This window comes from Variovorax gracilis (assembly GCF_030317115.1).
In the GTDB taxonomy this organism is placed as follows: Bacteria; Pseudomonadota; Gammaproteobacteria; order Burkholderiales; family Burkholderiaceae_C; genus Variovorax; species Variovorax gracilis.
In genome coordinates this window covers 1-54,249 of record NZ_JASZYF010000005.1, presented here as the reverse complement: position 1 = coordinate 54,249, position 54,249 = coordinate 1, and the positions used below count along the sequence as shown (strand labels likewise).

Here is a 54,249-nt window from a genome sequence, read left to right as displayed (position 1 = left end):
CTCGCGCAGCGCGAGGAATGGTCGCGCGCGCAGTTCTACATTCGCCGAGTCAACAACAGCCCCTCGGCCACCGCCGAGACCTTGTGGCTCGGCATCAAGATCGAACGCCAGCTCAACAACCGTGAGGCGATTGCGCAGCTGGCGGGCCAGTTGCAGCGGCGCTTCCCCCAGTCGCGGGAGGCGATTGCGTACGAGCGCGGGAATTTCAATGATTGAGCGGGCGAGCGAATTCGGAGCCTCTGCTGCGGTGCCACTTGTCGGCGGTGACAGCACTCACATGACGGCGGGCGACATGCTGCGCGAAGCGCGGGAGGCGCACGGCCTCCACATCGAGATGGTGGCCGCCGCACTGAAGGTATCGCCGCAGAAGCTCGCGGCGTTGGAAGCCGATGACATCGAGTCCCTGCCGGATCCGGTGTTTGCGCGGGCGCTTGCCGCGAGCGTGTGCCGTGCCTTGCGGATCGACCCGGCACCCGTGCTGGCCAAGCTGCCGGGTGCCCAGCGCCCAGGGCTCGCCGACGCCGATCAGACCATCAGCCGGAACCTGCGCTCAGCTGCACCGCGTTCGGGCGCGGGTTCGAACTGGCTGCCCTCGCGGCCCTTGTTGGTCGTGGTGCTGCTGTTGTTGATCGGCGCTGCCGTCCTGTTCTGGTTGCCGCAGTCGGTCTTCGACCGGGTCGGCGAATCGATCGCGCAATTGACTGCGACGGAGTCGGGCGACCAGGCGTCCAAGTCGTCCAAGGCTCCGTCCGGTCCGGCAGGTACGACGACCGAGGCCGTCGCACCCGCTGCCGCCCCGGTGCCGCCGCCCGTGGAAACCGCGCCCGCGGAGCCAGCGGCCGCGGCTCCGGACGCAACCGCCAGCGTTGACCTGATCGTGTTTGTCGCGCGCGAGGACTCGTGGATCACCGTGACCGAATTGGGCGGCAAGCAATTGCTGCGGCGCACCGTCAAGGCGGGCGAAACCGTCGGATTGAGCGGCAACTTGCCATTCCAGGTGGTCGTGGGCCGGGCTTCGGCCGTCGACGTTCGCGTGCGCGGCAAGGCCTTCGACCTTGCGCCCCTCACGCGTTCCGGCGGTGTGGCACGCTTCGAGATCAAATCCTGAGGCTTTCACCATGACCGACATCATCGACACCATCGGCTGCCTCCCGATCGAGCCCGCCGCGCCCAAGGCACGCCGCAGCCGCCAGGCGAGCGTGGTCTGGGGGCCCCGCACCGTCACCGTGGGTGGCGATGCGCCCGTGCGTGTCCAGTCGATGACGAACACCGACACGGTGGACGCCATCGGCACCGCCATCCAGGTCAAGGAGCTTGCGCTTGCCGGGTCCGAGATGGTGCGCATCACGGTGAACACGCCCGAAGCAGCAGCGCAGGTGCCGTATATCCGCGAACAGCTCGACCGCATGGGCGTCGACGTCCCGCTGATCGGCGACTTCCACTACAACGGCCACCGACTCCTCACCGACTACCCGGCCTGCGCCGAGGCGCTCAGCAAGTACCGCATCAATCCGGGCAACGTCGGCAAGGGCGACAAGCGCGACCGCCAGTTCGGCCAGATGATCGACGCGGCGATGCGCTGGAACAAGCCGGTGCGCATCGGCGTCAACTGGGGCAGCCTCGACCAGGAGTTGCTTGCCAGCCTGATGGACACCAACAGCCGGCGTGCCGAACCCTGGGACGCGAAGCAGGTGATGTACGAGGCGCTCGTGACCTCGGCCATCGATTCCGCGAAGCTCGCCGAATCCATGGGCATGAACGGCAACCAGATCATCCTGAGCTGCAAGGTGAGCGGCGTGCAGGACTTGATCTCGGTCTACCGCGAACTTGCGAAGCGCTGCGACTACACGCTGCACCTCGGCCTGACCGAGGCCGGCATGGGCACCAAGGGCACGGTGGCCTCGGCCACGGCGCTCTCGATCCTGCTGCAGGAGGGCATTGGCGACACGATCCGTGTGTCGCTCACGCCGCAGCCGGGGGAATCGCGTACCCAGGAAGTGCTGATCGCCAACGAGATCCTGCAAGCGCTGGGCTTGCGGGTGTTCGTGCCGAGCGTCACCGCTTGCCCGGGCTGCGGCCGTACGACCAGTACCACTTTCCAGGAACTCGCCAAGCAGATCGACGACTACCTGCGCATGCAGATGCCGGTCTGGCGAACGAAGTACCCGGGCGTCGAGACCATGAAGGTCGCGGTGATGGGCTGCATCGTCAACGGCCCGGGCGAGAGCAAGCATGCCGACATCGGCATCAGCCTGCCCGGAACCGGCGAAGCGCCTGCGGCGCCGGTGTTCATCGACGGCGAGAAGGCACTCACGCTGCGCGGCGACAACATCGCCGGCGAGTTCCACCAACTGGTCGAAAACTATATTGAAAAGCGCTTTGGCAGCGAGTCCGCTGCGCAAGTCGCCTGATCTCATCCATGGCTGACAAACTCAATGCCGTCAAAGGCATGAACGACATATTGCCGCCCGAATCGGCACGCTGGGAATGGCTCGAGGCCACCGTGCGAGAACTGATGGCGCGATATGCCTATCGCAACATCCGCACCCCGATCCTCGAGCACACGGCCCTGTTCGTGCGCGGCATCGGCGAGGTGACGGACATCGTCGAAAAAGAGATGTACTCCTTCGAGGACAAGCTCAACGGCGAAGCCCTGACCCTGCGACCCGAGAACACTGCGAGTGTGGTGCGCGCCGTCACCGAGCATTCGCTCCTGTACGACGGCGGCAAGCGGCTCTGGTACATGGGGCCAATGTTCCGCCACGAGCGTCCGCAGCGCGGCCGCTACCGGCAGTTCCACCAGATTGGTGCGGAAGCCCTGGGCTTTGCCGGCCCGGACGTCGATGCCGAACTGATCCTGTTGGCGAATGCCCTCTGGAAGGCACTGGGCCTGACCGACGTGCGCCTCGAACTCAACAGCCTGGGCCAGCCTGCCGAACGGGCCCTGCACCGCGCCCAATTGATCGCCCATTTCGAGAAGCACGCCGATCAGTTGGACGACGATGCCAAGCGTCGCCTGCATAGCAATCCGCTGCGCATCCTGGACACCAAGAATCCGGCGATGAAGGACATCGTCGAATCGGCGCCGAAGCTGATCGACTTTCTCGGTTCCGAGTCGATGGCGCACTTCGACGGCCTGCGCGCGATCCTGGACGCCAACGGCATCGGCTACACCATCAATCCGCGCCTGGTGCGCGGCCTCGACTACTACAACCTCTCGGTCTTCGAGTTCGTGACCGATCGGCTCGGCGCGCAGGGCACGGTGTGCGCCGGCGGCCGCTACGACGACCTGATCGTGCAGATCGGCGGCAAGGCCGCTCCGGCGGTCGGCTGGGCGCTCGGCGTGGAGCGCGTGCTCGAACTCGTGAAAGAACAGGGCACGCAGGTCCCGCTGCCGGTGCCCGACGTCTACGCCGTGGTGCCCGACACCGCCGCGATGCCCGTCGCGCTCCGCACCTTGCAGCAGTTGCGCGATGCCGGCGTGCGGGCGCAGATGCATGCCGCCACCGCCGATGGACTGGGCAGCTTCAAATCGCAGTTCAAGAAGGCCGATGCGAGCGGTGCGGCGTACGCACTGATCTTCGGCGCCGACGAACTCGCGCGCGGCGAGGTCACCGTCAAGTCGCTTCGCGACGGCAGCGGAGCGCAAAGCACCCGAGCGCTCGCCGACGTGCCCACCTGGGCCGCCACCCTACAATCCTCGGCTTCCAACAACTGACAGCGCATGGCCACCCATCTCGACCTCGAAGAACAGGAACAGCTCGACCAGCTCAAGCATTTCTGGAACACCTACGGCACCCTGATCACCTGGGTCGTGCTGCTTGCGGCCGGCGCCTTCGTGGCGTGGAACGGCTGGCAGTATTTCCAGCGCACCAAGGCCGCGCAAGCGTCCGCTCTGTATGACGAGGTCGAACGCAGCGCACAGGCCGGCGACACCGCCCGCATCGAACGCGCGCTTGCGGACATGAAGGACAAGTTCGCCGGCACGGCCTATGCGCAGCAGGCCGGCCTGCTCGCCGCGAAGACCTTGTACGAGAAGGGCAACACGGACGGGTCGCGCGCCGCACTGGCGTGGGTGTCGGACCATGCGGTCGATCCCGGCTACCAGGCGGTCGCCAGGTTGCGCCTTGCGGCAGAACTGCTCGAGGCCAAGTCGTACGACGAGGCGCTCAAGCAGCTTTCGGGCAATGTGCCCAAGGAATTCGAAGCATTGGTTGCGGACCGAAAGGGCGACATCTATCTTGTCCAAGGCAAGCGCGACGAGGCGAAGGCCGAGTACCAGAAGGCCTGGGCCGCCTTCGAGCCGCGTACCGACTATCGTCGTCTCGTCGAGATCAAGCTCAACGCCGTCGGCGTCGACCCAAAGAGCCTGGCGGCTGCCGGCGCTGCTTCCCCAGCCAAGAACAAACCATGAATTTCAAGCGTTACCTGCCTTCTGCGCCCGTCCTGCGCACGGGCGCTGCAGCGGTATTGATTGCCACGTTGGCGGCCTGCTCCGGTACATCGAGGCCCAAGCCCACCGAACTCCCCGCCAATCCGGCGCTGATGGGCGTGCGCCAGGCCTGGAGCGTGCGCATTCCGGCGGTGGAATTCCCCTTGTCGACCAACGTCAGTGGCGACCTCATCGCGGTCGCCGGCAGCGACGGCACGGTGGCCGTGATCGATGCGCGCGCCGGCCAGGAAGTGTGGCGCGCCAAAGTCGGCGAGCCGCTCGCAGCCGGCGTGGGTAGCGACGGATCGATGGTCGCGGTCGTGACGGCCAACAGCGAACTCATCGCCCTGCAAGGCGGCAAGGTGCTCTGGAAGCAGCGCCTGACGGCCCAGGCCTATACGCCGCCGCTGGTGGCTGGCCGCCGCGTCTTCGTGCAGGCCGCCGATCGCACGACCAGTGCCTGGGACGGGCAGAGCGGGCGCCGCCTCTGGGCGCAGCAGCGCCCGGCAGAAAACCTGGTCTTGAAGAAGCCTGGCGTGCTCCTCGCCGTGGGTGACACGCTGGTGACCGGCGTGGGAGGCCGGCTGGTCGGCCTCAACCCTGCCAACGGCACCTCGCGCTGGGAGTCGCCGATTGCCGCTCCACGCGGCACCAACGACGTCGAGCGGCTGGTCGATCTGACAGGCTCCGTGAGCCGCGTGGGCGAGGTCGTCTGCGTTCGCGCCTACTACGCCAATGTGGGCTGCGTCGATGCCTCCCGCGGTGCGCTCCTCTGGACCAAGCCGGCGGTGGGCGCCGATGGCCTGGGTGGCGACGACCGCTACGTGTTCGGTACCGAGGAAAACGGCACGGTCATCGCATGGCGCCGTTCCGACGGTGAGCGCGCCTGGCAGCAAGCCGACCTGCTCAAGTACCGCATGCTGACCGCTCCGCTCGCGGTCGGCCGTTCGTTGATCATCGGCGACAGCACCGGCCTGGTGCACGTGCTTTCTCGCGAGGACGGTTCGCCGCTGAATCGCCTCACCCCCGATGGATCTGCCATCGTCGCAACGCCGGTTCTGGCGGGCAATACGGTCGTGGTCGTCACCCGCAATGGCGGTGTGTTCGGCTATCGGCCTGAGTAGTCACGTGAAAGGACGCCTTCAATGAAGCCGGTCATTGCACTGGTCGGGCGTCCCAACGTCGGCAAGTCGACCCTTTTCAATCGCCTGACACAGACGCGCGACGCCATCGTCGCCGACTTTGCCGGCCTGACACGCGACCGCCACTACGGCAATGGCCGGCAGGGCAAGCGCGAATTCATCGTGATCGACACGGGTGGCTTCGAGCCGGACGCGGGAAGCGGAATCTTCAAGGAGATGGCCAAGCAGACGCGCCAGGCCGTGGCCGAAGCGGACGTGGTCATCTTCGTGGTGGACGCGCGCGAAGGCCTCTCGGCCCAGGATCACGACATCGCGAACGAACTCCGCCGGCTCGGCAAGCCTTGCGTGCTCGTGGCCAACAAGGCCGAGGGCATGCACGACGGCACCAAGCTGGTCGACTTCTACGAACTGGGCTTTGGCGAGGTGCACGGCATTTCCGCGGCGCACGGGCAGGGGATTCGCGGCCTCGTCGAACTGGCGCTCGCGCCGCTCAACCTCCCCGAGGAGGACGAGGACGAGGAGGAAGAGGCCAACAAGGCGATCAAGCTCGCCGTCGCCGGCCGTCCCAACGTCGGCAAGTCGACGCTGATCAACACCTGGCTCGGCGAAGAACGGCTGGTCGCCTTCGACCTGCCGGGCACCACGCGCGACGCCATCATGGTGCCGTTCGAGCGCAACGGCCAGCGCTTCGAGCTGATCGATACGGCCGGGCTGCGGCGCAAGGGCAAGGTGTTCGAGGCGATCGAGAAGTTCTCGGTGGTCAAGACGCTGCAGGCCATCGAATCGGCGAACGTGGTCCTGCTGCTGCTCGACGCGACGCAGGGCGTGACCGACCAGGATGCCCATATTGCCGGCTACATCCTCGAAAGCGGCCGCGCGGTCGTGATCGCCATCAACAAGTGGGACGCGGTGGACAGCTACCAGCGCGAGCAGATCCAGCGCCAGATCGAGACGCGCCTGCCGTTCCTGAAGTTCGCCGCGCTGCACTTCATTTCAGCCGTCAAGCGCCAGGGGCTCGGCCCGGTCTGGCAGGCGATCGTACAGGCCCACAAATCCGCGACGCGCAAGATGTCCACGCCGGTTCTGACGCGCCTGCTGCTGGAAGCCGTGCAGTTCCAGGCTCCCAAGCGCTCGGGAATGTACCGGCCGAAAATGCGCTACGCGCACCAGGGCGGCATGAATCCGCCGGTGATCGTCATACACGGCAACTCGCTGGAACACGTCACCGACGCCTACAAGCGCTTTCTCGAGGGTCGTTTCCGAAAGGAATTCGACCTGGTCGGCACGCCCTTGCGCATCGAACTCAAGACCTCGCACAATCCCTACGCCGACAAGGGCGAGTGAAGGCGGGTCTCGGGGTTTGGTCGCCAATAGCCTCAGATGGGCGGCAGCGGCGGGCGAAGTTCCGGCTTTTAACTGCCGTTTTTTTACAAGGCCATTGGACTTTCTTGCTGCAGCGCGGAATCGCTGTGTTAAGGTGACCAGTCCAACAACTACTCTTGAACACGGAGAATATCGTGAGCAATAAAGGGCAACTTCTACAAGACCCCTTCCTGAACACCTTGCGTCGAGAGCACGTGCCGGTTTCGATCTATCTGGTCAACGGCATCAAGCTGCAAGGTCAGATCGAGTCGTTTGACCAATACGTCGTGTTGCTTCGCAATACGGTGACCCAGATGGTCTACAAGCATGCCATCTCCACCATCGTGCCGGGTCGGGCCGTCAATTTCTCGGCTGCCGAGAACGACGACACTGCCGCCTGAACGGCACGGAGCGCGGCGGTTCTTCCGCCGCGCTTTTTCAATTTTGATTCCGCTTGTCTGAACTGATTCCCCGCAAGGAAGGCGCCGTCGTTCTTGTCGGCGTGGATTTCGGGCTGCCCCATTTCGACGGCGAACTCGAGGAACTCGGACTGCTTGCGCAGACCGCGGGCCTGGAGCCAGTCGCTCGCCTCGTGTGCAAACGCAAGGCGCCGGATGCGGCATTGTTCGTCGGAAGCGGCAAGGCCGACGAAATCCGCGAACTCGCCGAACTTCACCGCGCGAGCGAAGTCGTCTTCGACCAGGCCTTGAGCCCGGCGCAGCAACGCAACCTCGAGCGCCAACTCGGCGTCGCGGTGTATGACCGCACTTTCCTCATCCTCGAAATCTTCGCCCAGCGTGCGCGCTCGCATGAAGGCAAGCTGCAGGTCGAACTGGCCAGGCTGCAATACCTGAGCACGCGCCTCGTGCGCCGTTGGTCCCACCTGGAGCGCCAGCGAGGGGGCATCGGGACGCGTGGCGGCCCCGGCGAAACGCAGATCGAACTCGACCGCCGAATGATCGGCGAAGCCATCAAGCGCACGCGCGAGCGGCTCGCCAAGGTGCAGCGCCAGCGCGGCACCCAGCGACGCCAGCGTGAGCGTCGCGACACCTTCAACATCTCGCTGGTCGGCTATACCAACGCCGGCAAGTCCTCGTTGTTCAATGCACTGGTCAAGGCGCGCGCCTATGCCGCGGATCAGCTTTTCGCGACGCTGGACACCACGACGCGCCACCTGTACCTCGGCGACGCGCGCCGGAAGGTGTCGATCTCCGACACCGTCGGCTTCATCCGCGAGCTGCCGCACGGCTTGATCGACGCCTTCAAGGCCACCCTGCAGGAGGCCGTCGATGCGGACCTGTTGCTGCACGTGGTGGATGCATCCAATCCCCATCATCCCGAACAGATGGCCGAAGTGCAGGCCGTGCTCAAGGACATCGGCGCGGACACGGTGCCGCAACTGCTGGTGTTCAACAAGCTCGACGCACTTGAAAGCACGCAGCACCCCCTGCATCTCCAGGACGAGATCGACGTCGACGGTGTGCAGGTGCCCCGCATCTTCCTGAGCGCCCACACCGGCGAAGGCGTTCCGGCGTTGCGCGCCGAACTTGCGCAACGATCGCGCCTGCTGACTGAGGACATGACCCCAGAAGCCAGCGCCGAATTGCATGATGCCGCCAACTGATTGGGCACAATCCCCGTCACTGACTCAAGAACAGAATCGAATGAATGCAAAGCCAGTGTGGAGACGGTTTTCCGGCATGTTCAACCTGAACGATGGCCGGTGGGGCCGGGGTGACGACTCTTCATCGAACGGCGATCGTCCCGCCGCCAACCGTCCCGACGGCGAGCCTCCCGCTCCGCCTCCATCGGGCAACAACAATCGTCCGCGGGGCCAGGGCCCGAATCAGGGACCGCCCGACCTCGACGAACTCTGGCGAGACTTCAATCGCAAGCTCGGCGGCCTTTTCGGCGGCGGGCGCGGCGGCGACAACAACCGCCCGAACGGCGGCAATGGCGGCGGTCTGAAGCCCGACATGAAGAATGCTGGCTTCGGCCTGGGCCTGGTCGCCGCGGTCGCGGTCCTGATCTGGCTGGGCACCGGCTTCTTCATCGTGAACGAAGGCCAGCAGGCCGTGATCACGCAGTTCGGCCGCTACAAGGCAACCGTGGGCGCCGGCTTCAACTGGCGTCTGCCGTACCCGATCCAGCGCCATGAGATCGTCGTCACCACGCAGATCCGTTCGGTCGACGTCGGGCGCGACACCATCGTGCGCTCCACCGGCCTGCGCGAGTCCGCCATGCTGACCGAGGACGAGAACATCGTCGAGATCAAGTTCGCCGTGCAGTACCGCTTGAGCGACGCGCGTGCCTTCCTCTACGAGAGCAAGTCGCCAGCCGATACCGTGGTGCAGGTCGCCGAGACCGCCGTCCGCGAGGTTGTCGGCAAGATGCGCATGGACGCCGCGCTCGCCGACGAGCGCGACCAGATTGCGCCGCGCGTGCGCGCGCTGATGCAGACCATCCTCGACCGCTACAAGGTCGGCGTTGAAGTCGTCGGCATCAACCTGCAGCAGGGCGGGGTGCGTCCGCCGGAGCAGGTGCAGGCGGCATTCGACGACGTGCTCAAGGCCGGCCAGGAGCGCGAGCGCACCAAGAACGAAGCGCAGGCCTACGCCAATGACGTGGTTCCGCGCGCCACCGGTACCGGCTCGCGCCTCAAGGAAGAGTCCGAGGCCTACAAGGCGCGGATCGTTGCGCAGGCGCAGGGTGATGCGCAGCGCTTCAGTTCGGTGCTCTCCGAATACCAGAAGGCGCCGCAGGTGACGCGCGACCGCATGTACACCGATGCGATGCAGCAGATCTACAGCAGCACGACCAAGGTGCTCATCGACTCCAAGCAGAACTCGAACCTGCTCTATTTGCCGCTCGACAAGCTGATGCAGTTGTCAGGCCAGAACGCAGCCGGCACGCCGGTGGACGCCGCCAATCCCAATGTCGCCGGCACGGCCGCACCACAGTCGTCGGTGATTCCGGTCGCTCCATCCGCAGGCGACGCCCGTGCCCGCGATGGCCGCTCGCGCGACCGCGACGTGCGCTGAGGACACAAGAATATGAACAGAATCGGATTCATCGTCTCGTCGATCCTGGTGGCGCTCGCGCTCCTGAGCTCGACCCTTTTCGTGGTCGACCAGCGCCAGTTCGGCGTGGTGTACGCGCTCGGGCAAATCAAGGAAGTGATCACCGAGCCGGGCCTCAACTTCAAGCTCCCGCCGCCGTTCCAGAACGTGTCGTATATCGACAAGCGCTTGCTGACACTGTCGAGCCTCGACCCCGAGCCCATGCTGACTGCGGAAAAGCAGCGCGTGGTGATCGACTGGTACGTGCGCTGGCGCATCACCAACCCGTCGGAATACATCCGCAATGTCGGCCTCGACGAAAACGCCGGTGCCGTGCAGCTCAACCGCGTGGTTCGCAATGCGTTCCAGGAAAACATCAACAAGCGCACCGTGCGCGACCTGATCTCCGTGCGCCGCGAGGCCGTCATGTCCGACGTGCAGCGCGAGGTGCTGGCGGTGGTCAAGGGTGCCAAGCCGTGGGGCGTCGACGTTGTCGATGTGCGCATCACGCGCGTCGACTATGTCGAGGCCATCACCGAGTCGGTCTACCGCCGCATGGAGGCCGAGCGCAAGCGCGTCGCCAACGAACTGCGTTCGACCGGTTTCGCCGAGGGCGAGAAGATCCGCGCGGACGCCGATCGCCAGCGCGAGGTGATCGTGGCCAATGCCTATCGCGATGCCCAGAAGATCAAGGGCGAGGGCGATGGCCGTGCCGCCAGCATCTACGCCGATTCCTTTGGCCGCGACCCGCAGTTCGCGCTGTTCTATCGTAGCCTCGACGCCTACAAGCAAAGCTTCAACAAGAAGAGCGACGTGATGGTCCTGGATCCATCGTCGGATTTCTTCAAGTCGATGCAAAGCTCCGGTTCGACGAGCAACGCGCCCCGTCGCTGAGGATGACAGCGCGCTGTCCTGTCGCCTGCTGAGGATCGGATCGTCGTGGATGCCGATACCTTCTGGAGCGCGCTGGCGCTTGTCCTGGTGATCGAGGGGGTGCTGCCTTTCCTCTCTCCCGGCGGTTGGCGGCGCGGCTTCGGCCAGCTCATGCAGTTGCGCGACGGGCAACTGCGCTTCTTCGGTCTTTGCAGCATTCTTCTGGGCTTGGCGCTCCTCTGGGTATTGGGGTGACGCGGTCCCGGTAGAATCCCGGTTTAACCACGCCCCCGATCCCCATGTCCGCCTGGGTCCTTCCGGATCACATTGCCGATGTGCTGCCTTCCGAGGCGCGCCACATCGAAGAACTTCGACGCGAACTGCTCGATACCGCCCGTGGCTATGGCTACGAGCTGGTCATGCCGCCGCTGCTCGAGCACCTGGAATCCCTGCTCTCCGGCACGGGCGAGGCGCTCGGCCTGCAAACCTTCAAGCTGGTCGACCAGTTGTCTGGGCGCAGCATGGGCTTGCGCGCCGACACCACGCCGCAGGTCGCGCGCATCGATGCCCATCTTCTCAATCGCGAGGGTGTGACCCGTCTCTGCTATTGCGGCCCCGTCTTGCACACCCGCCCGGATCGCCCCCATGCGACGCGTGAGCCGCTCCAGTTCGGCGCCGAGATCTACGGGCACGCTGGGCTCGAAGCCGATACCGAAGTCCTGCGCCTGGCACTCGATTGCCTGCGCGCTGCCGGCGTCACCGGACCTGCGCAGAGCCCGGTTATCGTCGACCTGGCCGACGCGCGCATCGTGAGCTCACTGTTTGCCGGCGTGCCGGTCGATGCCGCCGCCATTGCACGTGTCCATGCAGCCCTGGCGGCCAAGGACGCCAGCGCGCTGCGCGAGCTGACGGCCCACTTTCCTGCGCCGTCGCGTCAAGGACTCCTGGCGCTCGTGCAGTTGTACGGCGACGTGTCGGTGCTCGACGAAGCGGTCAAGGCCCTGCCGGATCTGGCCGGCGTGCGCGCCGCGCTGTCCGACCTGAAGCAACTGGCCGCCCAGCTCGAAGGCGCCAGCGTCAGTTTCGATCTGGCCGACTTGCGTGGCTATGCGTACTACAGCGGCATGCGTTTCGGCATCTACACCGAGGGCGCCAGCGACGCCCTGGTGCGTGGCGGCCGCTACGACGAGGTGGGGGCCGTGTTCGGCCGCAACCGTCCGGCGGTGGGCTTCAGCCTCGACGTCCGAGAACTGGTCGGCGTCCTGCCCGCAAGGCCGCTGCGTGCCGCGATCCGCGCGCCGTGGAGCGACGCGGCGGCCCTCAACAAGACCATCGCCGCCCTGCGTGGCGAAGGCGAAACCGTCGTGTGCGTCCTGCCGGGCCACGACAGCGAAATCGACGAATTCCATTGCGACCGCGAGCTCGTCGAGCGCGACGGCCAATGGCGCGTGCAAGCCATCTGAATCCTGAAAAGCGAAAAATCATGAGCGTAACCACCGGAAGAAACGTGGTCGTCGTCGGAACCCAGTGGGGCGACGAAGGCAAGGGCAAGTTGGTCGACTGGCTGACGGAAAGCGCGCAGGGCGTCGTGCGCTTCCAGGGCGGCCACAACGCCGGCCACACTCTGGTCATCAACGGCGTCAAGACGGCGCTGCACCTGATCCCGAGCGGCATCATGCGGCCCGGCGTCAAGTGCTACATCGGCAACGGCGTGGTGCTGTCGGCTGGCAAGCTGTTCGAGGAAATCGAAGGGCTGGAGAAGGCCGGCGTCGAGGTCCGCTCGCGGCTGCGCATCAGCGAGGCCTGCCCGTTGATCCTGCCGTTCCATGCGGCACTCGACATTGCGCGCGAGGCCTACCGCGAAAAGGGCGGCATCGAGAAGATCGGCACGACCGGCCGCGGCATCGGCCCGGCCTACGAGGACAAGATCGCCCGCCGGGCGCTCCGCGTGCAGGACTTGAAGCACCCCGAGCGCTTCGCGACCAAGCTGCGCGTGTTGCTCGACCTGCACAACCACGTGCTGACGCAGGTGCTGAGCGCGCCGGCCATCGACTTCGACACCGTCTACGACGAGGCGATGCGCCACGCCGAACTGCTCAAGCCCATGATGGCCGACGTCTCGCGCGAGCTGAATGACGCGAACCGTGCCGGCGCAAACCTGCTGTTCGAAGGCGCGCAGGGCACCTTGCTCGATGTGGACCACGGCACCTATCCCTACGTGACGTCCAGCAACTGCGTGGCCGGCAATGCGGCAGCGGGGTCGGGTGTCGGGCCGGGCATGCTGCACTACGTCCTCGGCATCACCAAGGCCTACTGCACGCGCGTCGGCGGCGGTCCGTTCCCGACCGAGCTCGACTGGGAAAAGCCGGGTAGCGTGGGCTACCACCTGAGCACCGTCGGTGCGGAGAAGGGCGTGACCACGGGTCGCAGCCGTCGCTGCGGATGGTTCGACGCAGCGCTGCTGAAGCGCTCGGCCCAGGTCAATGGCCTGAGCGGCTTGTGCATCACGAAGCTCGACGTGCTCGACGGCCTCGAGGAACTGCAGCTTTGCACCGGCTATCAGCTCGACGGCGAATACACCGACATCCTGCCCATGGGCGCCGACGAGATCGAGCGCTGCACGCCTGTCTACGAGAAGCTCGAAGGCTGGACCGAGAGCACGGTGGGCGTCACGCAATACGACAAGCTGCCCATCAATGCGCGCCTCTATCTACAGCGCATCGAGCAGGTCACGGGCGTGCCGATCCATATGGTCTCGACCAGTCCCGATCGTGATCACACGATCATGATGCGCCACCCCTATCTCGCAGACTGAACCCATCCGCAGGAGACGATTTCTCATGTTGACCGAAGACGGCAAGCACCTTTACGTCAGCTACGACGAGTACCACAACCTGATCGAGAAGCTCGCGATCAAGGTGTACCAGTCAGGCTGGCAGTTCGACACCATCCTGTGCCTGGCGCGCGGCGGCATGCGCCCTGGCGACGTGCTCTCGCGCATCTTCGACAAGCCCCTGGCGATCATGTCGACCAGTTCGTACCGCGCCGACGCGGGGACGATCCAGGGCCATCTCGATATCGCGCGCTACATCACCACGCCCAAGGGCGAGATCGCAGGCAAGGTCCTGCTGGTGGACGATCTCGCAGATTCCGGCCATACGCTCCATGCCGTGGTCGAGAACCTCAAGAGCAGCTACAAGCCCATCACCGAGCTGCGAAGCGCAGTGATCTGGACCAAGGCGCTGTCGACCTTCACGCCCGACTATTCGGTCGAGTTCCTGCAGACCAATCCGTGGATCCACCAGCCCTTCGAGGGCTACGACTCGCTCGGCGCCGAGAAGCTGATGGAGAAGTGGTCGGTCTGAAGGGCGCGCCCTTCGCGCTCACTTGAGCATTTCGGTGTAGCGCCGCTGCATTTCGTCGGTCGCCACGTCCTCGATGCTGTGGCCGACGTTCCAGCGGTGACCGAAGGGGTCGAAGAACGACCCCGAGCGCTCGCCGTAGAACTGGTCCTGAGGTGCCATGTGCAGCGTGGCACCGGCTTTCAGCGCACGTTCGACCACCGCGTCCGCATCGTCGACGTGCAGATGCAGGGTGACAGGCGTGGCGCCGATCGTCCTGGCGCCGCGGATGCCGTATTCCGGAAACTCATCGCACAGCATCAGCGTCGTGCTGCCGAACTCCAGTTCCGCATGCCCGATGCGGCCGCTGGGCTCGGTGAGCCGGAATTTCTCCTTCGCGCCGAATACCTCGCCATAGAACGCGATGGCCGCAGCCGTGTCGTGTACGCAGAGGTAGGGGAAGAGCTCATGGATGGTCATCGAAGCGTCCTCATCAAAGGTCTGCAGGCGATTCTGGCCTCCCCGGGACCGGGCGTCTTGAACGAATTTGACCTCAGACGCGCACGTGGTTCGGCGCAAGGGGCGAAGCCCGGCGATAGGCCTGCGGCGTCATTCCGGTGATCTCCAGAAAGTCGCGATTGAAATGTGGCTGGTCGCTGTAGCCCGACTGGAGGGCGAGATCGACCCAGGGCAGGGCACCCGAGCCGGGTGCCGCCGCCATGACGCGTTGGAAGCGCAGGACGCGTTCGAGCCGCTTGGGCGGCAGCCCGGCGGCGTCCTTGAACAAGGCGATGAAGCGACGGTGGCTGTAGCCGCTGGCATTCACCAGGTCGCTCACAGTGGCGCCGCTTCCAAGCCGGAGCAGAGCCTGCGCGACCGCAGGGTGCATCGCGCGCGGCTGCCGCTTCAGTCGCTCGTTCAGCAAGTCTTCGAGTAGGGCGAGCTGGGCTCGAGGCGAAACCGCCGAGTACAGCCGCTCGAGTGCCTCGGACGCCTGGATGCCCCAGAGCGCGTCCAGCGGCGTGTGGCGCTCGGCCAGTTCATCTGCGGGCACGCCGAACAATGCGCGTGCGGCGCCAGGCCGAAGTTGCACGCCGACCGATCGGGTTGCAACAGAAACATCGCGCGCATAGTAGGCGGACCGGGCACCGCCCACGATCGCATGGCCCACCGTGTGTCCGAGCGAATCCGCTCCATCGGCGAAGAGCCGCAACGGCGGGCCCGAAAGCCGGAATACCAGGTGCATGTCACCCGTCGGCAACACGTGTTCCCGCACGAACGCCCCGCATGCGGGCAGGCCGACCGTGGGATCGGCCGCCCACATCGACCGGACGAACGGTCGCAGCGAAGGGCTGGGTGCGCGCGTCAACAGCATCCGCGCATTGTCTGCCGACCGGCCGATCCGGTCGACTAGCATGGAGGCATGCGAAAGCCCATCACCGACCTGATCCACCATCCGTACACCCCCCCTGCGAACTTCGCGGCGCCCCAGCGCGGCGTGTACAAGGCCTCCACCGTGTTCTTCGCCGACGTCGCAGCGATGCGCGCGAGAGACTGGAAGACCAAGGCCGGCTACACCTACGGCCTGCATGGCACACCGACCACCTTCACACTCGAGGAGCGCCTCGCCACGCTGGAGGGTGGCACGGAGTGCCTGTTGGTGCCCAGCGGGCTGGCGGCCATCGCGTTGGTGTCCTTTGCACTGCTCAAGGCCGGCGACGAGGTGCTGATCCCCGACAACGCCTACGGCCCCAACAAGGCACTGGCGAACGGCGAGCTGGCGAACTTCGGCATCACCCACCAGCTTTACGACGCGATGAATCCGGCGGACCTCGCCGCCAAGCTGTCGAGTCGCACCAAGCTGGTCTGGGTGGAAGCTGCCGGCTCCGTCACGATGGAATTCCCGGACCTGCCCGCGCTCGTCGGCGTGTGCCGCGCGCGCGGCGTCATCACCGCGCTCGACAACACCTGGGGGGCAGGGCTGGCGTTCGCGCCCTTCGACTTCAACGGCGGCGGACAGGGCGTCGATATCTCCGTCCAGGCGCTCACCAAGTACCCGAGCGGCGGCGGCGACGTACTGATGGGCAGCGTCGTCACACGCGACGAGCGCCTGCATCGCGCGATCAAGCTCACGCACATGCGCATGGGGTTCGGCATCGGCGTCGGCGATGTGGAGACGCTCTTGCGTTCGCTGCCCAGCATTGCGCTGCGCTACCAGGCGCACGACCGGAGCGCACGCGAGCTTGCCCGCTGGCTTGAGGATCGCGCGGAAATCGCGCAGGTGCTGCACCCCGCGCTCGAAAGCTCACCGGGCCACGCGCACTGGCTTCGGCTCTGCGGCGCCACCGACCTGGCTGCCGGCCTGTTCTCGGTGGTGTTCGACGAGCAATACGGCACCGAGCAAGTCGACCGCTTTTGCGACAGCCTGGAACTTTTCCGGCTCGGCTACTCGTGGGGCGGGCCGATCAGCCTGGTCGTGCCGTACGACATCGGCCTCATGCGCGACGCGAGCGTTGCCAAGTGGCCGCACAAGGGGACGCTGGTGCGGTTTTCGATCGGCCTGGAGGACGTCGAAGACCTGCGCGTCGACCTCGAACAGGCCCTCGCGGCACTCTGAGAGCCGGCGGATATCGCGTACAGTCTGACCACGCGCAGTCACCCTGACTGCCTCGCCCGAAGGAGAAGCAGTGGCAACACCAAATTACGGCTATGAAAAGCGCCAGAAGGAACTGGCAAAGAAGAAGAAGAAGGAAGACAAGCTGAGGGAAAAAGCCAACCGCAAGCTCATGCCCAGCAGCGATGGGCTCGCCCCGGGCGATCCGGAAACCGATGTGGCCTCGCTGGAACGCGATCCGCCAACCGTTCCGGAACTTCCCACGAAGAACGGCTGAGCAGGCCGTCTCCAGCAACGATCAGAAAGAAGCCGCCGCGGCCCGGGCCTGCGGCGGCTTTTTGTTTGGCCCCGTGGGCCTTCACTTGGGCAGCAGCTTGCGCAGCGTCGGCCACACGTTGTCGAGCATGCGAGGTTGCGCGGCCGCCGTCGGATGGATCCGGTCAGCTTGGAAGAGCATCGCCGCATCCGGGCTGTCCGCCACTCCCTTGAGCAGGAAGGGCACGAGCGGTGCCTTGGTCGCGCCCGCCACCTTGGCGAAGATCGCCTCGAAGCGCCGTGTGTAGTCGCTGCCGTAGTTGGGTGGCACCTGGATGCCCACGATCAGCACCTGCGCGCCCGCGGCCTGCGCAGCCTTGGTCATCTGCAGCAGGTTGTCCTCGGTGCTCGCCAGCGGCAGGCCGCGCAGCGCGTCGTTGGCGCCCAGTTCGAGCACCACGTGCGTCGGCTGGTGCTGTGCGAGCAGGTTGGGCAGCCGTGCCCGACCGCCGGACGTGGTGTCGCCGCTGATGCTGGCGTTGATCACCGTCGACGGGACCTTTTGGTCAGTCAGGCGCTTTTCCAGCAGCGGCACCCAGCCGTCCCCGCGCTTGAGGCCGTATTCGGCCGAAAGCGAATCCCCGAGGATCAGAATCACCGGCCTTTTGGCGGTCGCGGCCTGGGCCCGAGCGGCGATCCATGACCCCCCGCTGCCGGCGAGTGCGCCGCTCAAGATAAAGTGACGTCGATTCACCACGACAAACCTTTCAATGTCCTCAATCCAAACCGATGGCCGCTCCGAACCCATTGTTGCCGTCGAGCATGTCTTCAAGTCCGTCACCGACTCCACCGGAACGCTGGACATTCTGCAGGACATCGATTTCACGCTGGGCGCGAAGGAAACCGCCGCCATCGTCGGCGCTTCGGGTTCGGGCAAGAGCACTCTGCTGTCGATCGTCGCCGGCCTGGACACACCCACGCGCGGCACGGTGAAGCTCGCTGGAGAGGACCTGTTCGCCATCGACGAAGACGAGCGCGCGGCCCTGCGCGCGCAGAAGGTCGGCTTCGTGTTCCAGAGTTTCCAGCTGCTCGGCAACCTGAGCGCGCTCGAGAACGTGATGCTGCCACTCGAACTGGCCGACCGCAAGGACGCCCGCAAGGCCGCGACCGAGATGCTCGGCCGGGTCGGCCTGGGCCAGCGGCTTGGACACTACCCCAAGGTACTCTCGGGCGGCGAGCAACAGCGGGTGGCGCTGGCGCGAGCCTTTGTCGTACAGCCCGCTTTGCTGCTGGCTGACGAGCCGACAGGCAGTCTCGACTTTGCAACCGGCGAGCAGGTGATGAAACTGATGTTCGATCTGAACCGCGAACTGGGCACGACGCTCGTCCTTGTCACGCACGACCGGGGCATTGCCGAGCGGTGCGAGCGGCGGATCACGATCGAGGCCGGCCGCGTGGCGCTCGACGGTCACGGCGCCTGAGCGCTTTTGAACGGCGGGCCGCACGGGTGGCCTCCACGCATCGCAAGGGATATTGCCATGCAGAAGCCGCGACCCGGTAGCAACGAAGAAGACGACACGGCATTCGGTGGGCTGGCGCCACGCAGCGGGCCACGCACCGAGGTTCGTCCGACCCGCAACGGTACCGCCGGCAAATGGGTGGCTGCGATCGTCGCCGTGGTCGTGGTCCTGCTGATCGTGCTGTACGTCGGCAATCGGCCCTGAATCCGGTGTCGCCGGCCGGGGGCTCGATAATCCCCCGATGTCTTCCCCCAAAGTGATCTTCGGCTTCCACGCCGTGGGCGTGCGTATCAAGACCGCGCCGAAATCGGTGATCGAGGTGCTCTTCGACGCCAGCCGGCGCGATGCCCGGATGCGGCAGTTCGTCGCCCGTGCGCAGGAGGCCGGCGTCCGGCTGATCGAGGCCGACGGCTTGCGTCTGGCCAAGCTCGCCGGCAGCCACGGCCACCAGGGCGTGGCCGCGCGCGTGGAGCCCGTTCCCCAGACCCATTCTCTTGACGAACTGCTCGAAGGCCTCGAGGCCGCCGGCACCGTGCCGCTGCTGCTGGTGCTCGACGGCGTGACCGATCCGCACAACCTCGGCGCCTGCTTGCGCGTGGCCGACGGTGCGGGCGCCCATGCCGTGGTCGCCCCCAAGGACCATGCCGCCGGCATCAACGCCACCGTGGCCAAGGTGGCCAGCGGAGCTGCCGAGACGGTGCCTTATTTCATGGTGACCAATCTTGCGCGCACGCTCGGCGAGCTCAAGGAACGAAACATCTGGTGCGTGGGCACCAGCGACGACGCGCCCGGCACGCTTTACCAGTGCGACTTGAAGCGTCCGCTGGCGATGGTGCTCGGCGCCGAAGGCGAGGGCATGCGGCAACTCACGAGAAAGACCTGCGACGAGCTGGTGAGCATCCCGATGGCGGGCGCGGTCGAAAGCCTCAACGTGTCGGTGGCGAGTGGGGTGTGCCTCTACGAGGCGATGCGCCAGCGGCTGGGCTGAGATCGCTCCGGGTGGTTTCGATGCAGCCGACGCTCACCTACGACCCGCATCCTTCGGCGCCGCAGCTTCGGCTGCCGCCCGGCGCCTGTGACGCGCACGTCCACGTGTTCGGCCCCGCAGCGCGTTTCCCTTTTGCCGACGGCCGCAGCTTCACGCCGGCGGATGCCCCCAAGGAGGCCCTGTTCGCGCTGCACAGGCACTTGGGTATCGAGCGCTGCGTGATCGTGCAGTCGCTCTGCCATGGCCATGACAACCGCGTGGTGGAAGACGCCATCGCGGCCGGCGGTGGCAACTATCTAGGAGTGGCATTGCTGCCACTCGACGTGGCCGATGAGGAACTGGCGCGGCTTGCGTCGGTTGGCTTCAGGGGCGTGCGCTTCAATTTCGCGAGGAATCCGGCCGCGGATTTCGACGTGGAAGGCGTCGTTGCGTTCAGCCGGCGTCTCGAACCGTTCGGCATGCACCTGCAGTTGCACTTCGAGCGAGGCCTGATCCGGGAACTCGCATCGCCGATCGCGCGCAGTGCAGTGCCGGTGGTGATCGATCACATGGCGCGCGTGGACGCCTCGGCAGGCGCCGCGGATCCTGACTTCATCGCGCTGCATGCGCTGATGCAAGACCCGCTGTTCCGCGTCAAGGTGAGCGGGGTGGACCGGATTTCACGCGCGACCGACTACGCCGATGGCGTGGCCATCGCCCAAAGGCTGGTCCGCGACTTCCCGGAGCGCTGTTTCTGGGGGACCGACTGGCCGCATCCGCTTCACGACCATGTGCCGGACGACGGCGTGCTCGTCGACGCGCTCTCGCGCATCGCGCCAGAACCCGACGTGCGGGAGCGCCTGCTGGTGCGCAACCCGCAGGACTTCTATCGCTTCGGCGGTCGTTGACGCGAAAGGGCCGGATACGCGCGAGGTCGGCCCGGAATCCGGGTGAGCACGCGATTGGCACTTCGGAAGGTGCCTCTGGGGAATCTAGAGAAGCGTGAAGAAGCGCATCACCACTTGCGCCGGATGCCGGATGCCGACGCCGATGAACATGCGTTCGCCGATCCAGCGAAGGGAAGGTGAAGCGGTTTCGAAGCGCGGGTTGCAGCGGAAGTAGATCTGCGCAGGATCCACGGGCTCACCCCGCAGGAGTTTCGCCATCGCTTCCGGCGGCGCAGCCCGAACCGCATGATTCTGGACGTAGATCAGGTCACCCGCATCGGTCTCGAGTCCATAGCGGGCGTCGAGTTCGGACAGGCTGTCGCTGACGATCAATTGAAAATCGGTGCCGCCCGGAATGACCCGGGCCGTCCACCCGTTGCCTTGCGCCGAGCCCCCGGTGATCGGCACGAGCCGCCGCATCCCGCGAGGCCCCTGGCTCAGCACCTGCGGTACGCCGACCTCGACCTGGAGATCGGCGAAATAGTCGAGGGATGGCGGAGCGAGCGGATCGGTCGGGTTCATCCGCCGAGCGTAGCGCCGTTGGGGAGATTTGAAATCAGGAAGGGTCCTTGCCCCGGGTGCGGCCCACCGCGCTGAAGATTCCGATGCCAAGCACGATCAGCGTACCGATGCCTATATAGAGCGTCGGTACGCCGGCTACCGACGCACCCCAGATCAAGCCGGCCAGGAAGATCAGGAAGCCAACCATGTAGAGGGCAAAAGACATGTTCTCTCTCCGGAATTGTGAATCGAGGCAGTCTGCATGACACCGGTCGCCGTCGCGGCGGTCTGTGCCGCCAAACCGTGTCGGAGCGTGCCTACCGTTGAGCGGCAGTCTCTTCGCTGGCCGCGTCGAGCGCGGCAATGGTTTCGGGCTCCAACCGGAGGCTGGCCGCGGCGATCAGCTCGTCGAGCTGCTTCACCGATGTGGCGCTCGCAATGGGCGCCGTGATGGAGGGGCGCGCGATCTGCCACGCGATCGCCACCTGGCCCGGGGTCGCGCCGTAGGCGTGGCCGGCGGCGTCCAACGCCTGCAGGATGCGAAGGCCGCGCGGGTTCAGGTACTTCTTCGTCGTGTTCACGCCGCGCGCGCTCTTCGCCGCGTCCGCCTCGTTGCGGTATTTGCCCGTGAGAAAGCCGGCTGCGAGCGCATAGAAATTGATCACGCCGATACCGCGTTCGACGCACAGCGGCTCCAGTTCCTTCTCGAAGACGGCGCGGTCGTACAGGTTGTAGAGCGGCTGCAGGCTCTCGTAGCGCGGCAGGCCCTGCTTCTCGGCGACGTCCAGCGCTTCGGCCAGGCGGGGCGCGCTGAAGTTCGACGCACCGATCGTCCGCACCTTGCCGGCCTTGATCAGCGCGGCAAAGGCCTCGGCCGTGTCCGAAAACGGCGTCTCCGGGTCGTCGTCGTGCGATTGGTACAGGTCGATGTGATCGGTCCTGAGGCGCTTGAGCGACGCATCGACAGCCTCACGGATGTAAGCGGGCGAGAGCCCCTTCTTTCCTTCGCCCATCGGCTTGCCGACCTTGGTCGCGAGGACGACGCGATTGCGCTTGCCAGTCTGCCGCAGCCACTTGCCGATGATGGTTTCGGATTCGCCACCGCTGTGGCCCGGCGCCCAACTCGAATACACGTCCGCCGTATCGACGAAGTTGAATCCGGCGTCGAGCCAGGCGTCGAGCAGCCGGAAAGAGAGCGCCTCATCGACGGTCCAGCCGAAGACATTGCCGCCGAAGGCGAGGGGAGAGACTTGCAGGCCGGAGCGGCCGAGCGGACGAAACTGCATGGGTCGATTCCTGAAAGGGTTGGATCAGACGAAGGCCAGGGCACCGAGCACGGCGCCGGCGCCGAGCAGCCACAACAGATGGATGCGGGTGCGCCACACGATAAACGCCGAGACGCCCGTCAGCAGCCAGAGGTGCCAGGCGGGCGCGTCGCCGGAATGGTTACCCGAGGCCAGTACCCAGCCGGTCGCGATCAGCAGGCCGACCACCACCGGCGCCATGCCTTGCTTGAACGCCCGTACCCCGCGCCGCTCGCGGTTGCGGTGCCCCCAGCGTGTCGCGAAATAGGTCAGCGTGGTGCTGGGCAGCATGATGCCGATCATGGTGATGGCCAGGCCGAGCAGGCCGAGCAGCCACGCATGCGGACCGGCGCCGATGCCACCGCCCGCGTTGAGCCCGACGTTCCAACCCATCAGCGCGACGAACAGCACGTTGGGCCCAGGAGCGGCCTGGGCGATGGCGACCGACGAGCTGAACTGCGCGTCCGTCAGCCACCCGTGCTGCGCCACCAGGTAGCGCTGCATGTCGGGCACCGTCGTGATGGCGCCGCTGATCGACAGCAGGGAAAGCATGAGGTACTGGCCGAAGAGCGCCAGCCAGTCATGCCAGTGCATCACGATCGTCATGGCCCGATCTTTCGCCAGGTCCAGACGCAGGTCACGCCGCCGACGACGAGCAACACCCAACCCAGCGGCATGCGTGCGAAAGCGATCGCGGCAAACACCAGTGCCACCAGGCCGAGGCACACGCCGAAGCCCAGCGGATGCCTGCGCAGCGCCGGGATCAGCTTGATGCCGGTGGCGGCGATCAGGCCACCGGCCACCGCGCCCATGCCGCGCAGCGCGCCGGCCACTTGCGGATTGCCGGCGTAGTGCGCGTAGAGCACCGCCAGCGTCAGGATCACGCCGAGCGGCACGACCAGCATGCCAGCCACCGCGCAAATCGCGCCACGAAGGCCGAAGTAGCGGTCGCCGATCATCAGGGCGAGATTGACCACGTTCGGCCCCGGCAGCACCTGGGCCACGGCCCAGTCCTCCAGGAACTGGTCGGGCGTCAGCCAGCGCTTCTTCTCGACCATCTCGCGCTGCACGACGGCGAGCACGCCGCCGAAGCCTTGCAACGCAAGCCACGTGAATGAAACGAACAGGTCGCGCGGGGACTGGGGTTGCGGTCGGTCGGGCGCCGATGCCGCGCTGGGAAGAGGCGGGTGCATTGCGGGCGATTATCGTAGGCAAGGCGCGGCTGCGTTGGCGCGCTGCATCCGGTTTGCGCGGCGGGGCCTTGCTGCGACACTGCATCCATGAATGCACGCGCGCTCTTCGATCTCTGCAAGCAGTCCTTCGCATCCTGGCGAGCGGACTACGCCCCGAGCATGGGGGCGGCGCTGGCCTACTACACGGTGTTCTCGGTGGCGCCGTTGCTGCTGATCGTGATCTCGGTCGTCGGCCTGGTCTTCGGGCGCGACGAGGCGCGCGGCGAGATCTTCGAGCAGCTGTCGGGGCTGATGGGCGCGGAGGGCGCGCGGGCGATCCAGATCATGCTCGAAGCACTCAACAAGCCGAGGCAGGGAATCGTTGCAACGGTGATCGGCATCGCTTTGCTGCTGGTCGGTGCGACCACGGTCTTCGGCGAACTGCAGGACGCATTCGACCGCATCTGGCGCGCGCCCGCGCGCGAAGAAGTCAACGGCCTGCTCGACCTCATGCGCGTGCGGCTGCTGTCCTTCAGCATGATCATGGGCATCGGTTTCCTGTTGATCGTTTCGCTGGTGGTCAACGCGGCGCTGGCGGCGCTGGGCGAGTGGTGGGCGCCGGTCTTCGGCGGCTGGGCCGTGTTGGCGCAGAACGTCAACTCGGTGTTCGGCTTCGTGATCGTGACAGTGGGCTTCGCGATGATCTTCAAGGTCATGCCGCGCGTGAGCGTGCAATGGCGCGATGTGTGGATCGGCGCGATCGTCACCGCGGTGCTCTTCACCATCGGCAAGTACCTGATCGGCCTGTACATCGGCAAGACCGGCATCGCCTCGGGCTACGGTGCGGCTGGCTCGCTGGTGGTGCTGCTGGTGTGGGTGTACTACTCGGCGCAGATCTTCCTGCTGGGCGTGGAGTTCACCTGGGTCTACGCGCACGCCTACGGCTCGTTCAAGGGGCGGCCGCGGCCGGCGGCCAGGGCATCGCCGACGCGCGCGGAGCCGTCCGCCTGATCAGCCGGAGAAGCCGCCTTCGTCGAGGAACTTCTGCTCTTCGGCTGTCGTGCGGCGGCCGAGCACCTCGTTGCGATGCGGAAAGCGCCCGAAGCGAGCAACGATGTCGCGGTGCAGCACGGCGAAGCGCTGCGTGTTGGCATCCAGCGCGGCATTGAGCGCAATGGAACGCTCCTGGTCCGCCAGCGATTCCGAATGCATGAAGGGCAAATAGAAGAAGGGCCGCAGCGCCGGCTCGACCTGCCGGTCCAGGCCGGCATCGACGGCGGCGCTCGCGATGGCCAGTGCCTTGCCGTCGGTGGCGAACATGTGGCCGCTGCCGCGCCAGGCATTGCGCGGAAACTGGTCCAGCAGCACCAGCAACGCGAGCACCCCTTCGGCATCGGCTGCCCAGAGGTCGAGCACACCGGTCGCGGCGGCATGGTGGGCGGCCTCGAAGCGCGACTTGAACTCGGCGTCGAAGGCGTCGTTTTTGGCGAACCAGCGGTCGGGGCCGGCATCGCGCCAGAAACGGGCGACGTCCTGGGCGGAGGGAAGGGTATTCATGGGGGCAGGATCATGCCATTGCGTCCCGCAAGTCGGGTTGATGGCCGACAGCGCCGCCTCGCAATGCTTTTTATCCTGCGGGATTGCCAACTACAGGAGATGCCTCATGAACCGATATGGCACGACCTTGCGCATGGCCCTCGTGGCCGGCGTTGCAACCGCGACTCTCGTGGGTTGCGGAATGATGTCCAAGTCCAACACAGCGAGCTTCAGCGGCAGCATGAACGCGGCGAGCGAAGTGCCGCCCAACATGACGCGCGGCAGCGGTCTCGCCGAGGCGACGCTCAACAAGGAAACGAACGTCCTCAAGTACAAGATCACCTATGACGGCTTGAGCGGACCGGCCACGGCGGCGCACTTCCACGGACCGGCCGCGGCCGGGGCCAATGCAGGGGTGGTACTCCCCTTCGCCAATGCGGCGAGCCCGATCGAAGGGCAGGCGACGCTCACTCCGGCTCAGGCTGCCGACCTGATGGCAGGCAAGTGGTACGCCAACATTCACACGGCGGCCAATCCCGGCGGGGAGATTCGCGGGCAGATGCTGCCCAAGATGTAGTCCTCCCGAGAGAGGCGAAAGCGGTGGTGCATGGTGTCCAATGGTCACCATGGGAACCACAGCCAATGCCACATCTTCCTCCCCTCGCCGGTCCGGCCCCCGTGTCGATATCACCAGCGCCCGCAAGGCGCTGGTGCTTCAGGGAGGCGGCGCACTGGGCGCGTACCAGGCCGGCGTCTACGCGGGCGTTTTCGAGAAGCACAAGGCGCTCGACTGGGTGGCCGGCGTTTCGATCGGCGCCATCAATGCTGCGCTCATCGCCGGCAACGCGCCCGAAGTGCGCGTGCAGCGGCTTCGCGAATTCTGGAACCTCGTTTCTTCGGGCCCGGCCCAGCGCGTGCCGGCGTGGTGGAGCGACAGGGTGATGTTCAACCAGTGGAGCGCCACGTCGGCTGCGGTGTTCGGCGTGCCCGGCTTCTTCGAGCCGCGTCGCAGCCCGACGCTGCTGCTCGGCGGCGCGGCACCCGTGCTGAGCTACTACGACACGGCGCCGTTGAAGTCCACGCTGGAGCGGTTGGTGGACTTCGATCGCCTCAACCATCCCGAGATCCGCTTCAGCGTTGGTGCCGTGAATGTGCGGACTGGCAATTCCATCTACTTCGACAACACCGTCCAGCGCATCGGCCCCGAGCACATCATGGCCAGCGGTGCGCTGCCGCCGGGCTTTGCGCCCGTGCACATCGACGGCGAGGACTACTGGGATGGCGGCATCGTCTCGAACACTCCGTTGCAGTACGTGCTCGACATGCATCCGCGCAGCGAACCGCTTTTGGTGCTGCAGGTCGATCTGTTCAGCGCTCGCGGTGCGATGCCGCGGACGATCTCCGAGACGATGGAGCGGCAGAAGGACATCACCTATTCGAGCCGCACCCGCATGAACACCGACGCGCTGGCCTCGAACATGAATCTCCAGCAGGCGATCGCAGACCTGATCAAGAAGCTGCCCGCACCGTTGCGCAAGGACGCCAGCGTGCAGGCCGTGTGCGACCAACTCTCGCACAAGCCGATCGAGATCGTTCACCTGATCTACCGCGACAAGCCCTACGAACTCGAATCGAAGGATTACGAGTTCTCGCGCGCCTCGGTCGACGAGCATTGGGAAGCGGGCTGGCGCGACATCTGCAACACGCTGGATCACCCCGAATGGCTGGAGAGCGCGTCGCAGATCAACGGCGTCACTACCTTCGATCTGACCGAGCCGAACGCCCATCGCGTCCGCCGGCCGATGAAGCTGCCGCACATTCCGGCCGGCAATTAGCCGGGCAGATCAGGTTCGTCTAAGTCTCGGGCGCCATTCTGCCGCCATGGGCACGCAGATTGCACGCATCTTCCAACCACCGTCACGCAAAGGAATCCCCATGCAACTCAAGGACAAGGTCGCCTTCATTACCGGCTCGGCCAGCGGCATCGGCAAGGAAATCGCCATCGTCTTCGCCAAGGAAGGCGCGAAGATCGTCATCGCCGACCTCAACAAGGAAGCCGCCGACGCGACCGCCGCCGAACTCAAGGCAGCGGGCGCGCAGGCCATCGGGGTCGGCGTCGACGTCACCAGCGAAGAGCAGGTCGACGCCTCCGTCGAGGAAGCCGCCAAGGCCTTTGGCGGCATCGACATCCTGATCAGCAACGCGGGCATCCAGATCGTGCACCCGGTGGAGGAGTTCAGCTTCGCCGACTGGAAGAAGATGCTGGCGATCCACCTCGACGGCGCCTTTCTCACCACCAAGGCCTGTCTGAAGCACATGTATGCGCAGGGCCGTGGCGGCAGCGTGATCTACATGGGCTCCGTGCACTCCAAGGAGGCATCACTGCTCAAGGCGCCCTACGTCACTGCCAAGCATGGCCTGATCGGGCTGGCCAAGACGGTGGCGAAGGAGGGTGCCAAGTACGGCGTTCGCGCCAACGTGATCTGCCCCGGCTTCGTGCGCACGCCGCTGGTCGAGAAGCAGATCCCCGAGCAGGCGAAGACGCTGGGCATTACCGAGGAGCAGGTGATCAAGAACGTCATGCTCAAGGAGACGGTGGATGGCGAGTTCACCACCACCGATGACGTGGCGCGTGTTGCGTTGATGTTCGCGGCCTTCCCGACGAATGCCCTGACGGGTCAATCGCTGGTCGTGAGCCACGGCTGGTTCATGCAGTGACCGTACAGGGTGGTAACCCTGTATTTCATGCCGGCTGAATGACAGCTTGGCGGCCTAGGATTCCGTCAACGGGCGCGATGGGTGCGCTCAGAACACGGAGACCCCAGGCCATGACGACTCGACTTCATTTCATCGGCAGGCGCGCGGCCATCGCGGCCACGGCGTTGCTGTTGGCCGCTTGCAGCGGTGTCGGCACCCAGCCCGCGACGACCGATGTCCACGTGATGACCTCGGGCGGCTTCACGGCGGCCTACAACGACCTGCGCCCCGGTTTCGAGAAAGCGAGCGGCCGCACGGTGAAGACCGCCTACGGCGCCTCGATGGGCAACGCCGAAGACTCGATCCCGAGCCGGCTGGCGCGCGGCGAGCCGGCGGACGTCGTGATCCTGGCGCGGCCGGCGCTCGACGCACTGGTGGAACAGGGCAAGGTCCTGCCCGGCAGCCAGGTCGACCTGGTGCGCTCCAGCATCGGCTTTGCCGTCAAGAAAGGCGCGCCCAAGCCCGACATCAGCACGGTCGATGCGCTCAAGCGCACCCTCATCGCCGCGCCTTCCATCGCCTACTCGGCGAGCGCCAGCGGCACCTACTACGAGACCGAATTGCTGAAGAAGCTGGGCATCGAAGCGCAGGTCAAGCCGAAGAGCAAGCGCATCCTGAGCGAGCGCGTGGGCACCGTGGTCGCGCGCGGCGATGCGGCGCTCGGCCTGCAGCAGGTCAGCGAACTTCTGCCCATCGAGGGCATCGACTACGTCGGACCCTTGCCGGCGGAAGTGCAGCGCGTCACGGTGTTCTCCGCTGGAGTTGCGAGCGCTTCGAAGCAGCCCGACACGGCCCGCGCGCTGATCCGCTACCTGAATTCACCGGAAGCCGCGGCGACCATCGCCAAGACGGGCCTCGAACCGTTGACCGCCCGCTGAAGCCGTCACCCGGCCAGCAGACGCGCTGGCTCCGTCTTCACGAACACTGAAGACCTCTTGCCCCCGCGCGCACTGGCGCGCGTGCCTCGGGCTGCCTAAAGTGGCTCCTCTCACGAGGAGACAAAGCATGACGACGCCCGGCATCCTGGCCATTCCTTCCATGAAGAACCGGTGCTCGCCCGCCGAATGGCAAGCCCGTGTCGATCTGGCTGCCTGTTATCGGCTGATCGAGTTCTACGGCATGGCCGACATGATCGCCAACCACATCTCGGCGCGGGTGCCGGGAGAAGACGGCGCCTTCCTCATCAATGCCTACGGGATGATGTACGAGGAGATCACGGCGTCCAGCCTGATCAAGGTCGACCACGAAGGCAACATCCTTTGCAAGCCGGACTTCGGCGACCTGGGCTACGGCGTGAACAAGGCCGGCTACGTGATCCACAGCGCAGTGCATGCCGCGCGGCCCGAAGTGGCGTGCGTGATCCACACCCACAGCTGGGCATCGATGGCGGTGTCGTCGCTGGACTGCGGACTGCTGCCGCTGACACAGACGGCCATGCGCTTCCTGAAGATCGGCTATCACGAGTACGAGGGCGTCGTGCTCGGCACCGCCGAGCAGGCCTCGCTGGTTGCCGATCTCGGCCAGTCCGAGGCGCTGATATTGCGCAACCACGGTGCGCTCGTCGTCGGAAACACCGTCGGGGAGGCCTTCAACTGGATGCATCGCCTGGAACTGGCCTGCCGGTCGCAACTCGCTGCCATGGCCTGCAACAGCCCCTTCCGCCCGGTGCCCCCGGAAGTGCTGGAGGCGACCTGGAAAAACTACCAGCCCGGCACACGCCGACCCTACGGCGTCATGGAGTGGCCTGCCTTGCTGCGCAAGCTGGACCGGACGGACCCGAGCTTCCGCGACTGAGTCATCGATCACAAGAAAAAGGAGACAACCCCATGAGCCGAAACCTTCCTCCCACCGTCTCCGATCCACCGACCGCCGCGTGGCAACCGAAGCGCCGTGCCGCGGCGCTGGCGATGGTCGCGCTGTCCGCGTCGTTGATCGCCCCGCCCACGTTCGCGCAGGCGTACCCGGCCAAGCCGGTGCGCATCGTCATCGCGTTCTCGGCGGGCGGTACCACCGACATCCTGGCCCGCTCGGTGGCGCAGAAGCTCGGCGACCAGTTGAAGCAGCCTTTCGTGATCGACAACAAGCCGGGTGGCGGCGGCAACATCGGCACCGAGGCGGTGGTGCGCTCGGCACCCGATGGCTACACGCTGATCGTCAACTCCGTGGGCCCGATCGCGGTCAACCAGACCCTCTACAAGAACCTGCCCTACGACCCGTTGAAGGACCTCGTGCCGATCGTGCAGATTGCGGACGTGCCGAACGTGCTGGTGGTCCATCCCTCGGTGCCCGCGAACACCTTCGAGGAGTTCGTCGCCTACGCCAAGGCCAATCCCGGCAAGCTCAACTACGGTTCCACGGGCACCGGCACCTCGTCGCACCTCTCGAGCTTCATGCTGAGCCAGCGTATCGGGACCGAGACGACCCACGTCCCCTACAAGGGTGCGAACGCGCTGAACGATCTTCTTTCCGGGCGCCTGCAGTTCATGTTCGCCACGATTCCGTCGGTGATCCAGCACATCCGCGCCGGCAAGCTGAAGGCGTTGGCTGTCTCCAGCGACAAGCCCTCGCGTTCGCTGCCCGGTGTTCCTACCGTGGCGGAAAAAGGCTTCCCTGGCTTCGCCGCAGGGTCTTGGTTCGGTTTCTTCGCACCCAAGGGCACGCCGGAGTCGGTCATCGTTCTGCTCAACAAGTCGGTCAATGACGTCCTGCCGTCGCTGGAGGAGCAGATGATCCGCGAGGGCGCCGATCCGGTCGGCGGCACCGCGGCACAGTTCGGGCAGTTCACCCAGCGCGAGTACGAGAAGTGGAAGGTGATCGTGCGCGAGTCCGGCGCCACGCCGGAATGAGCGACGACCGCGCGATGCCCGCGCTGCGCATCCTGCTGTCGGATGCCGCCCGGGAGCGGGTCGGGGCCGTCATCTCGTCGGCGATGGGACCACGCGCGCACTGCTTCGTCGCGCCGAGATCGGGCGTCGATGCCGATCTCGCTCTCGTGACGCGCGACGTCACGGGCTTGTCGACCAAGCACGCCGTGCTTCCTGAGACACAGGCCTTCTACGACGCCATGCTCGGCGCGCCGAGCCTGCGCTGGGTGCACGTGCACTCGGCGGGAGCGGACCGGCCGGTCTACGTGGAGCTGCGTGCCCGTGACGTGGCGATCAGCACCTCATCGGGCGCCAACGCGGCCGTGGTGGCGCAGACCGCGCTGGCAGGGTTGCTGGCGCTCGCACGGCGCTTTCCTCAACTCATGCGCGCCCAACGCGAGCGCACCTGGGCGCCGCTGATCGGCACCGGCTTGCCGCGCGACCTGGCGGGGCAGACCGCGGTAGTCGTCGGCTGGGGACCGATCGGCCAGCAGATCGCGGCCTTCCTCCGCCTGCTGGGCCTTCGCCTCGTCGTGGTTCGCGCCAGCGCCGAGCCGGCGGCAGCGGACATCGAGACGCTGGCTTTCGAGGATATCGGCCGTGTCCTGCCGCGCGCCGACTGGCTGTTGCTGGCCTGCCCGCTGACGTCGCGGACGCGCGGGCTGCTGGACGCCGGCGCGATCGCACGGTTGCCACGAGGCGCGCATCTGGTTAACGTCGCGCGCGGCGAACTGATCGACGAGCAGGCGCTGATCGAAGCGCTCGCCAGTGGAAGGCTTGGCGGCGCCTATCTCGACGTCTTCGCGCACGAACCGTTGCCACCCGAATCTGCGCTGTGGGGCTTGGACAATGTGATCGCCACGCCTCACAGCGCAGGCTTTTCCGACGGCAACGCGTCGCGGGTGATCGAGCTTTTCATCGACAACCTCCGGCGCTGGCTGGCCGGCGAGAAACTGCTCAACGACGTTGCCTGAGGGCGCCGGCGCATCAGGCTGCCGCTGGCGCAAACTTCAGCTCCCAGGTCTCGCCGACCAGTTGCTGTCCGAAGCCCTCGTAGGGTTCAGACTTCACCAGCCTGAAGCCGCGCGCCGCATAGATGCCGCGCGCCGCCGTGAGGCAGCTATTGGTCCACAGCACCATCTTCCGGTAGCCCTTGCCGCGCGCGAAGGCGATGCATTCGTCCGTGAGTCGCGCACCCAGTCCCAGCCCACGGGCCTTGGGGCTCAGGATCAGCATGCGCAACTGCGCCGTGGTGGGCGACTTGCGCACCACGAACACCGCTCCGACCCGCTCGCCGTCGAGTTCGGCGATCCAGCAGCGCTCCCATCCGGGCTGGAACTTGCGCAGGAACTGGCTGGCGATGTCGGCCACCAGCGCTTCGAAGTCGCTGTTCCAGCCGTATTCGCGCGCATAGATCTCGCCGTGCTGTTGCACGACCCAGCCCATGTCGCCCGGGGCCGGGTCGCGCAGCACGGCCGCCCTTGTTTTCGTCGGCGCTGCCGGGGCCGGGTCCAGGAGGTTTTGGACAGTCTGGATGGCGTCGATCAATTGCTGCCTTTGTGGCGCGGCGAGCGGCGCGAGGAGGGCGGCCGCCTCGTCGCGCGATTTCTGCTGCAGTGGTGCGAACGCCTGGTGCCCCGCCTCCGTCAGGCGCAACAGGCTCTGCCGCGCATCGCGCGGATGGGGCTCGCGGCTCAGCCAGCCATTGGCTTCGAAGCGGCGCAGGATGCGGCTGAGATAGCCGCCGTCAAGGTGCAGATCCTTGCCGATCTCGCTGGCCACTGGCGTCTCGCGGTGAGCCAGTTCGTACAGGACGCGCACGTCGGTCAGCGACATGTCGCTGTCCAGGTAGGGGTCGAGCACGCCGATGCGGCGGGTGTAGAAGCGGTTGAATTGCCGGATCGCCTTGACGGCGGCGACCTCGGGCGGGAAGGGTGGAACCGGCGACATGATTGCCATTGTCATGTAATTGGTTGACTTAGGCAACTAAATGCCAAGGTGCTCGGCGGGTGCAATTTGCCCTTTAGGGCGACAGCACCAGTGGAAAACCCTAGAATCCAAGGTTGCCCGACACGGGCCCACCCGGCCCGCAGGCCTGCGCGGCACCTTTGCCGTCCTATCCCCGATGAACGCCCCCGTCGACGTCTCCTTTTTCGCGCGCGCCGCCAAGCCGCTGACCAGCTACCGCAAGTACTGGGCGGCCCGTTTCGGCACGGCCAGATTCCTGCCGACGTCGAGGGCCGAGATGGATGCGTTGGGGTGGGACAGCTGCGACATCATCGTCGTCACTGGCGACGCCTATGTGGACCATCCGAGCTTCGGCATGGCCGTGATCGGCCGCATGCTGGAAGCGCAGGGCTTTCGCGTCGGCATCATCGCTCAGCCCGACTGGCACAGCGCCGACCCCTTCAAGGTGCTGGGCAAGCCGAACCTGTTCTTCGGCGTGACCGCCGGCAACATGGATTCGATGATCAACCGCTACACGGCGGACCGGAAGATCCGCAGCGACGACGCGTACACCCCCGGCGACGTCGGCGGCCGGAGGCCGGACCGCGCGGCCATCGTCTATTCGCAGCGCTGCAAGGAAGCCTGGAGCGACGTGCCGATCGTGCTCGGCGGCATCGAAGGGTCGCTGCGCCGCATTGCGCACTACGACTACTGGCAGGACAAGGTGCGCCGCTCGATCGTGGTGGACGCCAAGTGCGATCTGCTGCTCTACGGCAACGCCGAGCGCGCCATCGTCGAGATCGCACACCGGCTGGCGGCGCGCGAACCGGTCCAACAGATCACCGACGTGCGCGGCACGGCCTTCGTGAGGCGCGAGACGCCCGAAGGGTGGTTCGAGATCAACTCGACCAGCGTCGACGAGCCCGGCCGGGTCGAGGCGCACGTCAATCCGTACCTGATGGTGTCGGACCAGGCCAAGGCCAATGGCGCGACCTGCGCCAAGGAAGACGAGGCGCAGGCCGTCGCACAGGCAGCCGAGGCTGCCGGATCGGTCAACCTCGCGATCAAGCCGCTGAATTTCGTTCCCAATCCGGCGCTGCAGAACCGCGCCCGGATCAAGGTGCCGCCGCGCGACCGCTCGGTGATCCGCCTGCCTTCCTACGAGCAGGTGCGCGCCGACCCCGTGCTTTACGCGCACGCCAACCGCGTGCTGCACCTGGAGACCAACCCCGGCAACGCGCGTGCCCTGGTGCAGGCCCACGGCGAAGGCACGACTGCCCGCGACGTCTGGATCAACCCGCCCCCGATCCCGCTGACGACGGTTGAGATGGACCACGTGTTCGACCTGCCGTATGCGCGCAGTCCCCACCCGCGCTACTGCGACGAGCATGGGAGCCACGACGGCGCGACCAAGATCCCTGCCTGGGAAATGATCCGCTTCAGCGTGAACATCATGCGCGGCTGTTTCGGCGGGTGCACTTTCTGCTCCATCACCGAGCACGAGGGCCGCATCATCCAGAGCCGCTCGGAAGAATCGATCATCAAGGAGGTCGAGGCCATCCGCGACAGCGTGAAGGGCTTCACCGGCACCATCTCCGATCTGGGCGGGCCGACGGCCAACATGTACCGCATCGGCTGCAAGTCGCCCGAGATCGAATCGGCCTGCCGCAAGCCGAGCTGCGTGTACCCGGGCATCTGCCCCAACCTCAACACCAACCACGATCCGCTGATCAAGATCTACCGCCGGGCGCGCGCGCTCAAGGGCATCAAGAAGATCCTGATCGGCTCCGGCCTGCGCTACGACCTGGCCGTGCAGTCGCCCGAGTACGTGAAGGAGCTGGTGCAGCACCACGTCGGCGGGTACCTGAAGATCGCGCCCGAACACACCGAGCAGGGCCCGCTCACCAAGATGATGAAGCCCGGCATCGGCAGCTATGACAAGTTCAAGCAGATGTTCGAGAAGTTCAGCGCCGAGGCGGGCAAGAAGCAGTACCTGATCCCGTACTTCATCGCGGCGCATCCGGGCACCAGCGACGAGGACATGATGAACCTCGCGATCTGGCTCAAGAAGAACGGCTTCCGCGCCGACCAGGTGCAGACCTTCTATCCCTCGCCGATGGCCACAGCCACGACGATGTACCACACCAACAAGAACCCGCTGCGCAAGATCACGCGCGAGAGCGAGACGGTGGACATCGTTCGCGGCGACAAGCGCCGCCGGCTGCACAAGGCCTTCCTGCGCTACCACGACGCCAACAACTGGCCGCTGCTGCGCGAGGCCCTCAAGTCGATGGGCCGGGCGGACCTGATCGGCAACGGCAAGCACCACCTGATCCCGACCTGGCAGCCGCTCACCGACGGCAGCTACCAGAGCGCGCGCCGCAAGAACTCCACCACCGTCGCTCTCACGCCGGTCAAGCCCGCCAAGGGACGAATCCTCACGCAGCATACCGGCCTGCCGCCGCGCGACACCGGGACAGGCCGCGCCAGGCCTTCCGCCGGCAAGCCGATCCGCAAGGCTCGCTGAGCCGCCCGAAGACCGCGATGGGCCTGGCCTCGCGGTGTATGGTGTCGGCATGAAAAAGCTCCTGGTCGCGCCCCGGCGCTGGTGCCGAATCTGTCTTTGGCTGGCGCTCGGCGTGATGGCGCTGGGCTCGCAGGCCGCGACACTGGAGGCCGGATCGGCACCGGCCATGCGGGAGCTGCACCGCAAGCTCGGCGACCAGCTCGCCAACAGCCCCTTGAAACGGCCTGTGGTCCTCGACTCCACGGAGACCGACGGAGGACTCCAAGGCGATGTCTACGCGGTCTTCGACCACTCGATCGACGACGTGCGCCGCGCGCTCGAGCGATCGTCGCAGTGGTGCGAGATGCTGACCCTGCACATCAACAACCGGCGTTGCCGCGTGGAGCATGGCGCCGACGGCGAGAAGCTGACGCTCAGCGTCGTGCCGCGCTATGACAAGCCGATCGAGCAGGCTTTCGAGCTGAGCTTCGTCCACCGCGTTGCCCATGCCTCGCGCGACTACTTGCTGGTGGACCTTTCCGCTGAATCGGGGCCGATGGGCACCAGCCACTATCGTGTGCTGCTCGAAGCCGTTCCGCTCGGCGAACGCCAGACATTCCTGCACTTCGCCTACGCCTACGACCACAACATGGTGGCGCGGCTCGCGACCATGGCCTATCTCGCGACTTTCGGCAGCGACAAGGTTGGCTTCACGGTGGTGGGCAAGACGTCGGCCGGCGCACCTGAGTACATCCGCGGCCTGCGCGGATTGGTGGAGCGCAATTCGATGCGCTATTTCCTCACGCTAGAAGCCTATCTCGACGGCTTTGCGGTGCCGCCGCCCGGGCGGGCCGACAAGCGCCTGAACAGCTGGTACCAGGCGGTCGAGAAGTATCCGACGCAACTCCACGAGATCGATCTCGCGACCTATCTCGCGGTCAAGCGCGAGGACCGGCTGCGCGACGCGGGAACGGCGCGCTGAGTGCTCAGCGCAGCACCAGCACCGGCGTGTGCGAGTGCGTCAGTACATGCAGTGTCTCGCTGCCCATCAGCAGGCGCTTGATGCCGCGGCGCCCGTGCGAGGCCATCACGATGAGGTCGCACTTGTGAACGCGCGCGGCTTCGATGATGGCTTCGGAAATCAGCTCCGATTGCATGATGATTCCGCGGGTGCTCTTGACGCCTTTTGCATCCGCGCTGGCCTTGACGGCATCGACGACCCGCTGCGCTTCGACGTCGGCCTGCTCGCGAAGACGCGTGACCTCCATCTGGCTCATCAGCATCGAGCCTTCGAAGTAGCTGGCGGGGTAGTGGTGGACCACCTTGACGGCGATCAGTTCGGCCTGCGTCAGGAGAGCCAGGTCGATGGCGCTGGTAACGGCCAGTTCCGACAGCTCTGATCCGTCGGTGGCGACGAGGATGCGTTCATACATGGCGACGCTCCCGGGCGGGAGAGGCCCGCCCCGCTTCAGCTTAGTGCGCGACCGCGCGCCGGGCAAGGCGCGTGTGAGCTTCTAGGCGGGGTTGCCTAGGGCCGCGCCGGGTTCTTGGCGAGAATCCGGCATGCCAGCCACTTCGCCAGCCACCCCGCACGCGCTTCGGTTTGCGCCAGCCATCCTTTTCCTGAGCCAGTCGGCCGGCGCGGTCACCCGCAGCTTGCATGGCGAACAGCTCTCGCTCGACGAGGCCCGTCCCTTGCGCGACGATGTCTCCACCGACGAGATCACGCCGCTGCCGATCCTTACGCATTACGACGACAAGCTCGGGCGCTACCCCTACACCGGCTTCAGGTCGGGCGACGATGCGACGCCCATCGGCACGGACGCAATCGGCACCCATGGCGTCGAGGTCGTGGTGGCGGGCAAGCGCTATGGCAAGGGTTCCTCGCGCGAGCACAGTCCGGCGGCCGAAAAGCTCGCCGGTGTCCGGCTGGTGATCGCCGAGAGCTTCGAGCGTATCTACCGCCAGAACGCCGACAACATCGGACTTTTCACCTCGACCGATTTCGGCCTCGTCGAACGAATCCAGGCGGGCGAAGCGATTGCTCTCGCTGACCTCGTCGCGGGGCGGGATGCACTGGCGGCCGCAATCCTTCGCAGCGGTGGCTTGCTCCGCTTCGGGCAGCAGCACATGCGCGACATTACCGTCGCGCCCGAGGTGGTTGAGACGCGCCCACGAACGCTCTTCGAGAAGATCGTGGCACGCCACGCGCTGGCCACAGATCTGACCGAGGCGCATCCCGCGCCGGGCGATGGCGCCTTCGTGCGAGCGGACTGGCGCTTCATCCACGAGTACTACACCGGCATGGCGGCGCATATGCTGCACGCCACCTTCGGCCGTCCGCTGGCGCTGTACGAACCCGGCTCGATCATCGTGTTCGAGGACCACACTTCCTATGTCGAGGAAAGCCCCGCACATGTGCGCGGCGGGCTGGTACCCAACGTGCACCGCATGGTCGAGGCGCAGCGCGAGTTCGCGGCCGCCTACGCGCTGCGCTCGCACCGCACGCTGAGCGAGGTCGAGGCGGCGTCCGACGACGGCAGCAACGTCGCGGGCATCTCGCACGCGATGGTGGCCGAGCACTATGCGCTGCCGGGGCAACTCGTCGTCGGAACCGATTCGCATACGCCGCACAGCGGCGCGCTGGGCTGCGTCGCCTTCGGTGTCGGCACGACCGACATGGCCAATGCCTTTGTCACCGGCGCGGTGCGGCTGACCGTGCCGCAGTCGCTGCGCATCGTGCTGGAAGGACGTGTGCCGGCCGGCGTGACGGCGAAGGACATCGTGCTGCATCTGCTGTCGCAGCCGTTCATCCGCAGCGGCGGCGGCCTGGGCAAGGTGTTCGAGTTCTGCGGCGAAGCGATCGCGGGGCTTTCCACCGACGAGCGTGCCACGCTCACCAACATGACGGCGGAACTCGGTGGCTTCACCGGGATCGTCGCGCCTGACGCGGAAACGGTGCGCTTCCTGCGCGAGCGGCGCGGCATCGACTTTGCACTCGAGCCCTGGATGCACAGCGACGAGGGGGCCCGATACGCGGGAACCCTCCGCGTCGATTGCGCCGGCGTGCCTCCAATGGTGGCCCGCCCCGGTGACCCGGGCAACGGACTGCCGCTGGCGGAGATCCACGAGCCGATCCGCATCGACATCGCCTACGGCGGGTCCTGCACCGCCGGCAAGCGCGAGGACTTCGACCACTACCACGCGGTGCTGCGCTGGGCCGCCGACCGGGGACTCCGCGTGGCGCCGAACGTGGAGCTGTTCCTGCAGTTCGGCACCACGGCCGTGCGCGATCATTGCATCGCCCAGGGTTACATGGACGCCTTCGAGGCAGTCGGCGCGCGCATGCTGCAGCCCTCATGCGGCGCTTGCGGCAACTGCGGGCCCGGCGGCTCGACGAGCAGGGATCAGGTCACCGTCAGCGCGATCAACCGCAACTTTCCCGGGCGCGGCGGGCCAGGGCAAGTCTGGCTCGCGAGCCCGCCGACCGTGGCGGCCAGCGCGATCGCCGGCGAGCTCGTGTCCTTCGAGACGCTGCGGCAGCGGCACCCCTGAGTGCGCGGGCTGCGCGCTGGCATAGGCTACAGCGGACGAGCCTGCAAGTTGCCGCCGGAACGCGCGAAGTTCCCTCCGCCCAGATGGTGGATCGTCTGCAAGTCGGCGTTGTCATCGCGGAAAGACCAGCGGCCGCCGGCGAAGATGCGTGCGTCCGCAGCCGCGGCGACGACTTCCGCGAAGCAGGTGTCGTAGGCCTCTTCGGTGTGCGGCTCGCTGATCAGCCGGCATTCGAGCCACGCGGCGCAGCCCACCTCCAGCAGCGGCATTCCCAGTACTGGGCCGGGCCGCGCCTCGATGCCGTAGCGCTCGAACTTGTCGGTGTCGCGTCCGCTCGTGCTGCCCAGCGCATAGGTCAGGTCCGTCAGCGAAGTGCCGGGAATGCAGATGCCGAATGCGCCGCTCGCAGCCACGAGTTGGCGCGTGTAGGTGCGCTTGTCGATGACGACGGCGATGCGTGGCGGCGTGAACTCCACGGGCATGGACCAGGCCGCGGCCATCGCATTGCGGCGCGGACCGTCCGCGCTGGTCACCAGGACAGTCGGGCCGTGATTGACGAGTCGGCTCGCATGCTCGAGGGCGACAGGCTGGAAATATTTCATGGGGACTCCGTCAAAAGCAGGTTCGGCTTTCAGCGCCGCAGGCGGCGAACTTCCTCGGCCAGCGCCAGCACCGTCAGTGGCGCGGAGCCTTCGGCCTCGTTGCTGATCGTGATGAAGGCGTTGTGGCCGGCGCTCGTCGTGCCGGCAATGACGCGCGCCAATGCCGCGCGCGTGTCGAGGTCGGGGTCGACCAGTTTGTCGAAGGGTTCGTACCGCGTCTTCGCCTCGTCGTAGCCGTAGGCGCCATGGAGGCGGTTGAGATTCCAGCGGCAGACCAGCGGCCCGGGCCAGAGCGCGCGCAAGACCGGCAACTGATCGGCAATCGGCGGCAGCTTCGAGTGCAGGCCCAGGCAATAGGTGGCGCCCGCGCCTCGCAAGACGTCGACGAATGCCGGCGTGAGGAACTCGGGGTTGCGCACCTCGACTGCGATCACGCCGTCCGGAGCGCCCGGCTGCAAGGCAGGCAGGGCGCGCAACATCGCGCCCAGGCGATCGAGCACTTCGGGCATTCGGGCGAGCAGATAGCCGGGCAACGGACTCAGTTGGAACACCAGCGCGCCCAGCTTGCGGCCGAGTCCGTCGAGCGCCGGTTGCACAAACTCGCCGGCGGCAAGCGCCGCGTCCAGGAAGGCCGGATTCGGCTCCATGCCGCGACCGTTCTCACCGCGCACCACGGCGTCCGCGATGAGGCTCGGTGCCTTCACGACGAAGCGGAAGTCTTCAGGCACTTGCGATGCATAGACCGCGAACTGGCTCGCGGACAGGGGCTTGTAGAAGCTGCGGTCAATGCTCACGACCCTCAAGAGTGGATGTTGCGCATACGCGGCGAGCCCGTGCTTCGACAGCACCGACGGCTCGTAGTCGCCATCCCAGACCATGCCGGCCCATCCCGGGAAGGACCACGAGGATGTGCCGAAGCGCAGCGTTTGCGGTAGTTCGCCGCGCAAGGCCTGCTGCGATGCATCGGGCGCCGCCGCGTGCACCTTCGCGCGGCGTTGCGTGGCCTGCTTCTGCGGCCTCGGGGCGAGGGCCGGGGCAGGGGGATCGGGGTCGTCGAAAAGCGAGTCTTGCATCGGTGCGGGACGAGAGGGCACGACATTCTCGCGTGCCCCCGCACCGGCGCGCCGACGGCGGACGGGCCCCTTCAGTTCGACCGGACCTTGACGATGGTCAGCGCGACCGTCTCCACCTGGAAGCCCCAGCGTGTGGTGTACGCGCTCTGCGCTTGCGCCGCGACCTTCCAGCCGGCGGCGTCGAGTTCCGCGAGGGAAGTCGAGCCGAAATTGAAATGACAGGTCACCTTCTTCTCGTCGTCGCGCGGCGCCGGGTCGCTGCTCGACCGCGTGATGGAACAGAAGTCGCGGGTACCGATGGCGGACGAGCGCAGGCGGGCGACGCGCTCGGCTTCGCGTGCGGCGAGGTAGGCCTTGTCACTCTCGGCGCCGTCATCGTGCGCGAACACACGAACGGGCTGGGGCGTGAACGACTGCGGAATGCCGGCGCCACGGGTTTCGGCGTTGGAGGGCAGCGACATGCAGCCGGCGATCGACAGGGCGGAAAGAAAGGCGGGCAGGGTTCGGGCGTAGGGCTTCATGCTGTCCCGTATATCGGCAGCCCGGCGCCAGAGTTGAGGGCGCGGCCGTCATTCCGGAACGAGAACGAAACTGCTCTTCAATCCCTGCGTGGCAGACGGGCCGACCCAGAGGTCGAAGGGCCCGGACTCGACGGTTGGCTTCAGGTTCTGGCCGATGAACATCAGGTCCGCGCGCGAGAGGGTGAAATCCACGTCCGTCGACTCGCCCGGCGGGATGCGCACCTTGCGAAAACCCTTGAGCTCGCGCACCGGCCGCGTCACGCTGGCCGAGCGTGCGCCGATATAGAGCTGCGCCACTTCCTCCGCCTCGCGCCGCCCGGTGTTGCTGAGGCGCGCACGGATCTTCAGCGAGCCGTCCCACGCCATGCGGCCCGACTGGACCTCCAGCGCGTCGTAGCGCACCCGCGCGTAGCCCAGCCCGTGGCCGAATGGGTAGAGCGCATCGTTGGTTGCGTCCAGGTAGCGGGCCTTGTACATCTGCGCCGGCGCATCCGCGAGCTGCGGCCTGCCGGTGCGCTTGTGGCTGTAGTAGTAGGGCACCTGGCCCGGCGTCTGCGGAAAGCTCACCGGCAGCCGCCCGGAGGGATTCACGTCGCCGTACAGCACGTCGGCAATCGCGGGGCCGGTCTGCGAGCCGAGGAACCAGGTGACGAGGATCGCGCTGGCCTGTCGAACGCCGCCCTCGAGCGCGAGGGCACGGCCATTGCGCAGCAGCACGACCACCGGCTTGCCGGCCGCGGCCACGGCATCGGCGAGGTCCTGCTGCGCCTTCGGGATCTCGATGTCGGACCGCGAACGCGCCTCGCCGGACATTTGTTCGTTCTCGCCGATCGACAGTACGACGATATCGGCATCGCGCGCCGCAGCCACCGCCGCGGCGATGCCACCCGCGATCGGCGCATCGACATCGGAGCCGCGCACCACAGTCAGCAAGTCAGGCGAGGCCAGCCGGCTGCGCATCGCTTCCTCGATGCCCATCGGCGGCGCCTGGTCTGGAAAGATGCGCCACGGGCCGAAGAGGTCCGAAATGCCGGCGAAGGGGCCGATCAGCGCAATCTTCTTGCCCGACCTGGGAAGCGGCAGCAAGTCGCCTTCGTTCTTGAGCAGCACGATGGAGCGGCTCGCCGCTTCCCGCGCCAGCGCCTGATGGGCCGGCGCATCGAAGCGCGGACCATCCTGCTTGTCCAGGCCCCGGAAGGGCTGGTCGAACAGGCCCAGCCTGGCCTTGACCCGCAGCACGCGACGCACCGCATCGTCGAGCCGCGACTTCGGCACCTCGCCGGCTGCGACCAGTCCGGGCAGGTACTTCATGTACAGGCCACTCTGCATGCTGACGTCCGTGCCCGCCATGAAGGCGCGCCGTGCGGCCTCGCGGCCATCGGCGGCGAAGCCATGCGCGATGAGTTCCTCGTCGGCCGTGTAGTCGGAGACGACGAAGCCCTGGAAGCGCCATTCCTTGCGCAGCACGCCGGTCAACAGCGCTGCATTGGCGTTCGACGGAATGCCGCCGATCTCGTTGAACGCGCTCATGATGGACAGTGCGCCCGCATCGATCGCGGAGCGAAATGGCGGCAGGTAGACCTCGCGCAAGGTGCGCTCCGACAGGTCGACCGTGTTGTAGTCGAGGCCACCTTCCGCGGCGCCATAGCCCGCAAAGTGCTTGGGCGTTGCCAACATGGCGTCGGCGCGCGAGAGGTCGCTGCCCTGGAAGCCACGCACGCGGGCGGCGGCGAACTGGCGGCCGACGTAGACATCTTCGCCCGCGCCTTCGACGCCACGGCCCCAGCGGGCATCGCGCGCGATGTCGACCATCGGCGCAAAGGTCCAGCGGAATCCGTCGGCACTGGCCTCCTGCGCCGAGGCGCGCGCGGTGCGCTCGGCAAGCGCAGGCTCCCAGCTGGCTGCCTCCGCAAGCGGCACCGGGAAGACGGTGCGAAAGCCGTGGATGATGTCCGCGCCGAAGATCAGCGGGATGCCGAGCCGCGATTCCTTGACCGCTGCCTCCTGCGCGCGGCGCTTGCCTTCCAGGCCTTCGTTGTTGAAAAGGCCGGTCACCCGCCCGGCGCGGATGTCGGCCATCTGCTGGTCGATGCTTTGCTGCGCGGCCTGTGGATTGGCGACGATATCCACGCCCGCCGGGGCGTACAGGCTCAACTGGCCGACCTTTTCTTCGACGGTCATGCGGCCGATGAGGGACTCGATGCGCGCATCGGCCATCGACTGCTGCACGCCGGTGGTGCAGCCCGCCATGCAGGCGAGCATGAGCAGCCCCGGGGCGAGGAGAGGGAATCGACGAAGGCTCATGAGCGCCATTCTGGCGGACTGCGGCGCGGGCACAATCCGCGCCATGAGGCAATGGTTGCGTACGCAAGGTGGCTGGTGGCTCGCATGGCTGCTGGTCACCGGCGCCGGTGCGGCCTGGATCGCGCGCGCCGAGATCCAGCAGCTCCACGATGATTTCGAGGTCAACGGGCGCATTGCGCACCGTCTGATGAGCCAGCAGGTCGTGCAGTACGACGCGGTGCTGGCGACGCTTGCGCTGCTCGAACCGATGCCGGGCGCGAACCAGCCCGAACGCAGGTTGCCGTCGGTCTATCCCTCCATCCTCGACGTGCAGCGGCGCGAGGCGGGCGCGGATTGGCCCGACCCGCTGTTGGCCCCGGCCGAATCCCGATCGCGTGAACTGCGGCGCCCTGAACTCGCGACGAGTGATTTCGCCAGCGGCCGCTATCGGCTCGTGATCGGCTCGGTGCCGACAAGCTACGCGTTGGACATCGACCTCGCCACGGCCGTGCCCTGGCGCGATTGGCCGATGGATCCGAAGACCAGCCCGGTGCGGGTGACACTCGAACGGGCGGGGCAGTCCTTCGTGGTGCAGCCGGGCGGCCCGAGCGCGCGCAACGGCTGGCGCTTCGATTTCCGCAAGGCGCTGGCATCCGAAAGCCAGTCCTTCGATCTCGTGGCTGAGCGCGTCGTCTCCTGGCGCGAATTGCCCTGGGGCCTGATGGCCGCATGGGCGGTCGCGGCCGGCGTGGTGCTCACGGGTGCCTATACCTTGCTGCGCCAGCGCATCGCGCGGCGGCGCGCGGAAGAGTTGTTGAGGCTCGGCCAGGTGGCGAGACTCAACGCGCTGGGTGAACTCGCGGCGGGAATGGCGCATGAACTCAATCAGCCACTGACCGCGGTGCTGGCAAACACGCAGGCCGCCCAGCGCCTGCTGAACGAGGAGCCGCCCGAGCTGGCGACCGCACGCACCGCGATGCGGCAAGCCGCGGAACAGGCACGCCGCGCGGCGGACGTCATCGGCCGCCTGCGCCGCGTGATCGCGCGGCCGGACAGGCAGGCCGAGACGCGGCCCGTGGTCCTGCAGGAGGCACTGCGCGGCGCGCTGCATCTGCTCGCACCCGAATTCGAACGGCGCGCGGTATCGCCGGCCTTCGACGACGCGGCCCATGCGCCGATCACCGTCCGGGCCGACCCGGTCGCACTCGAACAGATCGTGCACAACCTGCTGATGAACGCGCTCCAGGCATTGGAAGAAGTGCCTGCGGACGAGCGCGGCCTTCGAATCTCAACCGGCCGCGAAGGCGACCACGGCGTGCTGGCGGTGACCGACAACGGGCGCGGCATCGCGCCGGAAGCCTTGCCGCGCATCTTCGAGCCTTTCTTCAGCACGCGGGAAGGCGGCCTCGGGCTCGGGCTCAGCCTCTGCGAGACGCTGGCCGTCGGCATGGGCGGCTCGCTCGCCGCCGAGCACGCATCGCCGCGCGGCGCCCGCTTCACGCTGCGGCTGCCGCTGGCGATCTCTGCCTCGTCGGAGCGGCACGCATGAACGAACCGCTGTCACCGCTGATCCACCTGATCGATGACGACCTCGCGGTGCGCGAGAGCCTCGCATTGCTGATCGGCACGGTGGGCCTTCGCACGCAGGCCTGGGCGGACCCGCAGGCCTTCATGGACCGCTTCGACCGCAGCAGCATCGGCGCGATCGTCCTCGACGTGCGCATGCCCGGCATCAGCGGCCTGGCGGTGCTCGACACCTTGATCGCGCAGGGTGTGGACCAGCCGGTGATCATGCTCACCGGGCACGGCACGGTGGAGATGTGCCGCCGCGCCTTCAAGGCTGGGGCAGCGGAGTTCCTGGAGAAGCCCGTGGATGACGAGCAACTGCTCGAAGCCTTGCAGCAGGCGGTGCGGCAGCACGTCAACTCGCGCGAACGAGCCCAGGCGGACCAGGCAGCGCGTGATCGCTTCCTGCAGCTTTCCGAGCGCGAGCGCGAAGTGCTCGGATTCATCGTGGCGGGACTGACCAACAAGGAGATCGCCCGCGCGCTGGCACTGTCGCCGCGAACGGTCGAGACGCACCGCGCCAATCTGTTTGGCAAGTTGGAGTGCGACTCCCTGGCGCAACTGATCCGGCGCTACGCCGCGCTGGTCGACACTCCGTAGTTCTACGGAGCGGCGGGCGTAGCCGTACGAATGGTCTCCGTGCCGGTCAGTTTCTACAGTTGCCATGCGGTCGGCGATATGCCGGCGCAAGCAACCCATCACCTCTGGAGAACTCCATGCATTCGACCCTTCGCCTCGGCGGCCTCGCCGTTCTGCTCGCCGCTTCCGCGATGACCGCGCAGGCGCAAGCCCAGGCGCCCAGCCCGGCCGTGCGCGCCGAAAAGAACATGTCGCTCGAACTCGCGAACCAGATCGCCGCCGCCAGCGTTGCAGCCTGCGCCGCCAATGGCTACGCCGTCGCCGCGACCGTTGTCGACCGTTCGGGCACCGTGCGCGCCGTGCAGCGCGCCGACAACGCCGGCTCACACACACTGGGCGCCAGCGAGCGCAAGGCATGGACCTCGGCATCGGCCAAGGCGCCGACGCTCGCCATGATGGAGAACGCGCAGAAGAACCCCGCGGCGGCGAACCTCGTGAACATCCCCGGCTTCCTGCTGCTCGGCGGCGGCGTACCCGTCAAGGTCGGCAATGAAGTGATCGGCGCCGTGGGTGTCGGCGGCGCGCCGGGCGGGCATCTGGACGAGCAATGTGCGAACGCAGCGCTCGACAAGGTCAAGGGCCAACTGGGCTGATCAGCATGAAGGCCGCGCTGTACCGTTCGAGCCTCGCCGCCGTGACGGCGCTGCTGATGTCGGCCGGCGGCGCGTCGCTGGGCCAGGTGCCGCCAACGGCTGCCGAGGTGCAGGCCTACCAGGGCCTGCACCAGGCGGCGTGGCGGGGCGACATGAACCGGCTCAAGGCGCTGATCGCTGCCGGTGCAGACCTCGATGCACGCGACGGGCTCGGCCGCACGCCCCTCCACGTGGCGACCTACGGGCGCCAGCGCGAGGCCATCTCTGCACTGGCAAAGGCCGGTGCCAGCCTCCAGCGCCTGGAGGACGACCGTTATGACGCGGTCACCATTGCCGCGGTCGCGGACGACGTGCCCACGCTCGCGTTGCTGTTGTCGCTCGGCGCCAGCGCCGGCCTGACCACGAGCCGCTACGACGGCACCGCGCTGATCGCGGCGGCCCATCTCGGCCACGATGAGGTCGTGCGCCGCCTGATCGCCGCCGGCGCGCCCCTGGACCACGTCAACAACCTGCACTGGACCGCGCTGATCGAGTCGATCGTGCTCGGCGACGGCGGGCCGCGCCACCAGCGCACGCTGATCGCACTGGTCGATGCGGCGCCAATCTGCAGCTCGCAGACCGGCAGGGCAACACGCCGCTGCAGCTTGCCAAGGCGCGCGGCTACAACGCCATGGTCGAAAAGCTCAAGGCCTCGGGCGCAAAGTAGGGCGGCTCGGGGACAATCGGGTGATCCTTTTCGCAGGACTCGCCCCATGTACACACCGCCCCAGTTCAACTCCAAGGACCGTGCGATCGCCGCGGAGCTGATGCGCGCGCATCCCTTCGCGACGCTGATCTCGAACGACGACGACGGACTGCCCTACATCACGCACCTGCCGCTGGTGCTGGACGATCGCGGGGAGGACGGCTTCGCGCTGCTGGGCCACTGCGCCAAGCCCAATGCGCACTGGCGCTACCTGCGGGCTCGGCCCACGGCGGTCGTGAGCTTTCTCGGCCCGCATGCCTACATGTCGCCTTCGGTCTACCCCGATGTGGCGCGCGTTCCCACGTGGAACTACCTCGCGGTGAATTGCACGGTCGAAGCCCGGCTGATCGAAACGCCCGCCGAGAAGGATGCGTTGCTCAAGCGCCTGATCGGCGAGCATGAACCGGCCTACGCGCAGCAATGGCGCGATCTCGGTGAGGAGTTCCAGCTCAAGATGCTCAACGGCATCGTCGGCTTCGAACTGCGCGTCGCGGCGCTGCAATGCAAGCTCAAGCTCAACCAGCACCGCAAGGAGGCGCACGCCGCCATGCATGCGCAATACAGCGTCGGATCGCCCGACGAACAGGCGCTGGCCGCTTGGATGGGGCGACTGGGCATGGACGTCGCCAGCGCGGCGCAAGCGACGGAGAGCTGAGGTGCGTGTCATCGGATTGATCGGTCTCGTTCTGGCGCTCGCCATCGTCGGCTTGCTGGTCAAGAAGCAACTCGGCGGCATGGCCGCGCCCGCTCTGTCGACCGGCCCGGCACCGGCCGGCGACGCGCCAGCCGGCGATGCCCGCGCACAAAGCCAGCAGATTCAGCAGCAATTCAAGCAGTCGCTCGACGCCGCGATGCAGCAGCGACGTCCCGCCAACGATGCCAACTGACGAGCACTGGATGGGCCTCGCGCTGGCCGAGGCGAGGCAGGCAGCCGATGCCGGTGAAGTGCCTGTCGGCGCCGTGCTGGTGAAGGATGGCGTGTTGATCGCCAGCGGCCGCAATGCTCCTGTCGCGCTGCACGACCCGAGCGCGCATGCCGAGATCAACGCGCTTCGGGCGGCGGGTGCCGCGCTGGGCAACTACCGTCTCGATGGCTGCGAACTGTTCGTGACACTCGAGCCCTGCGCCATGTGTGCGGGCGCCATGCTGCACGCGCGGCTCGCCCGCGTGGTGTTCGGCGCTGCGGACCCGAAGACCGGCGCGGCGGGATCGGTGATCGATGTGCTCGGCCAGCCGCAGTTGAACCATCACACGCGAGTGCAGGGCGGCGTTCTGGCAGCCGATTGCCAGGCACCCCTGCAGAACTTCTTCCGCGACCGTCGCAGCGCGGCGCGCGAGACGGCCGAGCCCTTGCGCGACGACGCGTTGCGCACGCCGGCGGATCGCTTCAGCACGCTGGCCGACTACGCGTTTGCGCCGCACTACGTGAGCGACCTGCCAAGCCTGCAAGGCTTGCGCATGCACTATCTGGACGAGGGGCCGCAGGACGCGGCATTCGCCTGCCTGTGCCTGCATGGGCCCGGGGAATGGTGCTACCTGTTCAGGCACCTCGCGGTCGTGCAGGGCCTGCATGTGCTGGCGCCCGACCTGATCGGCTTCGGGCAAAGCGACAAGCCCAAGCGCGAAGCCGTGCATCGACTCGCGTGGCATCGGGACGTGCTGATCGAGTGGCTCGATCGCCTGCAGCCGGGGGCGCTCGCGCTGGTACACAGTGCGAATGCATCCGGACTGGCGTCGCTTCTGGCCGAGGCTGCGCCCGAACGGTTTCCTCTGGTCATGGTCGCGCCGGACGGCGGTGAATCCGCATCCGATGCCTGGCGCGCACCCTTTCCCGATCGGGGCTACGAGGCCGCCTTGCGCGCGCTGGGGCCTGTTCCAAAGCGGGTCTCCGGCCCCACGGCCGCGCAGGCGGCCCGGTTGGCCAGGGACGCAATGGGATACTTCGCCCCGTGAAAAAACACATCTACATCTATTCGCCCTCCAGCGCCGTGCGCGACAAGGCCGCCTTCAAGCGTGGCGTCAAACGGCTCCAGGCGCTCGGGCATGAAGTCGAGATCGACGAAGCGGCTCTTGCAACACACCAGCGTTTCGCGGGCGACGACGCCACGCGGTTGGCTGCCATCTCGCGCGCAGCAGCCAGCGGCGCGAACGTGGCACTCATCTCGCGCGGCGGCTACGGCCTTACGCGCATCCTCGACGCTATTCCGTACAAGGCCGTGGCCAAGGCCATCCACCAAGGCACCGAGTTCATCGGACTCAGCGACTTCACCGCCTTCCAGAGCGCGTTGCTGGCCAAGACCGGCGCCGTGACCTGGGCCGGCCCCGCGGTCGGCGAGGACTTCGGCGCCGAGGCCGGCGCCGACGACATCATGGAAGCCTGCTTCGACGATCTGCTGAGCGGGCAGGGCGAGGGCACTGGCTGGCGGATGCCGGCACGCGACAGCGCCGATCTGCCGAAGCTGCGCAGCATCCACGATGCCGTGCTGTGGGGCGGCAATCTGTGCGTGCTGACCAGCCTGCTCGGCACGCCTTACTTCCCGGCGATCGACAAGGGCGTGCTGTTCCTGGAGGACGTCAACGAGCATCCCTACCGTGTCGAGCGCATGCTCGACCAGTTGCGCCAAGCGGGTGTGCTGGGACGTCAGAAGGCCGTGATCCTCGGGTCCTTTACCGGCGCGAAGAAGGTGCCGCACGACCGTGGCTTCAGCATGCAAACCGTCACGGCGCGCCTGCGCGCACTGATCAAGCCGCCGGTCCTCACCGGGCTGCCTTTCGGTCACGTGCCGACGAAGGTGCTCCTGCCGGTCGGCGCCAAGGTCGAGCTGGCGGCCGATGGTCGCGACGTCTTCATGGTGTGGGGACATCGGCACGCCCATTGAGCGTGCCAACCGGCGAGTGGCCGCGAGGGCCGCGCGCCAACTCAGGTGATGATGCGCTGGTGGGTTCTCGGACCCATCGTGCCGGGCAGTCCGCCCTTGAACAGGCGGTTGATCTGGCGCATCTGGCGCCGTGCGGCCACTTCGCCGTCGACGGCGCTGAGCGCAGTCAGCACATCCTGACGCAGATACCAGAGTGCTTCGAGGTCGCCTGCGAAGCGGACGCGTTGCGCTACCCGCTGGATCGAGTGCCCGCCGTGAACCTGCAACAGCGACAACATGGCGGTACGGATCTGGCCCATCTGACGATCCGCGGAACGGCGAAAGCCGAGCCCGGGAAGGGACAGAAAGCGGAAGAGCCTGCGAAGGGACACCATGGAGATAAAGGCGTGTTGCCGAAAGCCTTGATGGCCGCTACGTTAAGGCTGCGTTCCTTGCGGCACAAGCGTGGAAACAATTATTCATGTTTAAAAACAACATACTTCACGAATCAGTTCGAGTATCGGTGGAAGAACTGATACCTAAGTGTTACTTTTAAAAATGAAACTTGGTGTTCCTGCTGTGACGAAATGAAAAAGCAACAGCTTTGTCCACATCGTGCGCGATTTGAGCGTTTGAGACAGGGTTCCGGCGCTGCTTTGCCATAATCGAGCAGCGAGAGCTACCAAAAATTGCACAACATGGGCGCCATTTCCACTGTCGTATTTGCTGACTTGACGGGGAGCACCAGGGTTTTCGAGGCCATGGGGAATGCCCGTGCGACCGAAACGGTGACGCGCCTGACCCAGTGGATCGGCGGCGTGTGCGAATCCCATGGCGGCCGTGTCGTGAAATCGCTGGGCGATGGCGTCTTTGCCATCTTCGCCAATGGCGTGAACGCGACCCGGGCCGTGCTGGAAATGCAGCGCAACCACCAGAAGCGGCTGCAGACCTGGCCGGCGCCCTTGCGGATGGAACTCCAGATCGGCGTCGCCAGCGGTGAAGTCGTCGAGGTCGACGGCGACTGCTACGGCGACGCGGTCAACCTGGCATCGCGGCTCAGCGACCTGGCCGGTCCCGGCCAGATCTGGGCGACCGAATCCGTCATCGAGCAATTGCACGAAGGCGAAGTGCGCCATCGCAACCTGGGACCCATCAATATCCGCGGCAAGGTCGAGATGCCCGTCGTCCACAGGGTCGACTGGCAGGACGAGGTTTCCGAATTCCTGACGATGCCTGCCGCGCTGATCCAGCCGGCGCGCGGCGCGGATTCATCCTTCGGGCAGATCGAGCTGGCATGGCTCGACGTGCGCTCGATGTTCCGCGCCGCCGAGTTGCCCATTCACCTGGGGCGGGTCGACGAGGCGCAATTCGTCGTCAACGATCCGCGGGTGTCGCGCCTGCACGCGCGCATCGAGGCGCGTCACGGCAGTTGCGTGCTGGTCGATGTCAGCACCTATGGCACCTGGGTCCGGTTCCACGGCACCGCTGGTGCCAGCGGCGAAATCGCGCTCAGGCGCGACGAGTGCGTGCTGCACGGCAGCGGCGAGATCGGCTTGGGCGCACCGCTGAGCGATTTCAGCGCGCCGACCATCTCGTTCAACACGACCGGCGGCAACGTGCTGCTGGCTCGTCGCGACGTTCGCTGAGCGCGTTCGGCGCCAGCAGGCTTCCGTCGAAGACCGGCCGGGTGGCCCCGCCCGTCGCCGGCCTTGTTCGATCCGGCTATATCGAACTGAAGATTGCTTCGTTGTCTTGTCATGTGCGTTGCCCAGAATGCGGGGTTCATCGACATCGATATGCCCGCCAAGATACGAACCATGAGCTTGCTTTCCCAATCGCTTCACCAGGCCCAGCGCGTGATCGGCGTGACCGCCAAGTCCTGGGGCATCGCGCCCGCGTCGGCCCATGCCATCGCACGCCGTGCGCATCACGGCTATGTTTCAGTTCGCGCGCTTCGGCGCAATGCAGCCGCTTCCCGGTCGACGAGTTCGCTCGCCATTGCCCATTCATGGTGAGTGGTAGCGGCCTTGGCTATTTGCGCCATTGGTCGATACTGACGGCCTGTTCTTCTTTCACGCAGGCCGAAGATCATGAACGCCCGCACAGCGCCGAGTCCGCTCCTCTTGCCCGACACGCGCACTGACCACATCGTGGGATCGGGTATGTCGCCGGTCACCGTGGTCGAGTACGGCGACTTCGAATGCCCATCGTGCCGGCAGGCGCATCCGGCGGTGAAGATCGTCCTGGCGCACTTCGGCGACAAGGTGTGCTACGTATTCCGCCACTTCCCCTTGCGTGAAGTCCATCCGCATGCGGAATTGGCAGCGGAAGCGTCCGAGGCGGCGGCGGCGCAACACAAGTTCTGGCCTTACCACGACCTTCTGTTTGCCCATCAGCAGCATCTCGACGAACCGCACCTGTTCGGATATGCCGAGCAACTCGGCCTGGACCTCTCCCGGTTTCGCAACGAGATCGAAGACCGCGTCTACCTGCAGCGCGTGCAGGAGCAGGTCGACAGCGGCCGCCGCGTGGGCGTGCGCTCGACGCCGGCGTTCTATGTCAACGGCAGTGCCACCGACGTTTCGTTCGGGCTGCAGCATCTGCACGAGGCGATCGACAAGGCCTTGCTTGCCCCCTCGGCGTAGCGACCAATGACCGGCCTCAGGCCGGTTCGATCAACTGGAGCACGCGGCCATCGCCGATGAATGACTCGCCGACCAGCATCCGGAACGCGGTGTCGGCCGGAAATCGAGGCAGCGCCAGTGCCGGCGCCAGGAATTCGACTTCGAGTGTCTGAGCCGTGCCGCGGCGAAAGGCTTCGCCGGGACGCACCCACCACCTGGCGGAGAAGGCTTCGTTGTCGACCACGAGAGCGCAGCGGTGCTCGCCTTCGGCGATCGGCGTGTCGTGGGAGGGCAGCTTCGGCTGGCGCAGTGTGAGTTCGACGAGCGCATGCGCTTCGAAGGCGACTCTTTCGTCGAAAGGCGAGGGCGTCGGCGCGGCCGGCCGCCGCATCCGCGCGATGAGCCAGGAAATGACGTTGCCGATGATCGGCACCCACAGCAGCATCAGCAGCGTGCCGATGTCGCGCAGCGTCGACCCGGGCGCCGCGAAGTGCCGCATGACGGCGCCTCCGACGGCGACGCACAACAGGATGATGACGATGAGTCGGCGCCTGAACTGAATGGTGGTCATGGTGGGTGGAGCTTAGCCGGGCGCTGCCGGCCGACGGGTGCTACTCGTCCAGCGGCGCTCCGTCTCCCTGCGCGTCGTCCACCCGCTGCATGTTCTCCAGGATCTTGAGCAGGTAGTGAAGCGTGTGCGTCACGTCATTGACTGAAAAGCCGTCGAGGACCTGGTCGTAGTAGGCGTAGATCTTGGGCTGCGCCTCGACCAGCCACACCTTCCGGCCCGACGCGGTCATCGTCACCAGCCGCGAGCGCCGGTCGCGCCCATCGGGCGCCGTACTCACATGGCCGTCGCGTTCCATCCGGCTGAGAAGCCCGGAGAGGTTCTGCCGGCTCACTTTCAGGTAGCGGGCCAGGTCGCCCACGCTCATGCCGCCTTCCGCGGTCGGTCTCGACAGCGCCCCGAGGACGGCCCATTGCTGCGTGGTCAGCCCCTCGGCTTCGACGGCGCGCGTCCCTGTTTTGTGCAACATATTGGCACATTGATACAGGCGGAAGAACACGCGATTGGCCAGTTCCATACGGGCTGTTTCGCTACTTTCATTAGGGATAACCATGGTTTTTCTCATCAGGATTGCCGTACACGCAGATTGGCGGACACCGTAGAATATGACAATATATTGACGCATTGGCGGTGCTTTTCGAGGCCGCAGTGTCCAGACGATAGCAAGCTCGAAACCTGATATGGAGAACCTCATGCAAAGATTCGAAGGCAAGACAGTGGTGGTCACCGGCGGTGGCGGCGGGATCGGCGGCGCGACATGCCGCCGCTTCGCAGGAGAAGGCGCGAAGGTGGCCGTGTTCGACATGAACGTGGACGCCGCCGAGAAAGTCGCCGCGCACATCCGCGATACGGGCGGCCAGGCGCAGGCCTTCCGCTGCGACATCACCGACCGCGCCAGCGTCGACACCGCCGTCGAGGCCGTGCAGCGAAGCCTCGGCCTCATCGACGTGCTGGTCAACAACGCCGGCTGGGACGTGTTCAAGCCCTTCACCAAGACCGAGCCCGCGCAGTGGGACAAGCTGATCGCGGTCAACCTGACCGGCGCCCTGCACATGCACCACGCGGTGCTGCCCGGGATGGCCGCGCGCAAGGCCGGGCGCATCGTCAACATCGCGTCGGATGCGGCGCGGGTCGGCTCCTCGGGCGAAGCGGTATACGCGGCATGCAAGGGCGGCCTGGTGGCCTTCTCCAAGACCATCGCCCGCGAGCATGCGCGCCACGGCATCACGGTCAACGTGGTGTGCCCCGGGCCCACCGACACGGCGCTCTTCGCCGACTACAAGGAAGGCGCCGGCAACCCAGAGAAGCTGATGGAAGCCTTCACGCGCTCCATTCCGCTCGGGCGCATCGGCCAGCCCGACGACCTGCCGGGCGCGATCCTTTTCTTTGCCGGCGACGACGCAGGCTTCATCACCGGCCAGGTGCTCAGCGTCTCGGGCGGCCTGACGATGAACGGCTGAGGCCGTTCCTCCCGCCCTCGTCGACCCCAAGCTGCTCAACCCCATTCATCTGAAAGACCATCA

Annotated in this window: 61 protein-coding genes and 1 pseudogene (1 of these 62 only partly in view); 44 read left to right on the top strand and 18 right to left on the bottom strand. The window is 66.5% G+C overall.

Annotated features, from left to right (window positions below; translation table 11 throughout):
• From pilW to QTH97_RS11965, 15 genes are all read left to right on the top strand, one after another.
• Positions 1-216: the 3' portion of a type IV pilus biogenesis/stability protein PilW gene (pilW, locus tag QTH97_RS12035; RefSeq protein ID WP_286568381.1), read on the top strand. The gene continues 615 nt to the left of window position 1, outside the view; only the last 216 of its 831 coding nucleotides appear in the window; the start codon falls outside the window, past its left edge; the stop codon is at positions 214-216.
• Between the two features lie 31 nt (positions 217-247).
• Positions 248-1,108 carry a helix-turn-helix domain-containing protein gene (locus QTH97_RS12030; RefSeq protein WP_286568380.1) on the top strand — a complete coding sequence of 287 codons (861 nt, stop codon included), beginning with the start codon at positions 248-250 and terminating at the stop codon, positions 1,106-1,108.
• Positions 1,109-1,118: 10 nt separating this feature from the next.
• Entirely contained in the window at positions 1,119-2,411 is a 1,293-nt protein-coding gene (ispG, locus tag QTH97_RS12025) for a flavodoxin-dependent (E)-4-hydroxy-3-methylbut-2-enyl-diphosphate synthase (protein ID WP_286568379.1), read from the top strand.
• Between the two features lie 8 nt (positions 2,412-2,419).
• The gene (gene hisS / locus QTH97_RS12020; RefSeq protein WP_286568378.1) at positions 2,420-3,718 is read left to right on the top strand and encodes a histidine--tRNA ligase; all 1,299 of its coding nucleotides are present in this window, start codon (positions 2,420-2,422) and stop codon (positions 3,716-3,718) included.
• A gap of 6 nt (positions 3,719-3,724) precedes the next feature.
• The gene (locus QTH97_RS12015) at positions 3,725-4,414 is read left to right on the top strand and encodes a YfgM family protein (RefSeq protein ID WP_286568377.1); all 690 of its coding nucleotides are present in this window, start codon (positions 3,725-3,727) and stop codon (positions 4,412-4,414) included.
• Positions 4,411-5,556 carry an outer membrane protein assembly factor BamB gene (bamB, locus tag QTH97_RS12010; protein ID WP_286568376.1) on the top strand — a complete coding sequence of 382 codons (1,146 nt, stop codon included), beginning with the start codon at positions 4,411-4,413 and terminating at the stop codon, positions 5,554-5,556. Before QTH97_RS12015 ends, bamB begins: the two co-directional genes overlap by 4 nt.
• 21 nt (positions 5,557-5,577) lie before the next feature.
• Entirely contained in the window at positions 5,578-6,918 is a 1,341-nt protein-coding gene (der, locus tag QTH97_RS12005) for a ribosome biogenesis GTPase Der (protein WP_286568375.1), read from the top strand.
• A gap of 173 nt (positions 6,919-7,091) precedes the next feature.
• Positions 7,092-7,337, top strand: a complete 246-nt coding sequence (gene hfq / locus QTH97_RS12000; protein WP_093123058.1) for an RNA chaperone Hfq — start codon at positions 7,092-7,094, stop codon at positions 7,335-7,337.
• Between the two features lie 53 nt (positions 7,338-7,390).
• On the top strand, positions 7,391-8,560 hold the full coding sequence (hflX, locus tag QTH97_RS11995) for a GTPase HflX (protein WP_286568374.1): 1,170 nt from the start codon (positions 7,391-7,393) through the stop codon (positions 8,558-8,560).
• A gap of 76 nt (positions 8,561-8,636) precedes the next feature.
• The gene (hflK, locus tag QTH97_RS11990; RefSeq protein WP_286568373.1) at positions 8,637-9,977 is read left to right on the top strand and encodes an FtsH protease activity modulator HflK; all 1,341 of its coding nucleotides are present in this window, start codon (positions 8,637-8,639) and stop codon (positions 9,975-9,977) included.
• 12 nt (positions 9,978-9,989) lie between these two features.
• A complete protein-coding gene (gene hflC, locus QTH97_RS11985; protein ID WP_286568372.1) occupies positions 9,990-10,889 on the top strand; it encodes a protease modulator HflC in 900 nt (299 codons plus the stop codon).
• A gap of 45 nt (positions 10,890-10,934) precedes the next feature.
• Entirely contained in the window at positions 10,935-11,123 is a 189-nt protein-coding gene (locus QTH97_RS11980; RefSeq protein ID WP_286568371.1) for a DUF2065 domain-containing protein, read from the top strand.
• A 44-nt stretch (positions 11,124-11,167) separates the two neighbouring features.
• Entirely contained in the window at positions 11,168-12,331 is a 1,164-nt protein-coding gene (locus QTH97_RS11975; RefSeq protein WP_286568370.1) for an ATP phosphoribosyltransferase regulatory subunit, read from the top strand.
• Between the two features lie 20 nt (positions 12,332-12,351).
• Positions 12,352-13,683 carry an adenylosuccinate synthase gene (locus QTH97_RS11970; protein ID WP_286568369.1) on the top strand — a complete coding sequence of 444 codons (1,332 nt, stop codon included), beginning with the start codon at positions 12,352-12,354 and terminating at the stop codon, positions 13,681-13,683.
• A 25-nt stretch (positions 13,684-13,708) separates the two neighbouring features.
• Positions 13,709-14,233, top strand: coding sequence for a phosphoribosyltransferase (locus QTH97_RS11965; protein WP_286568368.1), 525 nt, complete (start codon positions 13,709-13,711; stop codon positions 14,231-14,233).
• A gap of 18 nt (positions 14,234-14,251) precedes the next feature.
• On the opposite strand, the gene QTH97_RS11960 is transcribed toward QTH97_RS11965, so the two are convergent.
• The gene (locus QTH97_RS11960; protein WP_286568367.1) at positions 14,252-14,689 is read right to left on the bottom strand and encodes a VOC family protein; all 438 of its coding nucleotides are present in this window, start codon (positions 14,687-14,689) and stop codon (positions 14,252-14,254) included.
• A 73-nt stretch (positions 14,690-14,762) separates the two neighbouring features.
• Positions 14,763-15,584, bottom strand: a complete 822-nt coding sequence (locus QTH97_RS11955; protein ID WP_286568366.1) for a helix-turn-helix domain-containing protein — start codon at positions 15,582-15,584, stop codon at positions 14,763-14,765.
• A 48-nt stretch (positions 15,585-15,632) separates the two neighbouring features.
• Here QTH97_RS11955 and QTH97_RS11950 point away from each other — a divergent pair, with 48 nt between their 5' ends.
• Positions 15,633-16,826 carry a cystathionine beta-lyase gene (locus tag QTH97_RS11950; RefSeq protein ID WP_286568365.1) on the top strand — a complete coding sequence of 398 codons (1,194 nt, stop codon included), beginning with the start codon at positions 15,633-15,635 and terminating at the stop codon, positions 16,824-16,826.
• A 70-nt stretch (positions 16,827-16,896) separates the two neighbouring features.
• A complete protein-coding gene (locus QTH97_RS11945; protein WP_286507677.1) occupies positions 16,897-17,100 on the top strand; it encodes a hypothetical protein in 204 nt (67 codons plus the stop codon).
• Between the two features lie 81 nt (positions 17,101-17,181).
• On the opposite strand, the gene QTH97_RS11940 is transcribed toward QTH97_RS11945, so the two are convergent.
• Positions 17,182-17,736 (bottom strand): arylesterase, encoded by a 555-nt coding sequence (locus QTH97_RS11940; protein WP_286568364.1) that lies wholly within the window; start codon positions 17,734-17,736, stop codon positions 17,182-17,184.
• Positions 17,737-17,848: 112 nt separating this feature from the next.
• Here QTH97_RS11940 and QTH97_RS11935 point away from each other — a divergent pair, with 112 nt between their 5' ends.
• The 4 genes from QTH97_RS11935 to QTH97_RS11920 are packed head-to-tail and all read left to right on the top strand — an operon-like array spanning position 17,849 to position 20,473.
• On the top strand, positions 17,849-18,559 hold the full coding sequence (locus QTH97_RS11935) for an ABC transporter ATP-binding protein (RefSeq protein WP_286568363.1): 711 nt from the start codon (positions 17,849-17,851) through the stop codon (positions 18,557-18,559).
• A gap of 57 nt (positions 18,560-18,616) precedes the next feature.
• Positions 18,617-18,802, top strand: a complete 186-nt coding sequence (locus QTH97_RS11930; RefSeq protein ID WP_286568362.1) for a hypothetical protein — start codon at positions 18,617-18,619, stop codon at positions 18,800-18,802.
• Positions 18,803-18,839: 37 nt separating this feature from the next.
• Positions 18,840-19,586: a 23S rRNA (guanosine(2251)-2'-O)-methyltransferase RlmB gene (gene rlmB / locus QTH97_RS11925; protein ID WP_286568361.1), complete on the top strand. Its 747-nt coding sequence runs from the start codon at positions 18,840-18,842 to the stop codon at positions 19,584-19,586.
• A 20-nt stretch (positions 19,587-19,606) separates the two neighbouring features.
• On the top strand, positions 19,607-20,473 hold the full coding sequence (locus QTH97_RS11920; RefSeq protein WP_286568360.1) for an amidohydrolase family protein: 867 nt from the start codon (positions 19,607-19,609) through the stop codon (positions 20,471-20,473).
• Positions 20,474-20,557: 84 nt separating this feature from the next.
• Here the strand turns inward: QTH97_RS11920 and QTH97_RS11915 are convergent, their stop codons facing one another.
• From QTH97_RS11915 to QTH97_RS11895, 5 genes are all read right to left on the bottom strand, one after another.
• Complete coding sequence (locus QTH97_RS11915; protein WP_286568359.1) at positions 20,558-21,034, bottom strand: DUF3237 domain-containing protein; 477 nt, start codon at positions 21,032-21,034, stop codon at positions 20,558-20,560.
• 34 nt (positions 21,035-21,068) lie between these two features.
• Entirely contained in the window at positions 21,069-21,239 is a 171-nt protein-coding gene (locus QTH97_RS11910; protein ID WP_028253719.1) for a hypothetical protein, read from the bottom strand.
• Between the two features lie 91 nt (positions 21,240-21,330).
• On the bottom strand, positions 21,331-22,299 hold the full coding sequence (locus QTH97_RS11905) for an aldo/keto reductase (RefSeq protein ID WP_286568358.1): 969 nt from the start codon (positions 22,297-22,299) through the stop codon (positions 21,331-21,333).
• 24 nt (positions 22,300-22,323) lie between these two features.
• Positions 22,324-22,923: a chromate transporter gene (locus QTH97_RS11900; RefSeq protein WP_286568357.1), complete on the bottom strand. Its 600-nt coding sequence runs from the start codon at positions 22,921-22,923 to the stop codon at positions 22,324-22,326.
• Positions 22,920-23,510, bottom strand: coding sequence for a chromate transporter (locus tag QTH97_RS11895; protein ID WP_286568356.1), 591 nt, complete (start codon positions 23,508-23,510; stop codon positions 22,920-22,922). The genes QTH97_RS11900 and QTH97_RS11895 overlap by 4 nt, the downstream gene beginning before the upstream one ends.
• A gap of 87 nt (positions 23,511-23,597) precedes the next feature.
• On the opposite strand from QTH97_RS11895, the gene QTH97_RS11890 reads away from it, so the two are divergent.
• Positions 23,598-24,500 carry a YihY/virulence factor BrkB family protein gene (locus QTH97_RS11890; protein ID WP_286568355.1) on the top strand — a complete coding sequence of 301 codons (903 nt, stop codon included), beginning with the start codon at positions 23,598-23,600 and terminating at the stop codon, positions 24,498-24,500.
• Here the strand turns inward: QTH97_RS11890 and QTH97_RS11885 are convergent, their stop codons facing one another.
• Positions 24,501-25,046 carry a DUF924 family protein gene (locus QTH97_RS11885; protein ID WP_286568354.1) on the bottom strand — a complete coding sequence of 182 codons (546 nt, stop codon included), beginning with the start codon at positions 25,044-25,046 and terminating at the stop codon, positions 24,501-24,503.
• Between the two features lie 106 nt (positions 25,047-25,152).
• Here QTH97_RS11885 and QTH97_RS11880 point away from each other — a divergent pair, with 106 nt between their 5' ends.
• The 7 genes from QTH97_RS11880 to QTH97_RS11850 all read left to right on the top strand — a co-directional run bounded on the left by QTH97_RS11880 (position 25,153) and on the right by QTH97_RS11850 (position 31,620).
• Positions 25,153-25,602 carry a CHRD domain-containing protein gene (locus QTH97_RS11880; protein ID WP_286568353.1) on the top strand — a complete coding sequence of 150 codons (450 nt, stop codon included), beginning with the start codon at positions 25,153-25,155 and terminating at the stop codon, positions 25,600-25,602.
• A 49-nt stretch (positions 25,603-25,651) separates the two neighbouring features.
• The gene (locus QTH97_RS11875) at positions 25,652-26,860 is read left to right on the top strand and encodes a DUF3734 domain-containing protein (RefSeq protein ID WP_286568352.1); all 1,209 of its coding nucleotides are present in this window, start codon (positions 25,652-25,654) and stop codon (positions 26,858-26,860) included.
• Between the two features lie 100 nt (positions 26,861-26,960).
• Positions 26,961-27,743, top strand: coding sequence for a 3-hydroxybutyrate dehydrogenase (locus tag QTH97_RS11870; protein WP_286568351.1), 783 nt, complete (start codon positions 26,961-26,963; stop codon positions 27,741-27,743).
• A gap of 110 nt (positions 27,744-27,853) precedes the next feature.
• The gene (locus QTH97_RS11865; RefSeq protein ID WP_286568350.1) at positions 27,854-28,660 is read left to right on the top strand and encodes a substrate-binding domain-containing protein; all 807 of its coding nucleotides are present in this window, start codon (positions 27,854-27,856) and stop codon (positions 28,658-28,660) included.
• Positions 28,661-28,787: 127 nt separating this feature from the next.
• Positions 28,788-29,576: a class II aldolase/adducin family protein gene (locus QTH97_RS11860; protein WP_286568349.1), complete on the top strand. Its 789-nt coding sequence runs from the start codon at positions 28,788-28,790 to the stop codon at positions 29,574-29,576.
• Positions 29,577-29,689: 113 nt separating this feature from the next.
• The gene (locus QTH97_RS11855) at positions 29,690-30,628 is read left to right on the top strand and encodes a Bug family tripartite tricarboxylate transporter substrate binding protein (RefSeq protein ID WP_286568711.1); all 939 of its coding nucleotides are present in this window, start codon (positions 29,690-29,692) and stop codon (positions 30,626-30,628) included.
• Positions 30,625-31,620: a D-2-hydroxyacid dehydrogenase gene (locus QTH97_RS11850; protein WP_286568348.1), complete on the top strand. Its 996-nt coding sequence runs from the start codon at positions 30,625-30,627 to the stop codon at positions 31,618-31,620. The genes QTH97_RS11855 and QTH97_RS11850 overlap by 4 nt, the downstream gene beginning before the upstream one ends.
• Before the next feature lie 13 nt (positions 31,621-31,633).
• Here QTH97_RS11850 and QTH97_RS11845 read toward each other — a convergent pair whose 3' ends face one another.
• On the bottom strand, positions 31,634-32,605 hold the full coding sequence (locus QTH97_RS11845) for a bifunctional helix-turn-helix transcriptional regulator/GNAT family N-acetyltransferase (RefSeq protein ID WP_286568710.1): 972 nt from the start codon (positions 32,603-32,605) through the stop codon (positions 31,634-31,636).
• Positions 32,606-32,771: 166 nt separating this feature from the next.
• On the opposite strand from QTH97_RS11845, the gene QTH97_RS11840 reads away from it, so the two are divergent.
• Together QTH97_RS11840 and QTH97_RS11835 are read left to right on the top strand one after the other, a co-directional pair.
• Positions 32,772-35,120 (top strand): YgiQ family radical SAM protein, encoded by a 2,349-nt coding sequence (locus QTH97_RS11840; protein WP_286568347.1) that lies wholly within the window; start codon positions 32,772-32,774, stop codon positions 35,118-35,120.
• A gap of 49 nt (positions 35,121-35,169) precedes the next feature.
• Entirely contained in the window at positions 35,170-36,081 is a 912-nt protein-coding gene (locus QTH97_RS11835; RefSeq protein WP_286568346.1) for a hypothetical protein, read from the top strand.
• Between the two features lie 4 nt (positions 36,082-36,085).
• Here QTH97_RS11835 and QTH97_RS11830 read toward each other — a convergent pair whose 3' ends face one another.
• Positions 36,086-36,532 (bottom strand): universal stress protein, encoded by a 447-nt coding sequence (locus tag QTH97_RS11830; RefSeq protein ID WP_286568345.1) that lies wholly within the window; start codon positions 36,530-36,532, stop codon positions 36,086-36,088.
• Between the two features lie 130 nt (positions 36,533-36,662).
• Here QTH97_RS11830 and QTH97_RS11825 point away from each other — a divergent pair, with 130 nt between their 5' ends.
• Positions 36,663-38,654 carry an aconitase family protein gene (locus tag QTH97_RS11825; RefSeq protein WP_286568344.1) on the top strand — a complete coding sequence of 664 codons (1,992 nt, stop codon included), beginning with the start codon at positions 36,663-36,665 and terminating at the stop codon, positions 38,652-38,654.
• A 26-nt stretch (positions 38,655-38,680) separates the two neighbouring features.
• Here the strand turns inward: QTH97_RS11825 and QTH97_RS11820 are convergent, their stop codons facing one another.
• The 4 genes from QTH97_RS11820 to QTH97_RS11805 all read right to left on the bottom strand — a co-directional run bounded on the left by QTH97_RS11820 (position 38,681) and on the right by QTH97_RS11805 (position 43,154).
• On the bottom strand, positions 38,681-39,256 hold the full coding sequence (locus QTH97_RS11820; protein ID WP_286568343.1) for a flavin reductase family protein: 576 nt from the start codon (positions 39,254-39,256) through the stop codon (positions 38,681-38,683).
• Between the two features lie 29 nt (positions 39,257-39,285).
• A complete protein-coding gene (locus tag QTH97_RS11815) occupies positions 39,286-40,329 on the bottom strand; it encodes a DUF72 domain-containing protein (protein WP_286568342.1) in 1,044 nt (347 codons plus the stop codon).
• A 71-nt stretch (positions 40,330-40,400) separates the two neighbouring features.
• On the bottom strand, positions 40,401-40,850 hold the full coding sequence (locus tag QTH97_RS11810) for a hypothetical protein (protein WP_286568341.1): 450 nt from the start codon (positions 40,848-40,850) through the stop codon (positions 40,401-40,403).
• Between the two features lie 48 nt (positions 40,851-40,898).
• On the bottom strand, positions 40,899-43,154 hold the full coding sequence (locus QTH97_RS11805) for a glycoside hydrolase family 3 N-terminal domain-containing protein (RefSeq protein ID WP_286568340.1): 2,256 nt from the start codon (positions 43,152-43,154) through the stop codon (positions 40,899-40,901).
• Positions 43,155-43,197: 43 nt separating this feature from the next.
• Between QTH97_RS11805 and QTH97_RS11800 the strand changes: the two genes are divergently transcribed.
• The 8 genes and pseudogenes from QTH97_RS11800 to QTH97_RS11765 all read left to right on the top strand — a co-directional run bounded on the left by QTH97_RS11800 (position 43,198) and on the right by QTH97_RS11765 (position 49,555).
• Positions 43,198-44,682, top strand: a complete 1,485-nt coding sequence (locus QTH97_RS11800) for a sensor histidine kinase (RefSeq protein WP_444813432.1) — start codon at positions 43,198-43,200, stop codon at positions 44,680-44,682.
• Complete coding sequence (locus QTH97_RS11795) at positions 44,679-45,299, top strand: response regulator transcription factor (protein WP_286568338.1); 621 nt, start codon at positions 44,679-44,681, stop codon at positions 45,297-45,299. The genes QTH97_RS11800 and QTH97_RS11795 overlap by 4 nt, the downstream gene beginning before the upstream one ends.
• Before the next feature lie 116 nt (positions 45,300-45,415).
• The gene (locus QTH97_RS11790; protein ID WP_286568337.1) at positions 45,416-45,931 is read left to right on the top strand and encodes a GlcG/HbpS family heme-binding protein; all 516 of its coding nucleotides are present in this window, start codon (positions 45,416-45,418) and stop codon (positions 45,929-45,931) included.
• Positions 45,932-45,987: 56 nt separating this feature from the next.
• Positions 45,988-46,637, top strand: a pseudogene (locus tag QTH97_RS11785) (ankyrin repeat domain-containing protein).
• A 46-nt stretch (positions 46,638-46,683) separates the two neighbouring features.
• Positions 46,684-47,331, top strand: coding sequence for an FMN-binding negative transcriptional regulator (locus tag QTH97_RS11780; RefSeq protein ID WP_286568336.1), 648 nt, complete (start codon positions 46,684-46,686; stop codon positions 47,329-47,331).
• 1 nt (position 47,332) lies between these two features.
• Positions 47,333-47,563, top strand: coding sequence for a hypothetical protein (locus QTH97_RS11775; protein ID WP_286568335.1), 231 nt, complete (start codon positions 47,333-47,335; stop codon positions 47,561-47,563).
• Positions 47,553-48,629 carry a tRNA adenosine(34) deaminase TadA gene (gene tadA / locus QTH97_RS11770; protein ID WP_286568334.1) on the top strand — a complete coding sequence of 359 codons (1,077 nt, stop codon included), beginning with the start codon at positions 47,553-47,555 and terminating at the stop codon, positions 48,627-48,629. Before QTH97_RS11775 ends, tadA begins: the two co-directional genes overlap by 11 nt.
• Positions 48,626-49,555: an LD-carboxypeptidase gene (locus QTH97_RS11765; RefSeq protein ID WP_286568333.1), complete on the top strand. Its 930-nt coding sequence runs from the start codon at positions 48,626-48,628 to the stop codon at positions 49,553-49,555. The genes tadA and QTH97_RS11765 overlap by 4 nt, the downstream gene beginning before the upstream one ends.
• A 41-nt stretch (positions 49,556-49,596) precedes the next feature.
• Here QTH97_RS11765 and QTH97_RS11760 read toward each other — a convergent pair whose 3' ends face one another.
• Positions 49,597-49,854, bottom strand: a complete 258-nt coding sequence (locus tag QTH97_RS11760; RefSeq protein WP_286568332.1) for a hypothetical protein — start codon at positions 49,852-49,854, stop codon at positions 49,597-49,599.
• A 378-nt stretch (positions 49,855-50,232) separates the two neighbouring features.
• Here QTH97_RS11760 and QTH97_RS11755 point away from each other — a divergent pair, with 378 nt between their 5' ends.
• The 3 genes from QTH97_RS11755 to QTH97_RS11745 all read left to right on the top strand — a co-directional run bounded on the left by QTH97_RS11755 (position 50,233) and on the right by QTH97_RS11745 (position 52,179).
• Positions 50,233-51,180, top strand: coding sequence for an adenylate/guanylate cyclase domain-containing protein (locus QTH97_RS11755; RefSeq protein ID WP_286568331.1), 948 nt, complete (start codon positions 50,233-50,235; stop codon positions 51,178-51,180).
• 171 nt (positions 51,181-51,351) lie between these two features.
• A complete protein-coding gene (locus QTH97_RS11750; RefSeq protein ID WP_286568330.1) occupies positions 51,352-51,549 on the top strand; it encodes a hypothetical protein in 198 nt (65 codons plus the stop codon).
• 75 nt (positions 51,550-51,624) lie between these two features.
• A complete protein-coding gene (locus QTH97_RS11745; protein WP_286568329.1) occupies positions 51,625-52,179 on the top strand; it encodes a DsbA family protein in 555 nt (184 codons plus the stop codon).
• Positions 52,180-52,195: 16 nt separating this feature from the next.
• On the opposite strand, the gene QTH97_RS11740 is transcribed toward QTH97_RS11745, so the two are convergent.
• On the bottom strand, positions 52,196-52,729 hold the full coding sequence (locus tag QTH97_RS11740) for a hypothetical protein (RefSeq protein WP_286568328.1): 534 nt from the start codon (positions 52,727-52,729) through the stop codon (positions 52,196-52,198).
• Between the two features lie 40 nt (positions 52,730-52,769).
• A complete protein-coding gene (locus tag QTH97_RS11735) occupies positions 52,770-53,243 on the bottom strand; it encodes a MarR family winged helix-turn-helix transcriptional regulator (protein WP_286568327.1) in 474 nt (157 codons plus the stop codon).
• A 175-nt stretch (positions 53,244-53,418) separates the two neighbouring features.
• Here QTH97_RS11735 and badH point away from each other — a divergent pair, with 175 nt between their 5' ends.
• On the top strand, positions 53,419-54,186 hold the full coding sequence (badH, locus tag QTH97_RS11730; protein WP_286568326.1) for a 2-hydroxycyclohexanecarboxyl-CoA dehydrogenase: 768 nt from the start codon (positions 53,419-53,421) through the stop codon (positions 54,184-54,186).
• Positions 54,187-54,249 lie beyond the last annotated feature (63 nt).

Excerpts from the sequence above, each read along its gene's own strand:
- QTH97_RS11745 (WP_286568329.1), top strand. The coding sequence starts at position 51,625 with ATGAACGCCCGCACAGCGCCGAGTCCGCTCCTCTTGCCCGACACGCGC.
- QTH97_RS11895 (WP_286568356.1), bottom strand. The coding sequence starts at position 23,510 with ATGCACCCGCCTCTTCCCAGCGCGGCATCGGCGCCCGACCGACCGCAA.
- QTH97_RS11810 (WP_286568341.1), bottom strand. The coding sequence starts at position 40,850 with ATGAAGCCCTACGCCCGAACCCTGCCCGCCTTTCTTTCCGCCCTGTCG.
- der (WP_286568375.1), top strand. The coding sequence starts at position 5,578 with ATGAAGCCGGTCATTGCACTGGTCGGGCGTCCCAACGTCGGCAAGTCG.
- QTH97_RS11875 (WP_286568352.1), top strand. The coding sequence starts at position 25,652 with ATGGGAACCACAGCCAATGCCACATCTTCCTCCCCTCGCCGGTCCGGC.
- QTH97_RS11960 (WP_286568367.1), bottom strand. The coding sequence starts at position 14,689 with ATGACCATCCATGAGCTCTTCCCCTACCTCTGCGTACACGACACGGCT.
- QTH97_RS11920 (WP_286568360.1), top strand. The coding sequence starts at position 19,607 with ATGCAGCCGACGCTCACCTACGACCCGCATCCTTCGGCGCCGCAGCTT.
- QTH97_RS11905 (WP_286568358.1), bottom strand. The coding sequence starts at position 22,299 with ATGCAGTTTCGTCCGCTCGGCCGCTCCGGCCTGCAAGTCTCTCCCCTC.
- QTH97_RS11970 (WP_286568369.1), top strand. The coding sequence starts at position 12,352 with ATGAGCGTAACCACCGGAAGAAACGTGGTCGTCGTCGGAACCCAGTGG.
- QTH97_RS11795 (WP_286568338.1), top strand. The coding sequence starts at position 44,679 with ATGAACGAACCGCTGTCACCGCTGATCCACCTGATCGATGACGACCTC.
- QTH97_RS11790 (WP_286568337.1), top strand. The coding sequence starts at position 45,416 with ATGCATTCGACCCTTCGCCTCGGCGGCCTCGCCGTTCTGCTCGCCGCT.
- QTH97_RS11835 (WP_286568346.1), top strand. The coding sequence starts at position 35,170 with ATGAAAAAGCTCCTGGTCGCGCCCCGGCGCTGGTGCCGAATCTGTCTT.
- QTH97_RS11915 (WP_286568359.1), bottom strand. The coding sequence starts at position 21,034 with ATGAACCCGACCGATCCGCTCGCTCCGCCATCCCTCGACTATTTCGCC.
- QTH97_RS11850 (WP_286568348.1), top strand. The coding sequence starts at position 30,625 with ATGAGCGACGACCGCGCGATGCCCGCGCTGCGCATCCTGCTGTCGGAT.
- ispG (WP_286568379.1), top strand. The coding sequence starts at position 1,119 with ATGACCGACATCATCGACACCATCGGCTGCCTCCCGATCGAGCCCGCC.
- QTH97_RS11930 (WP_286568362.1), top strand. The coding sequence starts at position 18,617 with ATGCAGAAGCCGCGACCCGGTAGCAACGAAGAAGACGACACGGCATTC.
- hflK (WP_286568373.1), top strand. The coding sequence starts at position 8,637 with ATGTTCAACCTGAACGATGGCCGGTGGGGCCGGGGTGACGACTCTTCA.
- QTH97_RS11885 (WP_286568354.1), bottom strand. The coding sequence starts at position 25,046 with ATGAATACCCTTCCCTCCGCCCAGGACGTCGCCCGTTTCTGGCGCGAT.
- tadA (WP_286568334.1), top strand. The coding sequence starts at position 47,553 with ATGCCAACTGACGAGCACTGGATGGGCCTCGCGCTGGCCGAGGCGAGG.
- QTH97_RS11865 (WP_286568350.1), top strand. The coding sequence starts at position 27,854 with ATGACGACTCGACTTCATTTCATCGGCAGGCGCGCGGCCATCGCGGCC.
- QTH97_RS11860 (WP_286568349.1), top strand. The coding sequence starts at position 28,788 with ATGACGACGCCCGGCATCCTGGCCATTCCTTCCATGAAGAACCGGTGC.
- QTH97_RS11855 (WP_286568711.1), top strand. The coding sequence starts at position 29,690 with ATGGTCGCGCTGTCCGCGTCGTTGATCGCCCCGCCCACGTTCGCGCAG.
- QTH97_RS11750 (WP_286568330.1), top strand. The coding sequence starts at position 51,352 with ATGAGCTTGCTTTCCCAATCGCTTCACCAGGCCCAGCGCGTGATCGGC.
- QTH97_RS11805 (WP_286568340.1), bottom strand. The coding sequence starts at position 43,154 with ATGAGCCTTCGTCGATTCCCTCTCCTCGCCCCGGGGCTGCTCATGCTC.
- QTH97_RS11900 (WP_286568357.1), bottom strand. The coding sequence starts at position 22,923 with ATGACGATCGTGATGCACTGGCATGACTGGCTGGCGCTCTTCGGCCAG.
- QTH97_RS11965 (WP_286568368.1), top strand. The coding sequence starts at position 13,709 with ATGTTGACCGAAGACGGCAAGCACCTTTACGTCAGCTACGACGAGTAC.
- hflC (WP_286568372.1), top strand. The coding sequence starts at position 9,990 with ATGAACAGAATCGGATTCATCGTCTCGTCGATCCTGGTGGCGCTCGCG.
- QTH97_RS11890 (WP_286568355.1), top strand. The coding sequence starts at position 23,598 with ATGAATGCACGCGCGCTCTTCGATCTCTGCAAGCAGTCCTTCGCATCC.
- QTH97_RS11825 (WP_286568344.1), top strand. The coding sequence starts at position 36,663 with ATGCCAGCCACTTCGCCAGCCACCCCGCACGCGCTTCGGTTTGCGCCA.
- QTH97_RS11955 (WP_286568366.1), bottom strand. The coding sequence starts at position 15,584 with ATGCTGTTGACGCGCGCACCCAGCCCTTCGCTGCGACCGTTCGTCCGG.
- QTH97_RS11780 (WP_286568336.1), top strand. The coding sequence starts at position 46,684 with ATGTACACACCGCCCCAGTTCAACTCCAAGGACCGTGCGATCGCCGCG.
- QTH97_RS11935 (WP_286568363.1), top strand. The coding sequence starts at position 17,849 with ATGTCCTCAATCCAAACCGATGGCCGCTCCGAACCCATTGTTGCCGTC.
- hisS (WP_286568378.1), top strand. The coding sequence starts at position 2,420 with ATGGCTGACAAACTCAATGCCGTCAAAGGCATGAACGACATATTGCCG.
- QTH97_RS11815 (WP_286568342.1), bottom strand. The coding sequence starts at position 40,329 with ATGCAAGACTCGCTTTTCGACGACCCCGATCCCCCTGCCCCGGCCCTC.
- rlmB (WP_286568361.1), top strand. The coding sequence starts at position 18,840 with ATGTCTTCCCCCAAAGTGATCTTCGGCTTCCACGCCGTGGGCGTGCGT.
- bamB (WP_286568376.1), top strand. The coding sequence starts at position 4,411 with ATGAATTTCAAGCGTTACCTGCCTTCTGCGCCCGTCCTGCGCACGGGC.
- QTH97_RS11735 (WP_286568327.1), bottom strand. The coding sequence starts at position 53,243 with ATGGAACTGGCCAATCGCGTGTTCTTCCGCCTGTATCAATGTGCCAAT.
- QTH97_RS11845 (WP_286568710.1), bottom strand. The coding sequence starts at position 32,605 with ATGGCAATCATGTCGCCGGTTCCACCCTTCCCGCCCGAGGTCGCCGCC.
- QTH97_RS11740 (WP_286568328.1), bottom strand. The coding sequence starts at position 52,729 with ATGACCACCATTCAGTTCAGGCGCCGACTCATCGTCATCATCCTGTTG.
- QTH97_RS11760 (WP_286568332.1), bottom strand. The coding sequence starts at position 49,854 with ATGGGCCAGATCCGTACCGCCATGTTGTCGCTGTTGCAGGTTCACGGC.
- QTH97_RS11800 (WP_444813432.1), top strand. The coding sequence starts at position 43,198 with ATGAGGCAATGGTTGCGTACGCAAGGTGGCTGGTGGCTCGCATGGCTG.
- QTH97_RS11820 (WP_286568343.1), bottom strand. The coding sequence starts at position 39,256 with ATGAAATATTTCCAGCCTGTCGCCCTCGAGCATGCGAGCCGACTCGTC.
- QTH97_RS11830 (WP_286568345.1), bottom strand. The coding sequence starts at position 36,532 with ATGTATGAACGCATCCTCGTCGCCACCGACGGATCAGAGCTGTCGGAA.
- QTH97_RS11950 (WP_286568365.1), top strand. The coding sequence starts at position 15,633 with ATGCGAAAGCCCATCACCGACCTGATCCACCATCCGTACACCCCCCCT.
- QTH97_RS11880 (WP_286568353.1), top strand. The coding sequence starts at position 25,153 with ATGAACCGATATGGCACGACCTTGCGCATGGCCCTCGTGGCCGGCGTT.
- QTH97_RS11840 (WP_286568347.1), top strand. The coding sequence starts at position 32,772 with ATGAACGCCCCCGTCGACGTCTCCTTTTTCGCGCGCGCCGCCAAGCCG.
- QTH97_RS11755 (WP_286568331.1), top strand. The coding sequence starts at position 50,233 with ATGGGCGCCATTTCCACTGTCGTATTTGCTGACTTGACGGGGAGCACC.
- QTH97_RS11975 (WP_286568370.1), top strand. The coding sequence starts at position 11,168 with ATGTCCGCCTGGGTCCTTCCGGATCACATTGCCGATGTGCTGCCTTCC.
- QTH97_RS11910 (WP_028253719.1), bottom strand. The coding sequence starts at position 21,239 with ATGTCTTTTGCCCTCTACATGGTTGGCTTCCTGATCTTCCTGGCCGGC.
- QTH97_RS12015 (WP_286568377.1), top strand. The coding sequence starts at position 3,725 with ATGGCCACCCATCTCGACCTCGAAGAACAGGAACAGCTCGACCAGCTC.
- QTH97_RS11870 (WP_286568351.1), top strand. The coding sequence starts at position 26,961 with ATGCAACTCAAGGACAAGGTCGCCTTCATTACCGGCTCGGCCAGCGGC.
- badH (WP_286568326.1), top strand. The coding sequence starts at position 53,419 with ATGCAAAGATTCGAAGGCAAGACAGTGGTGGTCACCGGCGGTGGCGGC.